This window comes from Mesorhizobium sp. M0029 (genome assembly GCF_040323735.1).
In the GTDB taxonomy this organism is placed as follows: Bacteria; Pseudomonadota; Alphaproteobacteria; order Rhizobiales; family Rhizobiaceae; genus Mesorhizobium.
Window position 1 is genome coordinate 110,118 of sequence record NZ_JAMYVF010000009.1, and the last position, 54,285, is coordinate 164,402.

The 54,285-nt window shown below is 63.1% G+C and carries 62 protein-coding genes and 1 tRNA gene (2 of these 63 running past the window's edge); 42 read left to right on the forward strand and 21 right to left on the reverse strand.

Annotated features, from left to right (window positions below):
• From mddA to NKJ76_RS16900, 3 genes are all read left to right on the forward strand, one after another.
• Positions 1 to 110 carry the 3' end of a methanethiol S-methyltransferase gene (mddA, locus tag NKJ76_RS16890; protein WP_023692088.1) on the forward strand. It extends 625 nt beyond the left edge of the window, so 110 of the gene's 735 nt are visible here — the last part of the coding sequence; the start codon falls outside the window, past its left edge; its stop codon occupies positions 108 to 110.
• A gap of 219 nt (positions 111 to 329) precedes the next feature.
• A complete protein-coding gene (gene fabI, locus NKJ76_RS16895; RefSeq protein WP_023692087.1) occupies positions 330 to 1,151 on the forward strand; it encodes an enoyl-ACP reductase FabI in 822 nt (273 codons plus the stop codon).
• Between the two features lie 46 nt (positions 1,152 to 1,197).
• On the forward strand, positions 1,198 to 1,785 hold the full coding sequence (locus tag NKJ76_RS16900; RefSeq protein WP_352537932.1) for a histidine phosphatase family protein: 588 nt from the start codon (positions 1,198 to 1,200) through the stop codon (positions 1,783 to 1,785).
• Positions 1,786 to 1,867: 82 nt separating this feature from the next.
• On the opposite strand, the gene NKJ76_RS16905 is transcribed toward NKJ76_RS16900, so the two are convergent.
• Complete coding sequence (locus NKJ76_RS16905; RefSeq protein ID WP_023685405.1) at positions 1,868 to 2,122, reverse strand: DUF1344 domain-containing protein; 255 nt, start codon at positions 2,120 to 2,122, stop codon at positions 1,868 to 1,870.
• A 184-nt stretch (positions 2,123 to 2,306) separates the two neighbouring features.
• On the opposite strand from NKJ76_RS16905, the gene aroC reads away from it, so the two are divergent.
• Positions 2,307 to 3,422 carry a chorismate synthase gene (aroC, locus tag NKJ76_RS16910; RefSeq protein ID WP_352537933.1) on the forward strand — a complete coding sequence of 372 codons (1,116 nt, stop codon included), beginning with the start codon at positions 2,307 to 2,309 and terminating at the stop codon, positions 3,420 to 3,422.
• Positions 3,423 to 3,496: 74 nt separating this feature from the next.
• Entirely contained in the window at positions 3,497 to 4,597 is a 1,101-nt protein-coding gene (ribB, locus tag NKJ76_RS16915; protein ID WP_023668438.1) for a 3,4-dihydroxy-2-butanone-4-phosphate synthase, read from the forward strand.
• A 317-nt stretch (positions 4,598 to 4,914) separates the two neighbouring features.
• On the opposite strand, the gene NKJ76_RS16920 is transcribed toward ribB, so the two are convergent.
• A complete protein-coding gene (locus NKJ76_RS16920) occupies positions 4,915 to 6,138 on the reverse strand; it encodes an MFS transporter (protein ID WP_352537934.1) in 1,224 nt (407 codons plus the stop codon).
• Between the two features lie 118 nt (positions 6,139 to 6,256).
• Here NKJ76_RS16920 and NKJ76_RS16925 point away from each other — a divergent pair, with 118 nt between their 5' ends.
• The 8 genes from NKJ76_RS16925 to NKJ76_RS16960 all read left to right on the forward strand — a co-directional run bounded on the left by NKJ76_RS16925 (position 6,257) and on the right by NKJ76_RS16960 (position 12,873).
• On the forward strand, positions 6,257 to 6,865 hold the full coding sequence (locus NKJ76_RS16925; RefSeq protein ID WP_352537935.1) for a TetR/AcrR family transcriptional regulator: 609 nt from the start codon (positions 6,257 to 6,259) through the stop codon (positions 6,863 to 6,865).
• A 94-nt stretch (positions 6,866 to 6,959) separates the two neighbouring features.
• Entirely contained in the window at positions 6,960 to 7,943 is a 984-nt protein-coding gene (locus tag NKJ76_RS16930; RefSeq protein ID WP_023668435.1) for a hypothetical protein, read from the forward strand.
• Between the two features lie 71 nt (positions 7,944 to 8,014).
• Entirely contained in the window at positions 8,015 to 8,941 is a 927-nt protein-coding gene (locus NKJ76_RS16935) for a histone deacetylase family protein (protein ID WP_023747548.1), read from the forward strand.
• A gap of 3 nt (positions 8,942 to 8,944) precedes the next feature.
• Complete coding sequence (locus tag NKJ76_RS16940) at positions 8,945 to 9,196, forward strand: exodeoxyribonuclease VII small subunit (RefSeq protein ID WP_023668433.1); 252 nt, start codon at positions 8,945 to 8,947, stop codon at positions 9,194 to 9,196.
• A gap of 38 nt (positions 9,197 to 9,234) precedes the next feature.
• Entirely contained in the window at positions 9,235 to 9,501 is a 267-nt protein-coding gene (locus tag NKJ76_RS16945; RefSeq protein WP_023668432.1) for a DUF2277 domain-containing protein, read from the forward strand.
• Positions 9,502 to 9,511: 10 nt separating this feature from the next.
• On the forward strand, positions 9,512 to 10,432 hold the full coding sequence (locus tag NKJ76_RS16950) for a pirin family protein (protein ID WP_023685413.1): 921 nt from the start codon (positions 9,512 to 9,514) through the stop codon (positions 10,430 to 10,432).
• A gap of 101 nt (positions 10,433 to 10,533) precedes the next feature.
• A complete protein-coding gene (gene dxs / locus NKJ76_RS16955; protein WP_352537936.1) occupies positions 10,534 to 12,447 on the forward strand; it encodes a 1-deoxy-D-xylulose-5-phosphate synthase in 1,914 nt (637 codons plus the stop codon).
• 141 nt (positions 12,448 to 12,588) lie between these two features.
• On the forward strand, positions 12,589 to 12,873 hold the full coding sequence (locus NKJ76_RS16960) for a hypothetical protein (protein ID WP_023668429.1): 285 nt from the start codon (positions 12,589 to 12,591) through the stop codon (positions 12,871 to 12,873).
• On the opposite strand, the gene NKJ76_RS16965 is transcribed toward NKJ76_RS16960, so the two are convergent.
• Complete coding sequence (locus NKJ76_RS16965) at positions 12,870 to 13,271, reverse strand: GFA family protein (RefSeq protein WP_023716106.1); 402 nt, start codon at positions 13,269 to 13,271, stop codon at positions 12,870 to 12,872. The two genes, NKJ76_RS16960 and NKJ76_RS16965, sit on opposite strands and share 4 nt — an antisense overlap.
• 146 nt (positions 13,272 to 13,417) lie before the next feature.
• Here NKJ76_RS16965 and NKJ76_RS16970 point away from each other — a divergent pair, with 146 nt between their 5' ends.
• The gene (locus NKJ76_RS16970) at positions 13,418 to 14,212 is read left to right on the forward strand and encodes a TlyA family RNA methyltransferase (RefSeq protein ID WP_023830287.1); all 795 of its coding nucleotides are present in this window, start codon (positions 13,418 to 13,420) and stop codon (positions 14,210 to 14,212) included.
• Positions 14,209 to 15,444 carry a class I SAM-dependent RNA methyltransferase gene (locus NKJ76_RS16975; protein ID WP_352537937.1) on the forward strand — a complete coding sequence of 412 codons (1,236 nt, stop codon included), beginning with the start codon at positions 14,209 to 14,211 and terminating at the stop codon, positions 15,442 to 15,444. Before NKJ76_RS16970 ends, NKJ76_RS16975 begins: the two co-directional genes overlap by 4 nt.
• 67 nt (positions 15,445 to 15,511) lie before the next feature.
• Here the strand turns inward: NKJ76_RS16975 and NKJ76_RS16980 are convergent, their stop codons facing one another.
• The 6 genes from NKJ76_RS16980 to NKJ76_RS17005 form a co-directional block, all read right to left on the reverse strand.
• Positions 15,512 to 15,901 (reverse strand): type II toxin-antitoxin system VapC family toxin, encoded by a 390-nt coding sequence (locus NKJ76_RS16980; protein ID WP_023834470.1) that lies wholly within the window; start codon positions 15,899 to 15,901, stop codon positions 15,512 to 15,514.
• The gene (locus NKJ76_RS16985; RefSeq protein ID WP_081732289.1) at positions 15,888 to 16,163 is read right to left on the reverse strand and encodes an AbrB/MazE/SpoVT family DNA-binding domain-containing protein; all 276 of its coding nucleotides are present in this window, start codon (positions 16,161 to 16,163) and stop codon (positions 15,888 to 15,890) included. Before NKJ76_RS16985 ends, NKJ76_RS16980 begins: the two co-directional genes overlap by 14 nt.
• A gap of 77 nt (positions 16,164 to 16,240) precedes the next feature.
• Positions 16,241 to 17,653: a metalloprotease TldD gene (tldD, locus tag NKJ76_RS16990; RefSeq protein ID WP_023738485.1), complete on the reverse strand. Its 1,413-nt coding sequence runs from the start codon at positions 17,651 to 17,653 to the stop codon at positions 16,241 to 16,243.
• Positions 17,654 to 17,861: 208 nt separating this feature from the next.
• Entirely contained in the window at positions 17,862 to 18,113 is a 252-nt protein-coding gene (locus tag NKJ76_RS16995) for a YbjN domain-containing protein (RefSeq protein ID WP_352537938.1), read from the reverse strand.
• Entirely contained in the window at positions 18,028 to 18,330 is a 303-nt protein-coding gene (locus NKJ76_RS17000) for a type III secretion system chaperone family protein (RefSeq protein ID WP_352537979.1), read from the reverse strand. The genes NKJ76_RS16995 and NKJ76_RS17000 overlap by 86 nt, the downstream gene beginning before the upstream one ends.
• A gap of 71 nt (positions 18,331 to 18,401) precedes the next feature.
• Entirely contained in the window at positions 18,402 to 18,986 is a 585-nt protein-coding gene (locus tag NKJ76_RS17005; RefSeq protein WP_023668422.1) for an invasion associated locus B family protein, read from the reverse strand.
• 363 nt (positions 18,987 to 19,349) lie between these two features.
• Here NKJ76_RS17005 and coxB point away from each other — a divergent pair, with 363 nt between their 5' ends.
• The 13 genes from coxB to NKJ76_RS17070 all read left to right on the forward strand — a co-directional run bounded on the left by coxB (position 19,350) and on the right by NKJ76_RS17070 (position 29,284).
• Entirely contained in the window at positions 19,350 to 20,246 is an 897-nt protein-coding gene (coxB, locus tag NKJ76_RS17010) for a cytochrome c oxidase subunit II (RefSeq protein ID WP_050485823.1), read from the forward strand.
• A gap of 38 nt (positions 20,247 to 20,284) precedes the next feature.
• Entirely contained in the window at positions 20,285 to 21,937 is a 1,653-nt protein-coding gene (gene ctaD, locus NKJ76_RS17015) for a cytochrome c oxidase subunit I (protein ID WP_023668420.1), read from the forward strand.
• A 71-nt stretch (positions 21,938 to 22,008) separates the two neighbouring features.
• A complete protein-coding gene (locus NKJ76_RS17020; protein WP_023692074.1) occupies positions 22,009 to 22,953 on the forward strand; it encodes a heme o synthase in 945 nt (314 codons plus the stop codon).
• Positions 22,950 to 23,105 carry a cytochrome c oxidase system small membrane protein gene (locus NKJ76_RS17025; RefSeq protein WP_023668418.1) on the forward strand — a complete coding sequence of 52 codons (156 nt, stop codon included), beginning with the start codon at positions 22,950 to 22,952 and terminating at the stop codon, positions 23,103 to 23,105. Before NKJ76_RS17020 ends, NKJ76_RS17025 begins: the two co-directional genes overlap by 4 nt.
• An 8-nt stretch (positions 23,106 to 23,113) precedes the next feature.
• The gene (locus NKJ76_RS17030) at positions 23,114 to 23,740 is read left to right on the forward strand and encodes a cytochrome c oxidase assembly protein (RefSeq protein ID WP_023692073.1); all 627 of its coding nucleotides are present in this window, start codon (positions 23,114 to 23,116) and stop codon (positions 23,738 to 23,740) included.
• A gap of 1 nt (position 23,741) precedes the next feature.
• On the forward strand, positions 23,742 to 24,623 hold the full coding sequence (locus NKJ76_RS17035) for a cytochrome c oxidase subunit 3 (protein WP_023668416.1): 882 nt from the start codon (positions 23,742 to 23,744) through the stop codon (positions 24,621 to 24,623).
• A gap of 77 nt (positions 24,624 to 24,700) precedes the next feature.
• Positions 24,701 to 24,841: a L,D-transpeptidase family protein gene (locus NKJ76_RS17040; protein ID WP_023668415.1), complete on the forward strand. Its 141-nt coding sequence runs from the start codon at positions 24,701 to 24,703 to the stop codon at positions 24,839 to 24,841.
• A 13-nt stretch (positions 24,842 to 24,854) separates the two neighbouring features.
• Positions 24,855 to 25,241, forward strand: a complete 387-nt coding sequence (locus NKJ76_RS17045) for a DUF983 domain-containing protein (protein ID WP_023685423.1) — start codon at positions 24,855 to 24,857, stop codon at positions 25,239 to 25,241.
• On the forward strand, positions 25,238 to 25,993 hold the full coding sequence (locus tag NKJ76_RS17050) for an SURF1 family protein (RefSeq protein ID WP_023709869.1): 756 nt from the start codon (positions 25,238 to 25,240) through the stop codon (positions 25,991 to 25,993). The genes NKJ76_RS17045 and NKJ76_RS17050 overlap by 4 nt, the downstream gene beginning before the upstream one ends.
• Before the next feature lie 163 nt (positions 25,994 to 26,156).
• Entirely contained in the window at positions 26,157 to 27,167 is a 1,011-nt protein-coding gene (ispH, locus tag NKJ76_RS17055; protein ID WP_023692071.1) for a 4-hydroxy-3-methylbut-2-enyl diphosphate reductase, read from the forward strand.
• A gap of 7 nt (positions 27,168 to 27,174) precedes the next feature.
• Entirely contained in the window at positions 27,175 to 28,137 is a 963-nt protein-coding gene (locus NKJ76_RS17060; protein ID WP_352537939.1) for a homoserine kinase, read from the forward strand.
• Positions 28,134 to 28,670, forward strand: a complete 537-nt coding sequence (gene rnhA, locus NKJ76_RS17065) for a ribonuclease HI (protein WP_352537940.1) — start codon at positions 28,134 to 28,136, stop codon at positions 28,668 to 28,670. Before NKJ76_RS17060 ends, rnhA begins: the two co-directional genes overlap by 4 nt.
• Positions 28,671 to 28,699: 29 nt before the next feature.
• On the forward strand, positions 28,700 to 29,284 hold the full coding sequence (locus tag NKJ76_RS17070) for a histidine phosphatase family protein (RefSeq protein WP_352537941.1): 585 nt from the start codon (positions 28,700 to 28,702) through the stop codon (positions 29,282 to 29,284).
• 72 nt (positions 29,285 to 29,356) lie between these two features.
• Here NKJ76_RS17070 and NKJ76_RS17075 read toward each other — a convergent pair whose 3' ends face one another.
• The 3 genes from NKJ76_RS17075 to NKJ76_RS17085 form a co-directional block, all read right to left on the reverse strand.
• Positions 29,357 to 29,836: a DUF2938 domain-containing protein gene (locus NKJ76_RS17075; RefSeq protein ID WP_352537942.1), complete on the reverse strand. Its 480-nt coding sequence runs from the start codon at positions 29,834 to 29,836 to the stop codon at positions 29,357 to 29,359.
• Between the two features lie 87 nt (positions 29,837 to 29,923).
• On the reverse strand, positions 29,924 to 30,406 hold the full coding sequence (locus NKJ76_RS17080; protein ID WP_023668407.1) for a peroxiredoxin: 483 nt from the start codon (positions 30,404 to 30,406) through the stop codon (positions 29,924 to 29,926).
• Between the two features lie 111 nt (positions 30,407 to 30,517).
• Entirely contained in the window at positions 30,518 to 31,324 is an 807-nt protein-coding gene (locus NKJ76_RS17085; RefSeq protein WP_352537943.1) for a protein-disulfide reductase DsbD domain-containing protein, read from the reverse strand.
• Between the two features lie 215 nt (positions 31,325 to 31,539).
• Here NKJ76_RS17085 and NKJ76_RS17090 point away from each other — a divergent pair, with 215 nt between their 5' ends.
• Positions 31,540 to 32,148 carry a YqgE/AlgH family protein gene (locus NKJ76_RS17090; protein WP_023668405.1) on the forward strand — a complete coding sequence of 203 codons (609 nt, stop codon included), beginning with the start codon at positions 31,540 to 31,542 and terminating at the stop codon, positions 32,146 to 32,148.
• Positions 32,149 to 32,334: 186 nt separating this feature from the next.
• On the opposite strand, the gene NKJ76_RS17095 is transcribed toward NKJ76_RS17090, so the two are convergent.
• From NKJ76_RS17095 to thrC, 4 genes are read right to left on the reverse strand one after another with little or no spacing between them, the layout of a single operon-like run.
• Positions 32,335 to 35,223 (reverse strand): EAL domain-containing protein, encoded by a 2,889-nt coding sequence (locus NKJ76_RS17095; RefSeq protein ID WP_023706671.1) that lies wholly within the window; start codon positions 35,221 to 35,223, stop codon positions 32,335 to 32,337.
• Between the two features lie 3 nt (positions 35,224 to 35,226).
• On the reverse strand, positions 35,227 to 35,823 hold the full coding sequence (locus tag NKJ76_RS17100) for a GNAT family N-acetyltransferase (protein WP_023668403.1): 597 nt from the start codon (positions 35,821 to 35,823) through the stop codon (positions 35,227 to 35,229).
• Positions 35,824 to 35,837: 14 nt separating this feature from the next.
• Complete coding sequence (locus NKJ76_RS17105; protein ID WP_352537944.1) at positions 35,838 to 37,130, reverse strand: M16 family metallopeptidase; 1,293 nt, start codon at positions 37,128 to 37,130, stop codon at positions 35,838 to 35,840.
• A 14-nt stretch (positions 37,131 to 37,144) separates the two neighbouring features.
• Complete coding sequence (gene thrC, locus NKJ76_RS17110; protein ID WP_023754850.1) at positions 37,145 to 38,542, reverse strand: threonine synthase; 1,398 nt, start codon at positions 38,540 to 38,542, stop codon at positions 37,145 to 37,147.
• Positions 38,543 to 38,670: 128 nt separating this feature from the next.
• Between thrC and NKJ76_RS17115 the strand changes: the two genes are divergently transcribed.
• The 7 genes from NKJ76_RS17115 (at position 38,671) to NKJ76_RS17145 (ending at position 41,950) form a co-directional block, all read left to right on the forward strand.
• On the forward strand, positions 38,671 to 39,402 hold the full coding sequence (locus tag NKJ76_RS17115) for a hypothetical protein (protein WP_352537945.1): 732 nt from the start codon (positions 38,671 to 38,673) through the stop codon (positions 39,400 to 39,402).
• 198 nt (positions 39,403 to 39,600) lie between these two features.
• On the forward strand, positions 39,601 to 39,924 hold the full coding sequence (locus tag NKJ76_RS17120) for an ArsR/SmtB family transcription factor (protein WP_352460036.1): 324 nt from the start codon (positions 39,601 to 39,603) through the stop codon (positions 39,922 to 39,924).
• Positions 39,921 to 40,346, forward strand: a complete 426-nt coding sequence (locus NKJ76_RS17125; RefSeq protein WP_352460035.1) for an SRPBCC family protein — start codon at positions 39,921 to 39,923, stop codon at positions 40,344 to 40,346. Before NKJ76_RS17120 ends, NKJ76_RS17125 begins: the two co-directional genes overlap by 4 nt.
• 57 nt (positions 40,347 to 40,403) lie before the next feature.
• Positions 40,404 to 40,796, forward strand: coding sequence for a VOC family protein (locus tag NKJ76_RS17130; RefSeq protein WP_352460034.1), 393 nt, complete (start codon positions 40,404 to 40,406; stop codon positions 40,794 to 40,796).
• 25 nt (positions 40,797 to 40,821) lie between these two features.
• A complete protein-coding gene (locus NKJ76_RS17135) occupies positions 40,822 to 41,043 on the forward strand; it encodes a hypothetical protein (RefSeq protein ID WP_023668396.1) in 222 nt (73 codons plus the stop codon).
• A 3-nt stretch (positions 41,044 to 41,046) separates the two neighbouring features.
• Positions 41,047 to 41,547, forward strand: coding sequence for a DUF1801 domain-containing protein (locus NKJ76_RS17140; RefSeq protein ID WP_023716121.1), 501 nt, complete (start codon positions 41,047 to 41,049; stop codon positions 41,545 to 41,547).
• Positions 41,519 to 41,950, forward strand: coding sequence for a DUF1801 domain-containing protein (locus tag NKJ76_RS17145; protein WP_352537946.1), 432 nt, complete (start codon positions 41,519 to 41,521; stop codon positions 41,948 to 41,950). The genes NKJ76_RS17140 and NKJ76_RS17145 overlap by 29 nt, the downstream gene beginning before the upstream one ends.
• Positions 41,951 to 41,955: 5 nt before the next feature.
• On the opposite strand, the gene NKJ76_RS17150 is transcribed toward NKJ76_RS17145, so the two are convergent.
• On the reverse strand, positions 41,956 to 42,642 hold the full coding sequence (locus NKJ76_RS17150; protein WP_023687164.1) for an HAD family hydrolase: 687 nt from the start codon (positions 42,640 to 42,642) through the stop codon (positions 41,956 to 41,958).
• 187 nt (positions 42,643 to 42,829) lie between these two features.
• Between NKJ76_RS17150 and NKJ76_RS17155 the strand changes: the two genes are divergently transcribed.
• Entirely contained in the window at positions 42,830 to 43,963 is a 1,134-nt protein-coding gene (locus tag NKJ76_RS17155) for a site-specific DNA-methyltransferase (protein WP_023668392.1), read from the forward strand.
• Between the two features lie 220 nt (positions 43,964 to 44,183).
• Here the strand turns inward: NKJ76_RS17155 and NKJ76_RS17160 are convergent, their stop codons facing one another.
• Positions 44,184 to 44,795, reverse strand: a complete 612-nt coding sequence (locus NKJ76_RS17160) for an HAD family hydrolase (protein WP_023687166.1) — start codon at positions 44,793 to 44,795, stop codon at positions 44,184 to 44,186.
• 22 nt (positions 44,796 to 44,817) lie between these two features.
• The gene (gene mutY, locus NKJ76_RS17165; RefSeq protein ID WP_352537947.1) at positions 44,818 to 45,939 is read right to left on the reverse strand and encodes an A/G-specific adenine glycosylase; all 1,122 of its coding nucleotides are present in this window, start codon (positions 45,937 to 45,939) and stop codon (positions 44,818 to 44,820) included.
• Between the two features lie 50 nt (positions 45,940 to 45,989).
• On the opposite strand from mutY, the gene NKJ76_RS17170 reads away from it, so the two are divergent.
• The 4 genes from NKJ76_RS17170 (at position 45,990) to NKJ76_RS17185 (ending at position 52,460) form a co-directional block, all read left to right on the forward strand.
• Entirely contained in the window at positions 45,990 to 46,496 is a 507-nt protein-coding gene (locus NKJ76_RS17170; protein WP_023687168.1) for a DUF721 domain-containing protein, read from the forward strand.
• Positions 46,497 to 46,663: 167 nt separating this feature from the next.
• Positions 46,664 to 47,392: a DsbA family protein gene (locus NKJ76_RS17175; protein ID WP_023692056.1), complete on the forward strand. Its 729-nt coding sequence runs from the start codon at positions 46,664 to 46,666 to the stop codon at positions 47,390 to 47,392.
• Positions 47,393 to 47,461: 69 nt separating this feature from the next.
• Positions 47,462 to 50,920, forward strand: a complete 3,459-nt coding sequence (gene smc / locus NKJ76_RS17180) for a chromosome segregation protein SMC (RefSeq protein ID WP_352537948.1) — start codon at positions 47,462 to 47,464, stop codon at positions 50,918 to 50,920.
• 1,231 nt (positions 50,921 to 52,151) lie between these two features.
• The gene (locus tag NKJ76_RS17185) at positions 52,152 to 52,460 is read left to right on the forward strand and encodes a hypothetical protein (RefSeq protein ID WP_023670691.1); all 309 of its coding nucleotides are present in this window, start codon (positions 52,152 to 52,154) and stop codon (positions 52,458 to 52,460) included.
• A 117-nt stretch (positions 52,461 to 52,577) separates the two neighbouring features.
• On the opposite strand, the gene NKJ76_RS17190 is transcribed toward NKJ76_RS17185, so the two are convergent.
• Positions 52,578 to 52,652 (reverse strand) — tRNA-Gln (locus NKJ76_RS17190).
• Positions 52,653 to 52,762: 110 nt separating this feature from the next.
• The gene (locus tag NKJ76_RS17195) at positions 52,763 to 53,107 is read right to left on the reverse strand and encodes a VOC family protein (RefSeq protein ID WP_023687172.1); all 345 of its coding nucleotides are present in this window, start codon (positions 53,105 to 53,107) and stop codon (positions 52,763 to 52,765) included.
• Positions 53,108 to 53,324: 217 nt separating this feature from the next.
• On the opposite strand from NKJ76_RS17195, the gene ppdK reads away from it, so the two are divergent.
• A protein-coding gene (gene ppdK / locus NKJ76_RS17200; RefSeq protein ID WP_023684609.1) for a pyruvate, phosphate dikinase crosses the window boundary here: on the forward strand, positions 53,325 to 54,285 show its start. It continues 1,745 nt past the right edge of the window; the window shows 961 of its 2,706 coding nt (coding positions 1-961); the start codon lies at positions 53,325 to 53,327; the stop codon falls past the right edge of the window.

The following is a 54,285-nucleotide window of genomic DNA, read 5'->3' on the forward strand; positions in this document are numbered from 1 at the left end:
TCGGCATCTTCCTCGAGGAACGCGATCTCGTCGCGATGTTTGGCGATCAGTACCGCCTCTACCGCAAGCAGGTGGGAATGCTCATTCCCTGGCGCAAAATGGCTGGATAGGGCCGATGCGGTGCCGGCCAGCCGATTCGGCTGCCCGGCCTGGGCCGTCAAGGCGCGCTGGCCGCAGTGAGGCGTTCGAATCTCACAACAACCTTATTATCCCCCATTCGTTGTCACGCCGAGTGTCTGAATTGAACGCGCGCCCCGTCTGTGCTTGATGCGCCTTTCTGCGTGTGCGATAGGCACTCCAAAGCAGAAAACCTTTCGGAGAGCGCTGACATGGCGGGTGGACAGGGCCTTATGGCCGGCAAGCGCGGCCTTATACTGGGCGTCGCCAACAACAGATCGATTGCCTACGGCATCGCCAAGGCCTGCGTCGACCATGGCGCCGAGATCGCGCTGACCTATCAGGGCGAGGCGTTCAAGAAGCGCGTCGAGCCGCTGGCTGCGGAACTGGGCGCCTTTGTCGCCGGTCATTGCGATGTCACTGATCCGGCGAGCCTCGACGAGGTGTTTGCCAATGTCGCCAGGCATTGGGGCGGCAAGCTCGACTTCCTCGTCCATGCCATCGCCTTTTCCGACAAGGACGAACTGACCGGACGCTATGTCGAGACGACGCGCGACAATTTCCTGCGCACCATGGACATTTCGGTCTATTCCTTCACCACCATCGCCAAGCGCGCCGAAGCGCTCATGACCGATGGCGGTTCGCTGCTGACGCTGACCTATTATGGCGCCGAAAAGGTCATGCCGCATTACAACGTCATGGGTGTCGCCAAGGCCGCGCTCGAAGCCAGCGTGCGCTATCTCGCCGTCGACCTCGGCGGCAAGAAGATCCGCGTCAACGCCATCTCGGCCGGGCCGATCAAGACCTTGGCTGCTTCGGGCATCGGCGATTTTCGCTACATCCTGAAGTGGAACGAATACAATTCGCCGCTGAAGCAGACCGTCACCCAGGAAGAAGTCGGCGATTCCGCCGTGTATTTCCTGTCGGACCTGTCGCGTGGCGTCACCGGCGAAGTGCATCATGTCGATTCAGGCTATCACGTGGTCGGCATGAAGGCGGTCGACGCGCCGGATATTTCGACCGTCAAGGAATAGATCTGCCGCGGTTTCCGCCTGCCTGTCCTGATTTCCGGAAGACCTGATGGTTCCGCTCGTCTACATCGTGCGCCATGGCCAGACGCAGTGGAATGCCGAGTCGCGGCTGCAGGGCCAGGCCGACACCGATCTCAACGCACTCGGCCGCGAGCAGGCGACCCGCAATGGGCGGCGGCTGGCCGAGCTGATCCAGAACCCTGAGGATTTCGACTTTGTCGCCAGCCCGATGAATCGGACGCGCGAGACGATGCAGCGGCTACGCTTGGCGATGCAACTCGATCCCGATGCCTACCGCACCGACCCGCGTCTGGTCGAGGTGCACTTTGGCGACTGGCAGGGCTTTACCTATGCCGAACTCGATGCGCGAATGCCGGGCTCGGCGAAGGCGCGACGGCGCAACAAATGGAATTTCCAGCCGCCGGGTGAGGGCGCCGAAAGCTACCAGATGCTGCTCGAACGGGTGAAGCCGTGGTTCGACGCGCTCGACCGCCAGACGGTCTGCGTCACGCATGGTGGCGTCGTGCGGACCCTGTTTCGGATGGTCAAGGGTGTTTCCGAACACGAAGCGGCAAACCTGGAAGTGCGGCAGGACCGGGTGCTCAGGCTGCAGGACGGGCGCCTGGATTGGCTTTAGATTCGAGCGGATAAACAGGACGACTGTCCTGTTTATCCGGGCAGGGCTCCGCCGAGCGGCAAGACCCTGTTCGGCGTCGGTCTTATTCGGTGTCGGGCAGTTCCATATCGGTGACGACGTTCTCGCCATTCGTCACGTCATAGGCAATGACGATATCCATGCCCGGTTTCAGCGAATCGAGATCGGTCTCGGCGTTGAGCTTGAAGGACTTACCGTCCTCCAGCGTCAGCGTCAGCGCGTCCTTGTCGACCTTCTTGATCAGGCCTTCGGTCTGGCCGGCATAGGCGGCGGTGGAAATCAGCAACATGGCGGCAGCAGCGCCAATCAGGGTACGCATCGTCGTCCTCTTTGTCATTGCGCCTGCACGGATGGCGGCGAGCTTTCAACGGGCGGATGGAAGAGAGCAGAAACCAACCGAATGTGTCAAAACTAAAACCGCCGGTTCACAGTTTGACCGCTGTGGAAAACGCCAATAGAACGCACCCTTGATCCGGCTCCGCTGCCGGGCAGGGCTAAAATTCATGTCTCACAACACGTTCGGCCATCTCTTCCGCGTCACCACCTGGGGCGAAAGCCATGGCCCGTCGCTCGGCTGCGTGGTCGATGGCTGCCCGCCCGGCATCCGCTTCACACGGGCCGAAATCCAGGCCGAACTCGACAAGCGCCGTCCCGGCCAGTCGCGTTTTGTGACCCAGCGCCGCGAACCGGACGAGGTGAAGGTGCTGTCCGGCTTCATCCTCGACGAGGACGGCGAGACGATGATCACCACCGGCACGCCCGTCTCGATGCTGATCGAGAATGTCGACCAGCGCTCCAAGGACTATGGCGACATTGCCCGCCAGTACCGTCCCGGCCACGCCGACTACACCTATGAAGTCAAATACGGCCTGCGCGACCATCGCGGCGGCGGTCGTTCCTCGGCCCGCGAGACGGCGGCGCGCGTGGCGGCCGGCGCGCTCGCCCGTAAGGTGGTGCCCGGCATGGTGGTGCGCGGCGCGCTGGTGTCTATGGGCGAGAAATCGATCGACCGCGCCAACTGGAACTGGAATTTCATCGGTGACGCCGAAAACCCGTTCTTCACCCCCGATCCGGCCTCCGTTCCGGTCTTCACCAGCTATCTCGACGGCATCCGCAAATCCGGCTCCTCGGTGGGCGCGGTTATTGAAATCATCGCCGACGGCGTGCCAGCCGGCCTTGGCGCGCCGATCTATGCCAAGCTCGACCAGGACATCGCGTCCGGCCTGATGTCGATCAACGCCGTCAAGGGGGTCGAGATCGGCAACGGTTTCGAAGCCGCCCGCATCACCGGCGAACAGAATGCCGACGAGATGCGCATCGGCAATGACGGCAAGCCGGTCTTCCTGTCCAACAATGCCGGCGGCATTCTGGGCGGCATCTCGACCGGCCAGGCGATCGTCGCCCGCTTCGCCGTCAAGCCGACCTCGTCGATCCTGACGCCGCGAAAATCCATCGACAAGGACGGCAACGACGTCGACGTCATGACCAAGGGCCGCCACGACCCCTGCGTCGGCATCCGCGCCGTGCCGATCGGCGAAGCCATGGTTGCCTGCGCCATCGCCGACCATTATCTGCGGCACCGGGGACAGACAGGCCGGGGATTAGGCAGTAGGGATTAGGCAATAAGCCAGCCCGTCCTTCCTTCCCTAACTCCTACTGCCCAACCCCTATTCCCTGCGAGCGAAGCGAGCCAATGCCATACGATCAGAAGAAAATCGTCGAAGCCATCCGCGCCTTCGAGCGCGGCGAGATCGTCGTCGTCATGGACGATGACGGGCGTGAGAACGAGGGCGACCTGATCGTTGCCGCCGTGCATTGCAGCCCGGAGAAAATGGCCTTCATCATCCGTCACACCTCCGGCATCGTCTGCACGCCGATGCCGCGCGAGGAGGCCAAGCGGCTCAATCTGCAGCCGATGGTCGCCGACAATGATTCCGCCCACACCACGGCCTTTACCGTCAGCGTCGATTTCAAGCATGGCACCACCACCGGCATTTCGGCCGAGGACCGCACGCTGACCGTGCGCAACCTGGCCAACGGCAATGTCGGCGGTTCGGATTTCGTTCGCCCCGGCCACATCTTCCCGCTGATCGCTAGGGAAGGCGGCGTGCTGATGCGTTCGGGCCATACCGAAGCCGCGGTTGACTTGTGCAAACTTGCCGGCCTGCCGCCGGTTGGCGTGATCTCGGAGTTGGTCAATGACGACGGCACCGTCAAGCGCGGCCCGCAGGTGGCGAGCTTTGCCGAGGAACATGGCCTCAAGCAGGTTTCGGTCGCCGACCTCATCGCCTATCGGCAGCGCAAGGAAACGCTGGTCGAACGCGTCGCCTGCTCCGAAATCGACACACTCGGCGGCAAGGCGCAGGTCTTCACCTACACGCTGCCCTGGGATTCCATGCACCATGTCGCGGTCGTTTTCGGCGACATCCGTGACGGCGAGGACGTGCCGGTGCGGCTGCATTCCGAGGATGTGGTGACCGACGTGTTCGGCACCAGCCACCGGCTCGACGCCATTATGAAGGCGATGGGCGAACGCAAGCGCGGCGTCATCGTCTATCTCCGGGAGGGTTCGGTCGGCGTCGCCCATCAGGAGCGCAACCGGCCGATGAGTGCCGACCGTGAGGACCACGAAGAGGCCCGCCGCCGTGAGAACGAGTGGCGCGAAATCGGCCTCGGCGCCCAGATCCTGAAGGATCTCGGCATTTCCTCGATCAACCTGATCGCCTCGCGCGAGCGCCACTATGTCGGGCTTGAAGGCTTTGGCATACATATCGCCAAGACCGAGATTATCTAGTTCGTCGCGCAAGAGCGACGCTGCCGAAAAAATTGCGCGGGCAGGTCGCCTGCTTCTGCGATTTGCTGAAGCCTCCACGCGTTCGTCATCCTATGGCGAAGCAAGGAGCGAAGCGACGCGGCGCAGACCATAGGATCCATGCCGCGACTTCGACGCGTTGCAACGGTGCAGAATTCTGCTCCGCTGCACCCTACGGTAACGGAATGGCTCCTCGGGTCTGCGCTTCGCTTCGCGTCGCTCCGTGATGACGACGCCAGAGGCCTCACCTAATTCCGAACGTTTGCGGTGGTCTCCAAAGCGAACGTCAGGCCGCGTCCTTACTCCGCGGGAACGGCGGCCGCGTCGCATCCGTCCAGCTCGCATGTGTGGGTGGCCAGGCTGCGCTGGCCCAGCAACACCGTGACCAATGCGATGACGCCGGACGCCACCGAGACCCAGAACCCGTTGCGGGCGCCGAATTCATCCACCACCGCACCGGCGGCAAACGAACCGAGCGCCATGCCGATGCCGATGCCTGTCATCACCCAGGTAATGCCTTCGGTCAGCATCGCTTCCGGCACGTGGCGTTCGATCAGGCCGAAGGCGGTGATGAAGGTTGGCGAGATCGCCACGCCGCTGATGAAAACGGTCAGCGCCAGCAGCGGCACCGTGTCGGCGGTGAGCGGCAGCAATGCGCCGAGCGCAACGAGGGCGACCGCGAGGGCCAACTGGCGCTGCAGCGGCGCTTTCAGGTTGAGCGCACCGACGACGAGGCCGAGCACGAACGATCCCAGCGCATAGACGCCGATGACGAGGCTGGCGGCGCCCGGCTGGCCGAGTTCCTTGGTGATCGCCACCGTGCTCACTTCCGTCGTCGCGAAGGTGGCGCCGACGAAGATCAGGGCGAAGGTGATGATCTGCACCGGCCTGAGCCGGATTGCCGAGCCGCTCGAGACATGATTCACCGGCCGCACTTGTGGTTCGGTCGAACGCTGCAGGATGAAGGCTGCCGAGCCAAGGGCGAGGAACAGCGTGCTGGCCAGGACACCGGCTTCCGGGAACAGAGCGGCACTCAAGCCCACCGACAGCGATGCGCCTGCAATGTAGACGAGTTCGTCCGCCGCCGATTCGAAGGCGAATGCGGTGTTCATCTGCGGCCGGCCGCGAAAAATCTCGGTCCAGCGCGCGCGCACCATCGCCGGCATGCTGGGCATGGCGGCGGCCGCCAGTGCCGACACAAACAGCGTCCACACCGGCCAGTCCTGATTGGCTGCGGCAATCAGCACCGCGAAGGCGAGCACGGTGAGGATGGTGGTCGGAATCACGATCCGCGCCTGGCCGAGGCGATCGACCAGCCGTGATATCTGCGGCGCCACGAAAGCGTTGCTCAGCGCGAACGTCGCCGAGACAGCTCCCGCCAGCCAGTATTCGCCACGCGTCTGCGACAGCATGGCCACGATGCCGATCGGCGCCATGGCGATCGGCAGCCGCGCGAGGAAGCCCGCGGCGGCAAACCCCTTGGCTCCAGGGGCACGAAAGATTTCCGAGTATGGGTTTTGCATGGCTGGTTCCTCGACAAAGGCCAATTCGACAATTACATACGATGCGTATGAATATAGGTAGTCGATACGCCGCGTATGTCAATTGGCATACGAAGCGTATGTGAATAAGGCCAGAACCATGCACAGACCCCGCAAGGAGATGATTGCCGAAACGCGCGCCAAGCTGATCACGGCGGCCCGCCACGCTTTCGGCACGATCGGCTATGCCGACGCGTCGATGGACGACTTCACCGCCTCGGCCGGGCTGACGCGCGGTGCGCTCTATCATCATTTCGGCGACAAGAAGGGCCTGCTGCAGGCCGTCATCGCCGAAATCGATGGCGAGATGGCCGTCCGCATCCATGAGATTGCTTCGCGGGCGCCAAGCCGCTGGCAGCGTTTCGTCGACGAATGCACGACCTATATCGAGATGGCGCTGGAGCCGGAAATCCAGCGCATCATGTTTCGCGACGGTCCGGCTGTGCTCGGCGATCCGGCGCAATGGCCGAACGCCAATGCCTGCGTCGGTTCAATGACCGATCATCTGACCGCTCTGCAGCACGAGGGGGTGGTCGTCCCCGGCGTCGACCCCGAAACCGCCGCACGGCTGATCAACGGCGCCAGCAGCCAGGCGGCGCAGCGCATCGCCAATTCGAACGATCCCGAAGCCACGTCGAAGACCGTGGTGGCGGCCTTCCAGCAACTGCTCGAAGGCTTGCTCAAAAAGCAGGGTTCGCATCCGGCCTGAAATCTCACGAGCCGATCCCCGGCGTTTGCCGAGATTGACAATTTTCGGCCCAGGTTCATCCTCGCCGTCCATCTCTGAGGGGAGATTCGGGCGCATGTGGGATTTCGAAATCGGCAGGTCGGTGTCCATCATGATCAGGACATGGCCATTCATCGTCTTTCGCATGATCGTCTATTTCGGCATCACGCTCGCCTATATCGTGGCGACCGGCAGCGGCGCCTCCGTCGGCTATGGCGTCGGCCACATCTCCACCGATCCCGACGGGCCGCTGTCCTTTGCGCTCTGGGGCGGCATCGTCGGCATCGGCGTCGTTTCGATCGCGCTGTACTGGATCCGCGAATACATCCTCTATGTCGTCAAGGCCGGCCATATCGCCGTCATGGTCCATCTGATCGATGGCCGCGAGATTCCCAATGGCCAGGACCAGATCGCCTACGCCAAGGGTGTGGTGAAGGAACGTTTCGCCGAGGCCAACATCCTTTTCGTGGTCGACCAGCTGGTCAAGGGCGCCATCCGCGCCATCACCGGCCTGATCGGCGGCATCGCCGCCTTCCTGCCCATTCCGGGCCTCGGCGGCCTGGTCGCTTTCATCAATACGGTCATCCGCCTGTCGCTGACCTATGTTGACGAGATCATCCTCGGCTACAACATCCGTATCAACTCGTCGTCGCCCTTCGAAACCGCCCGGCAAGGCGTCGTGCTCTATGCCCAGAACGGCAAGACCATGGTCAAGAACGCCGTCTGGCTGGCGGTCATCATGTGGGGTGTGTCCTTCGTCATCTTCCTTTTGATGCTGGCGCCGGCCGCCGCCATCATGTGGTTCATTCCGGGGCAGCTCGGCGGCTGGGCCTTCGTGCTCGCCATCCTCCTTGCCTGGGCCTTCAAGGCGGCCTTCATCGAACCCTTCGCCATAGCCTGCCTGATGCAGGTCTATTTCAAGACCATCGAAGGCCAGGTGCCGAACGCCGAATGGGACCAGCGGCTGGCCGAGGGGTCGTCCAAGTTCAGGGAACTCAGGGATAAGGCGCTGGCCTCCTTCGGCGGCTCGCGCTGGACGCAGCCCGCGCCCGGGGTGTAATCCTTGTTGAACGTCGGGGCGGTGAGGCGTCAAACCATGGTCAAAGCGGCCGGGCGCGCCTATATCGGGTCATGGTCACCAGGCTCTACACCCATCCGATCTTCCTCGAACATCTGACGCCCCCCGGTCATCCGGAGCGGCCGGACCGCTTGCGCGCTATCGAGCGCGTGCTCGACGACGAGGCCTTCACCGCACTCGATCGGGTAACGGCGCCGCAAGGCGACGAGGCCACAATCCTCTACGCCCACCCCGAGGATTTCGTCGCCCGCGTCCGCGCCGCGATCCCTGAAAGCGGCATTGCCTCGATCGACGCCGACACCAGCGCCAGCCCGAAAAGCTGGCAGGCGGTGGTGACCGCCATCGGTGCCGCCAACGCCGCTGTCGACGACGTCTTCGAGGGCCGCGTCGCCAATGCCTTCGTCGCCTCACGTCCGCCCGGCCACCACGCCGAAAAGACCACGGCGATGGGCTTTTGCCTGTTCAACACCGCGGCGATTGCCGCGCGTTATGCGCAAAAGAAACACGGCGCCGAGCGCGTCGCTATCGTCGATTGGGATGTCCATCACGGCAACGGCACGCAGGACATCTTCTGGGACGATCCCTCGGTGCTCTATTGTTCGACGCACCAGATGCCGCTCTATCCCGGCACCGGCGCCAAGAGCGAAACCGGCGCCGGCAACATCGTCAACGCCCCGCTGGCGCCGCAGACCGGCTCGGACATGTTTCGCGATGCCTTGCTGTCGCGCGTCCTGCCGGCGCTCGATAATTTCGCGCCCGATCTGATCATCATTTCCGCAGGGTTCGACGCTCACCATCGCGACCCGCTGGCCGAGATCAACCTCAGCGAGGACGATTTCGACTGGGCGACAGGCCAGTTGCTGGAACGCGCCGGGCGCCACAGCGGCAACCGGCTCGTCAGCCTGCTTGAGGGCGGCTACGATCTGCAGGGACTGGCATTTTCGGTCGCCGCCCATGTCGGGCGGCTGATGAAGGGGTAAAGTATGGCTGGCGAAGCAAATGAAGACGTGAAGGCGATGAGCTTCGAGCAGGCACTCGACGCGCTGGAAAAGATCGTCGATGATCTGGAACGCGGCGACGTGCCGCTCGACCAATCGATCAAGATCTATGAGCGCGGCGAGGCGCTGAAGGCCCATTGCGACCGGCTGCTGAAGGCGGCCGAAGACAAGGTCGAGAAGATCAGGCTGTCGCGTGATGGCAAACCGGTGGGAACGGAGCCGCTCGACGCGGAGTAGTGGAATGGGGCGGGCATAAAGCAGATAGGAGTTCAAGCATGTGCAGAAACATCAAGACCCTGTTCAATTTCGAGCCGCCGGCGACCCATGACGAGATCCGCGACGCCGCCCTTCAATTCGTGCGCAAACTGAGCGGAACGACGCGCCCCTCGCAGCGCAACCAGGCAGCCTTCGACCGTGCCGTCGAGGCGATCGCCGAATCGGCGCATGAATTGCTGCATTCGCTGGAAACCACGCATCATCCGCGCAATCGTGAAGAGGTGGCGGCCAAGGCAAAAGCCAAATCGGCGCTCCGCTTCGCCTGAGGACATCCAGATGAGTTTCTTCCCCGGCAAGGACCCTGAGCCTGGCGATGCCTTCGCCAGCGACCAGATCGAGCTCATGGTCATTCCAAACGCCAAGGACATTGGCGGCTTCCAGGTTCGTCGCGCTCTGCCGACGGCAAAGCGGCGGCTGGTCGGTCCCTTCATCTTCTTCGACCGCATGGGGCCGGCGATCTTGCGCGCCGGCCAGGCGATGGATGTGCGCCCGCACCCGCATATCGGGCTTTCCACCGTCACCTATCTGTTCGACGGCAATATCAGGCACCGCGATTCGCTCGGCACCGAGATGGTCATCCAGCCCGGCGACGTGAATTTGATGACCGCCGGCCGCGGCATTGTCCATTCCGAGCGCACGCCCGAAGAACTGCGCGGCGCGCCGATGTCGGTCTCCGGCCTGCAGACATGGCTGGCTTTGCCCGACGGCAAGGAGGAAGTGGCGCCGGTGTTCGAGAACACGGCCGCGCTCCTTCTGCCCGAGATCGACGCCGAAGGTGTTTCCGGCCGCGTGGTGATCGGCGATTTCCAGGGACTGCGCTCGCCGGTAAGAGCCGACACCGAGACGCTCTACGCCGATCTGAGGCTGGCGCCCGGCGCCAGCGTCAAAATTCCCGCCGACGCCGAGGAACGCGCCATCTACACGCTGGACGGCGATGTCTCAATCTCGGGCGACCGTTTTCCGGCCGAACGGCTGCTGGTGTTCCGGCCTGGCGACGAGATCGTCGTGTCGTCCGAGCGCGGCGCCCATTTCATGCTCTTCGGGGGCGCTTCGCTCGGCTCTCCGCGCCACATCTGGTGGAACTTCGTCTCGTCGTCGAAGGAACGCATCGAACAGGCCAAGCAGGAATGGAAGACGGGCCGCTTCGATATCGTTCCTGGAGATGAGGAAGAGTTCATTCCGTTACCGGACAATTAACGTCAGCATCACCCGCGTCACTGACACGCATTTACATTCCGGCGACGCAGGCATATTTCGCCATGATCGACGCGCATTATAGCTGAGCAGGCCCTTTAACAGTGAACGCAACGCTGCATACGCCGCTTCTCGACAAGGTCCGCATTCCAGCCGACCTGAAGAAGCTTGACCAAAGCGAGCTGCCGCAGCTGGCCTCGGAGCTGCGCGCCGAGCTGATCGATGCCGTCTCGCATACGGGCGGGCATCTCGGCGCCGGCCTCGGTGTCGTCGAACTGACGGTGGCGCTGCACTATGTCTTCAACACGCCGGAAGACCGCGTGATCTGGGATGTCGGCCACCAGGCCTATCCACACAAGATCCTGACCGGCCGCCGCGACCGCATCCGAACGCTCAGGCAAGAAGGCGGCCTGTCCGGCTTCACCCGTCGCGCCGAGAGCGAATACGACCCGTTCGGCGCCGCGCACTCTTCGACCTCCATTTCCGCCGGCCTCGGCATGGCCATGGCGCGCGACCTCTCGGGCGGCCACAACAATGTCATTGCCGTCATCGGCGACGGCGCCATGTCCGCCGGCATGGCCTATGAAGCCATGAACAATGCCGGCGCGCTTGATGCCCGGCTGATCGTCATCCTCAACGACAACGACATGTCTATCGCGCCGCCGACCGGCGCCATGAGCGCCTATCTGGCGCGGCTCGCGTCGGGCAAGACCTATCTTGGCCTGCGCGATTTCGGCAAGAAGCTGACCTCCTATCTCGGCAAGCGCGCCGACCGCGCCATCAAGCGGGCGGTCGAGCATGCGCGCGGCTACGTCACCGGCGGCACGCTGTTCGAGGAGCTTGGCTTCTACCATATCGGCCCGATCGACGGCCACAATCTCGAGCATCTGATCCCGGTGCTGAAGAACGTCCGCGACCATGCCGACGGCCCGGTGCTGATCCATGTCGTGACCCAGAAGGGCAAGGGCTACGCGCCGGCCGAGGCCGCGGCCGACAAATATCACGGCGTCAACAAGTTCGACGTCATCACCGGCGCGCAGACCAAGGCCCCGGCCAATGCGCCGGCCTACACCAAGGTGTTCGCCGAGAGCCTGGTCCAGGAGGCCCGCCTGGACGACCGCATCGTCGCCGTCACCGCCGCCATGCCGAACGGCACCGGCCTGGATTTGTTCGGCGAAGCGTTTCCGACCCGGACCTTCGATGTCGGCATTGCCGAGCAACATGCCGTGACCTTCGCCGCCGGCCTCGCCAGCGAGGGCTACAAGCCCTTCGCCGCCATCTATTCGACCTTCCTGCAGCGCGCCTACGATCAGGTCGTCCATGATGTGGCGATCCAGAAACTGCCGGTGCGTTTCCCGATCGACCGCGCCGGTTTCGTCGGCGCCGACGGCGCCACTCATTGCGGCGCCTTCGACACCACCTTCCTGGCGACGCTGCCGGGCTTCGTGGTGATGGCGGCTGCCGACGAGGCGGAGCTTCGCCACATGGTGCGCACCGCCGCCTATTATGAGGAAGGCCCGATCGCCTTCCGCTATCCGCGCGGCAATGGCGTTGGCGTCGACATGCCGGAGCGCGGCTCGGTGCTTGAAATCGGCAAGGGCCGCATCGTCAGGGATGGCACCAAGGTGGCGCTCTTGTCCTTCGGCACGCGGCTGCAGGACTGTCTAATGGCCGCCGAGGAACTCGGCGCGGCCGGACTGTCAACGACGGTTGCGGACGCCCGTTTCGCCAAGCCGCTGGACGAGGATTTGATCCGCCGTCTCGCCCGCTCGCACGAAGTGCTGGTGACGGTGGAAGAGGGCGCTGTCGGCGGTTTCGCCAGCCACGTGCTGCAGTTCCTCGCCCATGAAGGCTTGCTGGAAAGCGGTCTGAAAGTTCGGCCGCTGGTGCTGCCGGACGAGTTCACCGACCACGCCAAGCCGGAAAAAATGTATGCCGATGCCGGGCTCGACGCGGCCGGCATCGTGCGCACCGTGTTCGTCGCGCTCGGCCATTCCGCACGCGCGCAACGCGCCTGAATCAAAACCTCACGCAGCTGAAGCCGGTGCCGGCTGCAACCTTATGTTAACGCTTCTCTTTGGCGTTTCGCTTACCGTCTCTTTTGGCCGTTTTTCAACGCCGCCCTGCTAGAACTGCCTCCAGGCAGGGAGTTAAAAACAATGCGAACGCTTCTGTGCGGCGCGGCCCTTTTGGCCGTCATCGCCGCGCCGGCCATGGCCGAGACGCGCTATGACCGCAAGCTCGAACAGGCGGTGGCAGGCATCGTCGCCCGCAAGATGGGCGATATCAGGGGCGCTTTTTCCTACAAGCAGGTGCCGCAGCTTGTCGTCGTGCCGGACGCACCAGTCGTTGCTGTCGAGCGCCCGCGCAAGCAGGCTTCAGATGACGGAAGCGACGGCCTGATGCCGGCCGTTGAACGGCAGGTCTCACGGACGATCTTCTAAAACCACATATCGCGCACGCAGCGCCCATCGCGCGGCAGGTCGTCATAAGTGTCCAGCCCGTCGAAATGGTCGATCGGCAGGTCGGCGACCGCCTCCGGCGGTGCCAGCCTGACATTGACGGCGATACGCGTGCGGCCGCTGTCGCTGCGACGCAAACCGCGCCAGGCAAGCACGCAGGCGCATGTCGGGCAAAACAGGATTTCCAGCGACGGCGTCTCCTTGCCGGCGCGGGTGTAGGACTGCACAGGCCCCGCAAGCCGGATACGCTCGTCGACAAAGTCATAGGCCCAGAGCGTGCCATAACGGCGGCAAAGCGTGCAATTGCAGGCCGTGATCGGGCCGGGATCGCCTTCCAGGGTCCAGTGGGCGGTGCCGCAATGGCAGGTTCCTGTCAGCATTCGTCTTCCTCCGCATTGCCTGAGCCTCTACATCTTGCCGGACTGGCTGCGATATTCAACCGGGCGGACTGGCTTGCGGCCCGGGTCTCGACGTCCTCCCATGCCAATGTCCTTGCCTTCGCGGCCGGCTTTCGCCATGAAGGCCGATGAACTCCCCTCTGCCAGCCAGCACACGCCAGCGGCTCGACGAATTGCTCGTCCAGCGCGGCCTGTTTGCGAGCCGCTCGCGCGCCCGCGACGCGGTCGAGCGCGGCACCGTGACCGTCGACGGCGTGGTCGCCCGCAAGCCGGGCCAGACGGTTTTGCCGCAATGCCTTATCGTCATCGACGATCCGGCGCAGGGCTATGTCTCACGCGCGGCGCTGAAGCTGATTGCCGGGCTCGACCATTTCGGTCTCGATCCCGCGGGCAGTGAAGCCCTCGATATCGGCGCCTCGACGGGCGGCTTCACCCAGGTGCTGCTCGAACGCGGCGCGGCCCATGTCACGGCCATCGATGTCGGCCACGGCCAGATGCATCCCGACATTGCGGGCGACCCGCGCGTGACGGTTATCGAGGGCCTCAACGCTCGCGAGCTCGCGGCTGCCGATCTCGGCGGCCGCATCCCGGATTTCATCGTCTCCGACGTCAGCTTCATCTCGTTGAAACTGGCGTCGCCACCGGCGTTGGCATTGGCACGGGACGGCGCTCGTGCGGTGTTTCTGGTCAAGCCGCAATTCGAGGCCGGCCGCGAGGCAATCGGCAAGGGCGGTCTGTTGAAAGACCCTTATGACGCCGCCCGTGTGGCCGGCTTGCTGCAGGAATGGCTCGAAGGCGTCCCTGGCTGGCGTACATTGGGTCTGCACATGTCGCCGATCGAAGGCGGCGACGGCAACCGCGAATTCCTGCTTGCCGGGATCAAGGATGCCGGGACCAAGGATGCCGGGATCAAGGACCGATGAGCACGGGCTTCACCATCAAGAGACTGGGTTCGCAGGGCGACGGCGTCGCCGAGACGGAAACCGGCGAGATGTTCATTCCCTTCACCCTGCCCGGCGAGACCGTCACCGCCGCGCGCGAGAGGGATCGCGCCATGCTGATGGCGGTATTGGAGACGTCGCCGCTGCGTATCGATCCGGCCTGCCGGCATTTCACCGAATGTGGCGGCTGCGCCGTCCAGCATCTGCAAGCCGACGCTTACCAGCAATGGAAACGCGACAAGGTCGTGCACGCCTTGAAAGGCATTGCCGGCGACATCGGCGCCCTGGTGCCGTGTGCGCCACACACACGCCGCCGCGTCGTGCTTGCCGCCAGGCGCGCCGACACAGGCATGCTGCTTGGCTTCCATCGCCATCTGTCGCCGGAAATCATCCCCATCGAGGAATGTCCGATCTCGCTGCCGGAGATCGTTGCCGCGCTCGATCGCTTGAGATCGGTCGCCGACCTGGTTTGCGCCACCACCAAATCGTTCCGGATGGCGGTCACTGTGACGGGCTCGGGGCTTGACGTCGCTGTCTATGAGTCGGGCAAGCTGGGCGAGAACCAGCGCCGGGTCGCCTCCAACTTCATCATGGCCAATGGCTTTGCCCGGCTTTCGATCGACGACGAGATTGTCATCGAGCCGAAAAAGCCGGTGGTCATGTTCGGCACAGTTGCTGTCGCCATACCGCCTGGCGCCTTCCTGCAGGCAACGCAAGCCGCCGAACAGGCGATGGCCGATCTCGTTGGCGGACATCTGAAGCGGGCCAGGAAAGTCGCGGATCTTTTCGCGGGCTGCGGCAGCTTTGCGCTTCGGCTGGCGGCCAAATCCGAAGTCCACGCGGTCGAAGGCGACGCGGCAGCTCTTTCGGCGCTCGACCGCGGATCGCGCTTCGCCACCGGCCTGAAGCGGGTAACCGGCGAACGCCGCGACCTGTTCCGGCGGCCGCTGACGTTCAAGGAACTGAATGCTTTCGATGGCGTCGTCTTCGACCCGCCGCGCGCCGGCGCCGAGGACCAGTCGAAGCAGATCGCCCGCTCGGATGTGCCGTTCGTCGCCGCCGTCTCCTGCAATCCGGTGACGCTGGCACGCGACCTACGCATCCTGATCGACGGCGGCTACATCTTGAAGAGCGTCACGCCCATCGACCAGTTCCTGTGGTCGCCGCATGTCGAGGCCGTGGCGCTGCTGGAGAAGCCGAAACGGCGACGTTAATCCGCCGATTTTCACAAGGCCGTGCTTGAGTTTGCCGCCCCCCCGCAAGACGTAGCCGGCTGGCAAACTAGCCTTCGCGAACGCTTTCGTACCCGGCCGCTTGTGCGGCCTTGATGAACTTACGGTCGAAGGACACAAATGCTGAGCATTGCGAGGACTTGCCCAGATGGAGCGCATCGGCGAAATCCATTCCCGTCTCGGCTAGATCGACCGCGGAAGAGACGATCGCAGCATCCTCTATCTCGACAGTGGGAAGCCCGCCGAACACCCGCAGTGCATTGACGATCGAGGCCTGATCATAACCATAGCCGCTGCGCAGCACCCACTCAGCCTCCAGGATCACCGTGACGGCGACGAAAACGGGCTGACCGTCGATCAGCCGCCGGGCTCGCGGGGACTGCTCGGGATCGTCGTTCGTCAGATACCTGACGACAACGTTGGTATCAATCGCGAGCATGGCGCCGCCGTGCTTCAGCAAGGACGGCCGCGTCCATCTCCTCCAAGGTCTTCGGTCTGCCACTGTGCGGCAGGACACCAAAGACATCTTCTGGTCGTGTCGGGGCAAAGGCAGGCGCCGGTCTCAAAAGTACACCGTCCGGTGTGTCTTCGACCTGCAGGCGCGTGCCCGCGCCCCAGTCCCTCCGTTTGCGGATAGCGCTGGGCAGGATTACCTGTCCCTTGGTCGAGACGGTCGTTATAAGTTTTTCGGTCGCAGCCATCGCGAAGGACCTTTGCGTAAGACGAACGTAAGATAGCCCTATCGCGGAAGGTATTCAAGCCGACCGGATTCGTATCCTCAAACCCTGGTGCCGCCGACCGTCATCTGGTTCATCCTGAGATGCGGCTGGCCGACGCCGACCGGCACGCCTTGTCCGGCCTTGCCGCACATGCCGATGCCGGTGTCGAGCTTCATGTCGTTGCCGATCATCGACACACGGTGCATGGCGTCCGGTCCGTTGCCGATCAGCATGGCGCCCTTGATCGGCTGCGTCACCTTGCCATTTTCGATCATGTAGGCCTCGGTGCAGCCGAACACGAACTTGCCCGAGGTGATGTCGACCTGGCCGCCGCCGAAGGATACGGCATAGATGCCGTTCTTGACCGAGGCGATGATCTCATCCGGCTCCATGTCGCCCGCCGTCATATAGGTGTTGGTCATGCGCGGCATCGGCTGGTGCGCATAGCCTTCGCGCCGGCCGTTTCCCGTGGCTTTCATGCCCATCAGCCGGGCGTTCTGGCGGTCCTGCATGTAGCCGACAAGCTTGCCGTCCTCGATCAGCACATTGCGGGCCGAAGGCGTGCCTTCATCGTCGACGGTCAGCGAACCCCGCCGCTCCGGCATGGTGCCGTCATCGACCACGGTAACGCCCTTGGCGGCGACCTGCTGGCCGAGCAGGCCGGCAAAGGCGGAGGTCTTCTTGCGGTTGAAGTCGCCCTCCAGCCCGTGGCCGACGGCTTCGTGCAGCATCACGCCCGGCCAGCCGCTGGACAAAACGATGTCGAACGTTCCGGCCGGTGCGGGAATGGCTTCGAGATTGACCAGCGCCTGCCTGAGGGCCTCCCTGGCAGCATGCTTCCAGGCGTCCTCGACCAGGAACTCGCCGAACGCCTTGCGCCCGCCCATGCCATAGGAGCCGCTTTCCTGGCGGTCGCCGTCGCCGACGACGACCGAAACGTTGATGCGGACCAGCGGGCGGATGTCGCGCACGATCTGGCCGTCGGCGCGCACGATCTCGACATGCTGCCAGGACGCCGCGAGCGAGGCCGTCACCTGGCGCACGCGCGGGTCCTCGGCACGCAGCCATGCGTCGATCTCCTGCAACAGCTTGGCCTTGACCTCGAAGGAAGGCGAGGGGATCGGGTTCTCCTCGCCATAGAGATGGCGGTTGGTGCGCGCGGGTGCCGCGGCAAGCGTGCCGGAATAGCCGCCCTTGACGGTCGAGACCGCGTCTGCGGCGCGCAGCAGCGACGCCTCGGAAAGATCGCTGGAATGGGCGTAGCCGCTGGCCTCGCCGGCCACGGCGCGCAGGCCAAAACCCTGGTCGGTGTTGAAATTGGCGGTCTTCAGCCTGCCATTGTCGAACATCAGCGCTTCGCTCTCGCTGTATTCGAGGAACAGTTCGCCATCATCGGCGCCGTTCAGTGTGTCGGCGACGATCCGCTTGATGCGATCGTCTGAAATGTCGAATTGGCCGGTCAGGCTGTTCATGGCAGGTCCGCTCACAAGAGGAATGGTGTTGCCACGATGTAGGCGCGAAGACGCGCCTGCACAATCCGCAATGACGATCCGCAGCCGGACAGTCGAGCGCTAATGCATGTCGCCCAGAAGTGTGCCGCGGTTCTGGGACAACGACATGCATCAAAAAGACCTAAAGCGCGTCGTACGAATCCGTTTCAGCGCGACGCGCTTTAGGGCCCTACTTCTCGTCCACGAACGCTTTGATGTCGCTGGTCATGGAATCCCAGTTCGAGAACTGCTCTTCGAGGTAGGAGCGGGTAACGCCGCCCCTGAACATAACATCCATCGTGAAGTTCGACCCGTCACCGGAAAAGGCCTTCACCCAGCGGTATTTCTTGTTCCATTCATTGGCCTGGTCGGCCGTGAAGGGGTCGGTATAGCCCCGAGGAGAACTGGATAGACTTGCACTTCTCATGGTTTTCGCAGCCATAGAAGTAGATCACATATTTCATGCCCTGGAGCCGGCCGGAGATCATCGGATCACCGCCGTCATCCTTGTCCATCTTGGCCGAGCCATAGCCTTTCGCAAGCTCGAAAATGACGGCCGGATCGGGCGCCGTGATGATTTCGGTATCCTCGGCAAAGGCGACGGAAACGGCGCCGGTCAGGATCAGACCGGTCGAAAAAAGCAAAGAAAAAGCACGCATGATGACCCCCACAGCCAACAATCAAACCCGTGGGAATTGTGCGTCAGGAAACGGTTTCGCAAGCATCAAGCTCAGGGCAGGGCGGCAAAACCGTCGGCGAAGCCCTTGAGGTCGACAGGGATGCCGATGCCTTCTTCCGGCGTCTGGAAGACGATGAAGGTGGCCGACGTCCCGGTCTTCAGCGTATCGAGCAGCGGCTTTTCGAGAATGACCTCGGCATAGCAGCCGTCCTGGAAGCAGCGCACGAAATAGGCGCGGCCGATATCCTTGCCGTCGACATTGAGGCCCAGGCCATTGGGCAGCAAAACGCCGAGCGGCGCCAGCACGCGCAGGATCTCAGCCTTGTTGTCGGCGGTGCGCAGGACGACGACGGACAGTCCCATTTCCGGGCGATCCTCGGCAACGACGTTCTGCATCATCACGCATTGTTCCGAGGTGGCGCCGGCCGGCGTGTCGCAGATGATCGACCACGCGCCATGCGTTGACTTGACCGTGCCGCTGGGCTGCGCTGCATTGGCGACGCCGGTTGCGGACGAGCCGATACCGATCAGGGCGGCGAGAAAAACGACCTTCGCCCCGCTTCTCGAAAGCCAAGCGCTTTTCGAATGCCAGGCGCTCTTCGAATGCCAGGCGTTTCTCGAAAGCCAAGAGGTCATGACGGCTCCATTGCGAATCACGGCACTTTAAGCCGCGCCAAGGCCAAGTAAAGGATAGGGCGACCGCCGGTCAGCCCCGGCAGGCGCAATAATGCGCTTTTCCCTAGCAAATTCGCCCGAATTGCGACCGTCGGGCGCATTCCGGACACAAGCCCGCATAGCCTGTCTGTCGACGACCCGCGCGGGCCACGAGGCCGTCGAAACAGCGCGGCAGCACTTGCGCGCAAAAATGCCGCACGGTTTCGCCCGCTCCTTTCTTGCGGAGGGAAATAGAGTATGGTTTGAACCACCCTTGGGACTGTCCGGGATTCCCATCCCGGCATTGTTCGATATTCTTGCGTCGCGATCGCGAGGAACCGGGAGATGAAGAGGGCGATGAGAAAATTCCCAGCAAGCGCCAAATTGATGGCAACGGCAGGCGCCGCCGCCGCATTTTTCGCCGGTGCCTCCGCCCATGCGGCCCAGCCGCAGCCGTGGGAGATGACATTTCAGCCGCCGGCGACAGACATGATGCGGCAGATCGAGTGGTTCGGGAACTACACGATGTGGTTCGTCGTCCCGATCACTGCTTTGGTTCTGGCGCTTCTCGCCTGGTGCATCTTCAGGTTCCGCGCCAGCAAAAACCCGGTTCCGTCCAAGACCAGCCACAACACGCTGATCGAGATCATCTGGACAGTCGGGCCGGTTGTCGTCCTGCTGTTCATCGCCATTCCCTCGTTCCAGTTGCTGACGGCGCAGTACACGCCGCCGGAAGAGGCCAAGCTGACCGTCAAGGTAACGGGCAATCAGTGGAACTGGGACTATGAGTACCAGACCGAGAACACGCTCTCCTTCAACTCGGCCATCCTGCAGGACGCCGACCGCGCCGCGATCGGCAAGGAAGACCGCAAGGTCTATCCGCGCCTGCTGGCGGTCGACAACGAGCTGGTCGTGCCGGTCAACACCATGACGCGCGTCCTGGTTACCGCAGCCGACGTGATCCATTCCTTTGCCGTTCCGGCCTTCGGCATCAAGATGGACGCGGTTCCCGGCCGCACCAACGAGACGTGGTTCAAGGCGGAAAAGGAAGGCATCTATTACGGCCAGTGCTCGCAGCTCTGCGGCAAGGACCATGCCTTCATGCCGATCGCCGTCCGCGTCGTATCCGATGCGCAGTACAAGACCTGGCTGGCAGCAGCCAAGACCGACCTCCCCGGCGCCAACAAGGCGCTGATGGCCGAGGTCGACGGTACCAACAAGGTAGCGGCCGCCGGCAATTGATGCCGCGGGTTAGCAAGAATTAGGGAACGGAGCCGACCATGGCAGAAGCTGCAGCTCACGACGACCACGACCACAAGCCCTATCATGGCTGGGTCCGGTGGGTGTACTCCACCAACCACAAGGACATCGGCACGCTCTACCTGATCTTTGCGATCTTCGCGGGCATCGTCGGCGGCGCGCTTTCGGTCGTCATCCGCATGGAGCTGCAGGAGCCGGGCATCCAGATATTCACCGGTCTGGCGCAGATGGTCTACGGCATGAACGGCGATGCCGCCATCGACGGCGGCAAGAGCATGTACAACGCCTTCGGCACCGCGCACGCGCTGATCATGATCTTCTTCATGGTCATGCCGGCGCTGATCGGCGGCTTCGCCAACTGGATGGTGCCGATCATGATCGGCGCGCCTGACATGGCCTTCCCGCGCATGAACAACATCTCGTTCTGGCTGCTGCCGCCGGCCTTCCTGCTGCTCATCGCTTCGGCTTTCATGCCGAGCGCGCCCGGCGCCTATGGCGTTGGCGGCGGCTGGACGCTCTATCCGCCGCTGTCGACCTCCGGCCAGCCCGGGCCGGCCATGGATCTGGCGATCCTGTCGATCCACATTGCCGGCGCGTCCTCGATCCTCGGCGCCATCAACTTCATCACCACCATTTTCAACATGCGCGCGCCGGGCATGACGCTGCACAAGATGCCGCTATTTGCCTGGTCGGTTCTGATCACCGCCTTCCTGCTGCTCTTGTCGCTTCCGGTTCTGGCCGGTGGCATCACCATGCTGCTTACCGACCGCAATTTCGGCACCACCTTCTTCGCCCCGGATGGCGGCGGCGATCCGATCCTGTTCCAGCATCTGTTCTGGTTCTTTGGTCACCCCGAAGTGTACATCCTGATCCTGCCGGGCTTCGGCATCATCAGCCACATCGTCTCGACCTTCTCGAAGAAGCCGGTGTTCGGCTATCTCGGCATGGCCTACGCCATGGTCGCGATCGGCGCCGTCGGCTTCATCGTCTGGGCGCACCACATGTACACGACCGGCCTGTCGCTCGACACGCAGCGCTATTTCGTCTTTGCCACCATGGTCATCGCCGTGCCGACAGGCGTGAAGATCTTCTCCTGGATCGCGACGATGTGGGGCGGCTCGATCTCGTTCAAGACGCCGATGCTGTGGGCGCTGGGCTTCATCTTCCTGTTCACGGTCGGCGGTGTCACCGGCGTCCAGCTCGCCAATGCGGGCCTCGACCGCTCGCTGCATGACACCTATTTCGTCATTGCCCACTTCCACTATGTGCTGTCGCTTGGCGCGGTCTTCGCCATCTTCGCCGGCTGGTACTACTGGTTCCCCAAGATGACCGGCTATATGTACTCGCCGGTGATCGCCAACACCCACTTCTGGGTCACCTTCGTCGGCGTCAATTTGATCTTCTTCCCGCAGCATTTCCTCGGCCTCGCCGGTATGCCGCGCCGCACCATCGACTATCCTGACGCGTTCGCCGGCTGGAACATGGTGTCGTCCTACGGCTCCTATATATCGGCCGTCGGCGTGGTGATCTTCCTCTATGGCGTGTTCGAGGCCTTCCAGAAGAAGCGCGTCGCCGGCGCCAATCCGTGGGGCGAGGGTGCAACGACGCTCGAATGGCAGCTGCCTTCGCCGCCGCCCTTCCACCAGTGGGAACAACTGCCGAAGATCAAGTAAGGCAGCCCGAATACGAAACCGCCGGCCCGCCGGCGGTTTTCGGCCAACGGAATGATTGGACTTATGTACGCATGGCCCTTGTCGACGACCCAATGATTGACGAAGCGGGCTTTCGCATGTCGGAAGCCACGTCGGGCGATTTCTTCGCCCTGCTGAAGCCGCGCGTCATGTCGCTGGTGGTGTTCACGGCCTTTGTCGGCATGGTCGCTGCACCCGTGACCATCAACCCGCTGCTGGCGGTGATCGCCATCCTGGCCATTGCCATCGGCGCCGGCGCCTCTGGTGCGCTCAACATGTGGTACGACGCCGACATCGACGCAGTAATGAGCCGGACCGCCGGCCGCCCGGTACCCTCCGGCCGCATCCTGCCCGGCGAAGCCCTGAGCTTCGGCCTTGTGCTTTCGGTGCTGTCGGTGATGACGCTGGGCGTGCTGGTCAACTGGCTGTCGGCGGCGCTGCTTGCCTTCACCATCTTCTTCTACGCCGTCGTCTACACGATGTGGCTGAAGCGCTCGACGCCGCAGAACATCGTCATCGGCGGCGCCGCCGGCGCCATCCCGCCGGTCATCGGCTGGGCCGCGGTGACCGGAACGGTGAGCCTGGAAAGCCTCGTCCTGTTCCTGATCATCTTCCTGTGGACGCCGCCGCACTTCTGGGCGCTGGCGCTGTTCAAGTCCGACGACTACGCCAAGGCTGGCATCCCGATGATGCCGAACGTTGCCGGCCAGGCCTCGACCCGCCGCCAGATCTTTGCCTACGCCCTGATCCTGGCGCCGATCGGCGTGCTGCCCTGGTTGCTCGGTTTCACCACCGCCATCTATGGTGTCGCATCAGTGGCTCTCGGCGCCGGCTTCGTCTGGTATGCCTGGAAAGTGCTGTGCATGACCGATAGCGACCGCGTCATGAAGCCGGCCAAGGCTCTGTTCGCCTATTCGCTGCTCTACCTCTTCGCCATCTTCGCCATCTATCTTGCCGACTGTGTCGTCGGTCGCGCTTTGGCCATCGGTGGAGCATGACCATGATCGACAAGAAGCTTGAACTGGTCACGCTGACCGAAAGCCAGAAGAAGGCGCGGCGCAACCGTTCGGCGGCGATCGGCGTCGCGCTGGCGATTCTGGTCGTCATCTTCTACGTCGCGACCATCGTGAAATTCGGCCATACCGGATGAGGCCGATGATGACCCGCCAGACCGTGACCGATCCCAGGAAGAAGAACACCAACCGCGTCGTCGCCGCCGTCTGCGTCGCCTTCTTCGGCGGCATGATCGGCATGGCCTACGCCGCGGTGCCGCTCTACAAGATGTTCTGCCAGGCCACCGGCTATGGCGGCACGACGCAGCGCGCCGAAAAGCAATATGCCGGCCGCATCCTCGACCGCGACATCACCGTGCGCTTCGACGCCAACACCAACGGCATTCCGTGGCAGTTCCAGCCGGTCGCCCGTTCGGTCACCATCAAGATCGGCGAGACCACGCAGGCGCATTACAGCGCCACCAACAAGTTCGACCGCGCCGTTACCGGCCGCGCCACCTTCAACGTGCAGCCGGAACTGGCAGGCCCCTACTTCAACAAGGTCGAGTGTTTCTGCTTCACCGACACGACGCTGAAGCCCGGCGAGACGCTGGACATGCCGGTCGTGTTCTATGTGGATCCCGATATCGTCAACGTGCCGGAACTGAAGGACTTGAAGACGATCACCCTGTCCTACACGATGTTCCCGGTCCAAAAGAACAAGCCGGTGGCGTCATCGACGCCGGACAGCAGCAGCAAAGTTTCAGATACCGAAGCAAATCTCGGGGGTTGATATGGCAGACGCGCACGCAAAACCACAACACGACTACCATCTCGTCAACCCGAGCCCGTGGCCCTTCCTGGGGTCGATCGGCGCGCTGGTGACTGCAGTCGGCGGCGTCGCCCTGATGCAGTATCTCAAGAACGGCGATTTTCCGATTTTCGGCCACAACATCGCGAACCCATGGCTGTTCTTCATCGGCCTGGTCATCGTCCTCTACACGATGTTTGCCTGGTGGTCGGACACCATCAAGGAAGCGCATGAGGGCCACCACACGCGCGTCGTGTCGCTGCATCTGCGCTACGGCATGATCATGTTCATCGCTTCGGAAGTGATGTTCTTCGTTGCCTGGTTCTGGGCCTATTTCGATGCCAGCCTGTTTCCGAGCGAAGTGCAGAATTACGCCCGCACCGCTTTCACTGGCGGCGTCTGGCCGCCGAAGGGTCTCGAAGTCCTCGATCCCTTCCATCTGCCGCTCTACAACACCATCATCCTGCTTCTGTCGGGCACCACGGTGACATGGGCGCACCATTCGCTCATCCATGGCGACCGCAAGGGCCTGATCAACGGCCTGGTGCTGACCGTCGGCCTCGGCATGCTGTTCACCATGGTGCAGGCCTACGAGTACATGCACGCTCCGTTCGGCTTCAAGGATTCCATCTACGGCGCCACCTTCTTCATGGCGACCGGCTTCCATGGCTTCCACGTCATCATCGGCACCATCTTCCTGCTGGTCTGCCTGATCCGCGCCTGGAAAGGCGACTTCACGCCCAAGCAGCATTTCGGCTTCGAGGCGGCTGCCTGGTACTGGCACTTCGTCGACGTGGTCTGGCTGTTCCTGTTCGCATCGATCTACGTCTGGGGATCGGTCGGCGCGGTGATCGAAGGCCACTGACGGCTTTCACCGAACCGACAAATCAGAAGGGCGGTCGCGGCAACGCGGTCGCCTTTCTTCTTTTCGGCGCCCCATCAATGGCCAACGGATTCGGCTGGTCGGGCTGGCTGCTTCAATTGGTCGACTGGACCGATGGCTGCATTGGGGTTACCGACTGCGACATGGACGAAATCTGGACTATGGTGCCGGATGGAACGCTGATCGAAATCGAGCCGTAAAGCATGACTATCCATGAGTGAAGATAGGGCGATCTGGCCACCCATTGAGCCGATCTCGGCCGGCCTGCACGGACGCTGCCCGCGCTGCGGCGAAGGACGGCTGTTTTCCGGCTTCCTCACCGTCGGCAAGCGCTGCAACAATTGCGGCCTCGACTATTCCTACGCCGATGCCGGCGACGGCCCGGCGGTGTTCGTCATCCTGATCATCGGCTTCATCGTCGTGGGGCTGGCGCTGTGGGTGGAGGTCACGCTGAGCCCGCCGCTCTGGCTGCATTTCATCATCTGGATACCGCTGGCCGTGGGACTGTGCCTGACGGCGCTGAGGTTGATCAAGGGGGTGCTGCTGACGCTTCAATACGCCAACAAGGCGGCCGAAGGCCGCCTGGACCAGGGGCAATGAGCGAGGCGCTGACCAAGCCCGCCGGCCGCTCGCGGCCGAAGACGGCATTGCTGCTCGGCCTCGGCCTGGTGGTGTTCGTCATCCTGCTCGGGCTTGGCACATGGCAGGTGCAGCGCCTGTACTGGAAGGAAGCCCTTCTGCAGACCATCGACCAGCGCACCCATTCAGCGCCGCAGCCGCTGGCGGACGTCGAGAAGGAATTCGCCGCCACCGGTGATGTCGACTACACGCCGGTCACCGTCAGCGGGACGTTCCTGCACTCCGGCGAGCGGCATTTCTACGCCACATGGGACGGCGACGCCGGCTTCAACGTCTATACCCCGCTGGCCCTCGACGATGGCCGCTATATCCTGATCAACCGCGGCTTCGTTCCCTATGATCTCAAGGATGCCGCCAAGCGGCCGCAAGGGCAGGTGACCGGCAAGGTCACGGTCACCGGCCTGGCGCGCAACCCGCTGCCGGGCAAGCCGTCGATGATGCTGCCCGACAATGACGTGGCCAAGAACATCTTCTACTGGAAGGATCGTGATGTCATGGCGGCGAGTGCCGGCCTGCCGGCCGGCGCCGTGCTGGTGCCGATCTTCATCGACGCCGACAAGACGCCGAACCCGGGCGGGCTGCCGGTCGGCGGCGTCACCATCATCGACCTGCCGAACTCTCATCTGCAATATGCCTTCACCTGGTATGGCCTGGCGGCGGCTCTTGCCGCGGTTCTGATCATCAGGCTGCGCCGCCCGGCAAAGACTGAATGATCCAGAGCATCATCCCGAAAAGTGGGAACCGGTTTTCGGACAAGATCATGCTCCAACAAAGAGTTAGATCAGGTTGACCATTCAACCTGATCTCAACTGCCCTTGACAGGGCAGGGGTGCACACCTCATTTCGCGTCACGATACGATCAACCGATCTGGAATCATGCTGCAGACCGCCACAAAACCACCGCTGACGATCCGGCTCTGCCAGCCGCGCGGCTTTTGCGCCGGCGTCGACCGCGCGATCCAGATCGTCGTGCTGGCGTTGAAGAAATACGGCGCGCCGGTCTATGTCCGCCACGAGATCGTTCACAACCGCTATGTCGTCGAGGGCCTGCAAAGCCTTGGCGCGGTTTTCATCGAGGAACTCTCGGAAATCCCGGCCGAGCACCGCAAGTCGCCGGTTGTCTTCTCGGCCCACGGCGTGCCGAAATCGGTGCCGGCCGACGCCAAGGCACGCGAGCTCTTCTATCTCGACGCCACCTGCCCGCTGGTCTCCAAGGTGCACAAGCAGGCGATGCGCCATCAGCGGCTCGGCCGCCATGTGCTTCTGATCGGCCATGCCGGCCATCCCGAAGTGATCGGCACCATGGGCCAACTGGCTGAAGGCGCCGTCACGCTGATCGAGACCGAAGCCGACGCTGGGACCTTTGCCCCCGCCGACCCGGAAGCGCTCGGCTTCGTAAGCCAGACAACGTTGTCGGTCGAAGACACTGCCGGCATATTGCGGGTGCTGCAGGAGCGCTTCCCGCAACTGCATGCACCGGCCGCCGAATCGATCTGCTACGCCACCACCAACCGCCAGGAAGCGGTCAAGGAAACCGCCGCCGGCGCCGATCTCTATCTGATCGTCGGTGCGCCCAATTCCTCCAATTCGCGCCGTCTTGTCGAAGTGGCGGAGCGCGCCGGCGCCACCATGTCGCTTCTCGTACAGCGCGCCGCCGAAATTCCGTGGAATGACATCACAAATATCTCGACGCTCGGCCTGTCTGCCGGCGCGTCGGCGCCGGAGATCATCGTCGACGAGATCATCGACGCCTTCCGCCAGCGCTTCGAGGTGAACATCGACCTGGCGATCACGGCCACCGAAACGGAGGATTTTCCAGTCATGCGGGTTCTGCGCGATGTCGAACTGACGCGGGCCGACATGGCCTTCGTCAACGGAGCCGCGTGAACAGCCCATGGCGGTCTACACCGACGTCAATGAGGGCGAACTCGGCGCGTTCCTGAGGGCATATCCAGTCGGCGAACTCTTGTCCTACAAGGGTATCGCCGAAGGCACGGAGAATTCGAATTTCCTACTGCACACCTCAAGCGGCTCTTACATACTGACGCTCTACGAGAAGCGCGTCGACAAGGCCGACCTGCCGTTCTTCCTCGGCCTGATGGGCCATCTCGCCCGCAAAGGCATTTCCTGTCCGCTGCCGGTGACCGCGCATGACGGCACCGTCATCGGCACGCTGGCCGGCCGTCCCGCGGTCATCATCACCTTCCTCGAAGGCCTGTCGCTGCGGCGGCCGACAGCGGCGCATTGCGCGGAGGTCGGCAAGTCCCTCGCCGCACTGCATTTGGCCGGGCAGGATTTTGCGATGACGCGTGACAACGCACTGGCCATCGAGGGCTGGCGCAAACTCTGGAATGCCTCGCGCGACCGAGCCGACGAGGTCGAGCCGGGACTGGCGGCCGAGGTCGACGCGGATTTCGCGGATTTCGAACGCCATTGGCCGCAGGGCCTGCCGGCAGGCATCATCCATGCCGATCTGTTTCCCGACAATGTCTTCTTCCTCGGCGAGAAACTGTCCGGCCTCATCGACTTCTATTTCGCCTGCCACGACCTCTACGCCTATGACGTCGCCACCTGTCTCAACGCCTGGTGTTTCGAGAAGGATTTCTCCTTCAACCTGACCAAAGGCACGGCGCTGCTGGCCGGCTATCAGAGCGTGCGGCCTTTGAGCGATGGCGAGAAAGCAGCGCTGCCGATGCTTTCGCGCGGCTCGGCGCTGCGCTTTATGCTGACCCGGCTCTATGACTGGCTGACCGTTCCCGACGGCGGGCTGGTCATGAAGCGCGATCCGACCGAATATATCCGCCGCATGCGCTTCCACCGCGCGATCAAGTCGCCTTCTGAATACGGACTGACATGACCAAGCAGGTTGAAATCTTCACCGACGGTGCCTGCTCGGGCAATCCCGGTCCCGGCGGCTGGGGCGCCATCCTGCGCTTCAACGGCAAGACCAGGGAATTGTGGGGCGGCGAGGCCGAGACGACCAATAACCGTATGGAGCTGCTGGCCGCCATCTCGGCGCTGAATGCGCTGAAGGAGCCGTGCGCCGTCGAGCTTCACACCGACAGCAAATATGTCATGGACGGTATCTCCAAATGGATCCACGGCTGGAAGAAAAACGGCTGGAAAACCGCTGACAAGAAGCCGGTCAAGAACGGTGAACTGTGGCAGGCGCTGGATGAGGCCAATCGGCGCCACAAGGTGACCTGGAACTGGGTCAAGGGCCATGCCGGCCACACCGAGAACGAACGCGCCGACGAACTCGCAAGGGAAGGTATGGCGCCGTTCAAGAGGGGCTCAGCCAAACCTGCGGCGCCGAAAGTGGCGCTGAAGCCGGCGGCATCCGAGAAGCAGCCGGCGCCACGGGCACGGCGCTCGACCCAAAGCTATTGAGCTCAAGCTATCGGCAGGGGATCGCACTCATGCGGATAGCGTACTACATCACCCATCCGCAGGTTCGGATCGATGCCGACGTTCCCGTGCCGGAATGGGGGTTGTCCGAGATCGGACGAGCGACAGCATCAGCCATGCTCGATCAGCCATGGATCGGGTCGATCCGCCGTGTCGTCTCGTCGGCCGAACGCAAGGCGATCGAAACCGCCGAGATCCTTGGCAAACACCTCGGCCTCGCGGTCGAGGTGAGGGAGCGCATGCATGAGAACGATCGGTCGGCAACCGGCTTCCTGCCGCCGCCGGAGTTCGAGGCGGTCGCCGACCAGTTCTTCGCCGACCCGCACAAAAGCATCCGCGGCTGGGAGCGGGCCATTGATGCCCAGCAACGCATTGTCAGCGAGGTCGAAACGGTGCTGGGTGCTGCCGATGGCGGCGACATTGCCTTCGTCGGCCATGGCGGCGTCGGAACATTGCTGCTGCTCGCGCTCAGCGGCCGCGCAATCAGCCGCGCGGCGGACCAGCCGGCCGGTGGCGGCAATTACTTCGCCTATGATGTCGGGGCGCGCCGCGTCGTCCACGGATGGCGGCCGATAGACAGTCTGGCGCCGCGCTGAAGCGGATGTCAGGAGATCATCGATACCGTAGCCGCGATGAAGCCGCTGGCGACCAGCGGATAGAACCTGTCCTCAGCGGATCAGCAGGGCCGTGCCGTAGAGGCCGAGCGCGAACACCGTGTGCGAGATCACGTTGAAGGCGCGGATCTGTATCGCGTTGGGGCGCTTTGAGGCAGCCCAGCCGGCGCCCATGCCGGGCGCCAGCAGGAACCAGCCGGCGCCGATGGTGACCATGCCGAGGATGAAGGCCGGCAGGAAGGTCGGCGCGTCCAGCCATGCCGTGCCCACCAGCGCCACCAGGATGAAGCCGTAGACGATGCCGGTGACATAGTGGAAAACCCAGCCCAGCGCCTGCTCATGCGCATAGGGTGCGGCTTGGGCGATATCGTCGTGGAAAACCTTGCCTTCCCTAAGGTGCCAGACCCAGCGGCCGGGCGGCCCCCAGTTCGGCCGCGGCTGGCTGAGCGCCAGATGCAGGAACAGCGCCCAAAGATCCATCAGCACCGTGGCGCCGATGCCAATCGCAATGCTGCGCCAGATGATGTCAAACATCGTCGATGTCCCCCAAAGCAGGCAATCCGGCTGGAAGCGCGTGGTCGTCAGGTCATGGCGCTCATGAGCCGAGGCGGCCGCCGCGGTTTAGAGCTGGCTCAGAATGTGAGCGGCACCCGATGTGTCGACTCCTGGCTTGGTCTCGACATTGAGCGCCGTGACCTTGCCGTTGTCGACGATCATCGAGAAGCGCTTCGAGCGCAATCCCATGCCGCCGCTGGAATAGTCGGAGTCGAGGCCGATCGACTTGGCGAAGTCGCCATTGCCGTCGGCGAGATAGAGGATCTTGCCTTGACCGCCGGTGAAATTCGCCCAGGCGCCCATGACATGGACATCGTTGACGGACACGACGGCGATGGTGTCGACGCCGCGGGCCAGGATGGCATCGTGGTTCTCGAGATAGCCCGGCAGATGATTGTTGCTGCAGGTCGGCGTGAAGGCGCCTGGAACACCGAACAGCACGACCTTCTTGCCCGCGAAAATCTCGGCCGAGGTGATCACCTTGGCGCCGTCGGCGGTCATTTCCTTGAAGGTCGCGTCGGGCAGTTTGTCGCCAACGGCAATCGTCATGATGGTCCTCGTGTGAAAAGCAGGGAAGGTTTCTTGCGATAGCGAAATCGGGCATCTCCCGCAACCGCCGACAAGGCCTGGATCAAGGGAAAGCCTGGATCGGGTTCCGTATCAGGGGAACGGCAGAACGCCCTCGACCGCGCCTTCGGCACTTGTCAGGGTGTAATACAACCCGCCATCGGTCGGTGTCGTCGACGGCCGGTCGAGGATCGGAATGGTAAATACCAGCCGGCCGTCCTTTTCGTTGCGTGCAGGCGCCCCGAACATATAGTCGCGTCCCCCGGCGACGAATAAATCCGCCGCCTCCGGATCTCCGGGAAAAGTCGCCTCGACGATCAGCGTCTCATGGTCGCCCGGCAGCACCTTGATCCCGAAATCGGGCTTGGCAGGCGCGGGCAAGGTGGCGAGTGCAGCCTTCACCAGCGCCGCATCCTCGGCATTGTCGGGATCGGCGGCGGGATCGACGCTCAGCCGCGTCTGCACCGGAATACAGATCGTCTCGCAGATGCCAAGAAAGATGTCGGCATCGATGACGGCCGCATCCCCAGGCGACGACAGAGTGAATGTCACCGGCAGCGAGACCGGATGGTTGTAGCCGGCCCATTTGCCGTAGCCGTCGTCATGGCGCTGCGGCGGCGGGAAGGAAAACGCCGCATCGGTGATGTTGGTGCTGGCCGAAACGTCGATCTGCGGCGGCACGCCGGCGTCGCCCGGATCGCGCCAATAAGTTTTCCAGCCGGGCTTGAGCGCGATGTCGAGCACGCCCTGTATGCGACCGGCCTCGTCGGCCTTGCCTGTTGTCACCAGCCGCACCTTGCCGCCTTCGCTGTTGTACCATTCCGACGAGGAGGCGGCGGCGGGCAGGACTGCTCCGCATCCGATAGCAATACCGAGCAGCAGGATTTTCAAGCTTTGCATGGCGTTGATTTGACCGTCAGTTCATGGCCGCGCAATGTTTTCATGGCGCTCTGCGTATCATATTTGCGTGACCTTCGGGCAAGGAACAGTTGGCTTCAAGCAATCGGCCGAGTGAAGTTCGCGGTCAAGATTCCGTTGTTCCAACCGTTGGGCTTTGGCCGAATCGCACGCGGCGCATCTTTTCGGCGTCCCGGAAACGCGTTACGCTCCAGTCCATGGACTTGTTGCGCCACAAAAAGACAGCCGGTGGACGCGGCTTTCTTGACGACCAGTTTCTGATTGCCATGCCCGGCATGAAGGACGATCGCTTCACGCGCTCGGTCATCTACATCTGTGCGCACAGCGATGAAGGCGCCATGGGCCTGATCATCAACCAGACGCAACAGATGCTGTTTCCCGATCTTCTGGTGCAGCTCGGCATCATGAACGAGCAGGAGGCGATCAGGCTGCCGGCGCAGGCCCGCGACTTCGTCGTGCGCAATGGCGGCCCGGTGGACCGCAGCCGCGGCTTCGTCCTGCACTCGGGCGACTACCGGGTGGAATCCTCGCTCACCGTCTCCGACGATATCTGCCTGACCGCGACGGTCGACATATTGCGCGCCATCTCGTCCGGCCGCGGCCCGCGGCGCGCGTTGATGGCGCTCGGCTATTCCGGCTGGGGCGCCGGCCAGCTGGAAACCGAGATCGCCGAGAATGGCTGGCTGACCTGTCCGGCCACGCCGGAGCTGCTGTTCGACGCCGACATCGAGCGGAAGTACGACCGCATCCTGGCATCGATCGGGATTGATCTGGCGCATTTGAGCCTGGCCGCGGGGCACGCCTGAGGCCTCGCCTTCGCCGACGTTCCGCCGAACCTTCGCGACTAGCCGAAGCCGCCCGCCACTTTCGCCATCCTAGGGTCTGCGCCGCGTCGCTGCGCTCCTTGCTTCGCCCTAGGATGACGAAGGCGCGGTCGCTTCAGGGGTTCATTCCAATGTAACCACGCGCCTGCACGACGCATGCCTCACCCGTCACGCCTGCGTCATCGGGTACTGCTCTTTCAACGCCTTCAGCACCTGGTCGCCTGGCATCGGCGCGCCGAACATGAAGCTTTGCACATATTCGCAGCCCATCTGGCGCAATTCCAGCGCATCGCTTTCGTCGGAAATGCCCTCGGCCACCACCGACAGGCCGAGTTCATGCGCCATGTTGACCATGGATTTGAGCAGCACCGCCCGCTTCGGCGTCGCGTCGTCGACGAAGCTCTTGTCGATCTTGATGGTGTCGAAGGGGAAGCGGGTCAGATAGGCGAGCGAGGAATAGCCGGTGCCGAAATCGTCCAGCGACAGGCCGATGCCGAGCTGCTTGAGCTTGGTCAGCACATGCGAGGTCTGCTCTGGATTGTCCATGACCAGCGATTCGGTAAGTTCGAGCCGGAAGCAGCGCGGCTTCAGATTGGCGCGGGCGATGACCGAGCGGACATCGCTGACTAGGTCGCGGCGGATCAACTGGCGGCTGGACAGATTGACCGACACCGACAGCGGGGTGTCGCCGATCTGCTTTTGCCAGCCGGCGAGGTCTTCGGCCGCCTGCTGCATGGCAAACAGCCCAAGCTGCACGATCAGGCCACAGCTTTCGGCGACCGGAATGAAATCGCCGGGCGGGATCATGCCGCGGCGCGGATGGTCCCAACGCAGCAGCGCTTCGAAGCCGGCAATGCTGCCGTCCTCCAGCCGCACGATCGGCTGGTAGGCAAGGGTGAATTCGCGCCGCTCGATGGCGCGGCGCAGATCGGATTCGAATTGCAGCCGGTCGGTGCCGACGGTGCGGAAGGCCGGCCGGAACGGCTCGATCCTGTCGCCGCCGAAGCGCTTGGCCTGGTGCATGGCAAGCTCGGCGTCCTTGACCATGTCTTCTGCCGAAGTCTGCGCCGAGGTCCAGGTGATCAGGCCGATCGAGGCAGTCAGCACGATCTCGCGCTTGGCGAAGGTGATCGGGTTGTTGATCGCGTGCTTGATGGCGTCTGCCACCGCCGCGATGCGGGAGGGTTCCTGTTCGGAGAGCAGCATCAGGGCGAACTGGTCACCGGCAAAGCGCGACAGCGAATCCTTCGGTTTCAACAGCCGGTGCAAGCGGCGCGCAATGGTGAGCAGGATGGTGTCGCCGGCCGAGATGCCAAGCCCGTCATTGACCTGCTTGAAACGGTCGATGTCGATGACGAAGACGGTGGGGCGCACCTTCTCTTCGGTGCGCGCGATCGAGATGATGGCTTCCAGCCGGTTCATCAGAAGTTCGCGGTTGGGCAGGCCGGTCAGATTGTCGTGAACGGCATCGTGCAGCAGCCTTTCCTCGGACTTTTTCTGCTCGGTGACGTCGACCATGGTGCCGACGCAGCGAATCACTTCGCCATCCGAGCCGATCACCGGCCGCGCCCGAAGCAAGAACCAGTGGTAGTGCCCGTCGGCGCCGCGCAGGCGGAAATTCTGCGAGACCCGGCCGCGCCGATGTTCGAGCACCACGTCGAGCGTGGTGCGGAACGTGTCGCGGTCGTCGGCATGCAGCACCGGCAGCCAGTTGCGGGCCGCACCCCCCAGGCTGTTGGGCGCCAGGCCAAGCTGGATGCTGACGTCGGGCTTGGTGACGACGCGGTCGCGCAGCACGTCCCAGTCCCACACCGTGTCGCCGGAGCCGGCGACGGCCAGCGCCTGGCGCTCAAGATCGGAGAACAGGCCCTGATGCAGCGCGCCGCCGGCAAAGGCATGCTGCATGACGGTGAAGCCGATCAAAAGGATGATCAGGATCAGCCCGCCGCCCAATGCCGGCTGGGCGATGTCGTTGTCGAGCATGCCGGTGATCGCCATCCACGACCCGCACAGCCATAGCAGCACCATCACCCAACTGGGCACCAGCATGATCGCACGGTCGTAACCACGAAGACCGAGCAGGATGATGAGGCCGAGCCCGGTCAGCGCGGTGGCGGCAAAGGACAGCCGGGCAATACCGGCGGCGACGGCCGGATCGATGATGGCCACACCCGCAATCAGCACCAGACCGAGGATCCAGACCAGCGCGCCATAGCTGAAATGGCCGTGCCACCGGTTGAGGTTGAGATAGGCGAACAGGAACACCACGAAGGTCGCCGCAAGCGCCACCTCCGTTCCCGCCCGCCACATCTGCTCGTTCCCGGGCGATATCTCTATGATCTTGTTTAGAAAGCCGAAATCGACGCAGATATAGGCAAGTACCGCCCACGCAAGTGCGGCTGTCGCCGGAAACATCGAGGTTCCCTTGACGACGAAAAGGATGGTCAGGAAGAGCGCCAGCAGCCCGGCGATGCCGATGACGATGCCGCGGAACAGCGTATAGGAATTGACCGAGTCCTTGTAGGCTTCCGGCTCCCATAGATAGACCTGCGGCAGCTTCGGCGAGGCGAGTTCGGCGATGAAGGTGATCACCGTTCCCGGGTTCAGCGTCACCCGGAACACGTCGGCGTCGGAGCTTGACTGGCGGTCGAGCGCGAAGCCCTCGCTGGGGGTGATCGCGGCGATGCGGGTGGCGCCGAGATCGGGCCAGAAGATGCCGGAATTCACCAGCCGGAAATGCGGCGCCACGATCAGCCGGTCGAGCTGCTGGTCGGTGGTGTTGGCGAGCGCGAACACCGCCCAGTCGCCGCTCGAGCGCGCGTCATTGGCCTCGACCTCGATGCGCCGGACGATGCCGTCGGGACCGGGCGCGGTCGACACCTGGAAGTTTTCGCCCTGATTGACGTAGATCTGGACGGCGCGCGACAGGTCGAGCGCGACATCGTCGCGGGCAATCTTGATCGGTTCGACGGCGAAGGCCGGGAGCGCCGCGCAAAGCGTGACGACAACCGCCAGAACAAAGGCCAACAGCGACCCGTTTCGCAGGAAATTCGTCAAAAATCAGTCCTTCGTTCCAGCGCCCGGCGGATCGTCCGCGATCCGGGCGTAGAGGTAGTGGTCCTGCCAGATGCCGTTGATCCTGAGGTAGGATCGCAGAAGTCCTTCGCGCCGGAATCCGGCTTTTTCAAGCACGCGGATCGACCGGACATTGTCGGGAATACAGGCAGCTTCGATCCGGTGCAACCTCAGCGTATCGAAGGCGAAGCGGCAGACCACCTTGACCGCGTCGGTCATCAGGCCGCGGCCGCCGAACCGCTCCCCGATCCAGTAGCCGACATGGCCGCTTTGCGAGACGCCGTGGCGGATATTGCCGAGCGTAATGCCGCCTGCAAGCTTGCCGCTCGCCTTCTCGAAGATGAAGAAGGCGATGGCTGTCCCCTGCGCATAGTCTTCGCGGTAGCGGCCGATGCGCAGCCGCCAGGCGGTGCGGTCGAGTTCATCGGGCGTCCAGCGCGGCTCCCACGGTTCGAGGAAGGCACGGCTTTCGCCGCGCACCGCTGACCATTCGCGATAGTCGTTGGTGTAGGGCACGCGCAGCATGACCCGGTCGCCTTTCAGTGCCGGCAGGTCACGGCGAAAGAAAGGGAGCGCGAACACCGGCGCTTGAAGGCTTAGACGGCGAGCTTGCGGGCCGTGGTGTGCGTGCCCGCAAGCGACTCGAGAATCGCCTCATAGGGCGCGAGCGTACCCACCGGTCCAACCGCGGTCAGCGTCGGCTTGGTCGAAAACAGCCGGGACGAAAGGTCGGTCAGCCGCTCGACGGTCAGCGCCGACAGCCGTTCCATCAACTCCTCCTTGGCGATCGGCCGACCGAACAGAAGCAGCTGCCTGGCGATCTGCGAGGCGCGGCTGGCCGGGCTTTCAGCCGACATGATCAGGCCGGCGCGATATTGCGCGCGGGCGCGGTCGAGCTCTTCCTGAAGGATATTCTCGCCGGCCTTCTGCAGCTCGTCGATAATGACCGGCACCAGTTCGGCAATGTCGCTCTGCCCGGTCGCGGCATGAACGCCGAAGATGCCGGTATCGGAAAAACCCCAGTGGAAGGCATAGACCGAATAGCACAGGCCACGCTTTTCGCGGACCTCCTGGAACAGCCGGGACGACATGCCGCCGCCGAGGATCATCGAAAGCACCTGCGAAGCGTAGAAATCGCGCACATGATAGGCTCGGCCTTCGAAGCCGAGCACGATCTGCGCGTCCATCAGGTCGCGATCCTCGCGGAAATCGCCGCCGACATACTGCGCATATTGCGGCATCGTGCTGTCGGACTTGCTGCGGAAACCGCCGAGCTGCTTTTCGACCTCGCGCACGAAATTGTCGTGCTTGATGTCGCCTGCCGCCACGATCACCATCTTCTCGGCGCCATACTGGCGCTCGATGAAATCATGCAGCTGTTTGGAGGTGAAGGATTTGACGGTTTCCGGCGTGCCGAGGATCGAGCGGCCGATCGTCTGGTGGCGGAAGGCGGTCTCGGTGAAACGGTCGAAGACGATGTCGTCGGGCGTGTCGTGCGCGGCGCCGATCTCCTGCAGGATCACATGCTGCTCGCGCTCCAGTTCCTCCGGGTCGAATTCGGACTCCTGCAGGATATCGGCAAGGATATCCACCGCCAGCGGCACATCGTCGGACAGCACCCTGGCGTAATAGGACGTGGTCTCGACTGATGTGGCGGCATTGATCTCGCCGCCGACATCCTCGATTTCCGAGGCGATCTCGAAGGCCGTCCGCCTTTTCGTACCCTTGAAGGCCATATGCTCGAGCAGATGGGCCATTCCGTGCTCGTCGTCACGCTCATTGCGGGCGCCGGACTTGACCCAGGCGCCAAGGGCAACGGATTCGAGGCTTGGAAGGGTTTCGGTGGCGACTGTCAGGCCGTTCGACAGACGGCTTACCTCAACACCCATATGGCAAGTACTCCCTAACGCGCTGCCCTTGAGTGGCGGCTCACGTAATCTTCCACCATTTTCAGGTCGGATGGAAGTACCGTGTACTTTTCGTCGGCTGACATCAAGGACCCCAGCCATGCGGGCAGGGCCGGCGACACGCCGCAGGCGGCTTCGACCGCGGCCGGGAACTTGGCCGGGTGCGCCGTGCCCAGCACCACCATCGGCACTGCACCGTCAGCCTTGCCGGCGGCGACATGCACGGCCGCGGCCGTGTGCGGATCGAGCAGATAATTGCTGGATTCGAGCGTTGAACGGATGGTGGCGGCAACCTCGTCCATATCAGCGCGTCCGGCGTCGAATTCGGACCGCATCCGGTCGATTTCTGCGGTCTCGATGGTGAAGGCGCCGGATTGCTTGAGGCCGGCCATGTAACGCCGCACCGTCTCTGCGTTACGGTCGCAGGCCTCGAACAGCAGTCGCTCGAAGTTCGACGATACCTGGATGTCCATCGATGGCGACGTCGTCGCAAACACACCCTTGGTGCGGTATTCACCGGTCGCGAAAGTGCGCGCCAATATGTCGTTGTCGTTGGTGGCGACGATCAGCCGCTCGATCGGCAGGCCCATCTTCTTGGCGGCGTAACCGGCGAAAATATCGCCGAAATTGCCGGTCGGCACGGTAAAGGAGACCGGCCTGTCCGGCGCGCCGAGCGAAAGCGCCGAGGAAAAATAATAGACGATCTGGGCCATGATGCGGGCCCAGTTGATCGAATTGACGCCCGACAGCGACACGCGATCACGAAAACGATGATCGTTGAACATATCCTTCAGCAGGCCCTGGCAATCGTCGAAATTGCCTTCGATCGCCAGCGCCTGGACGTTGGCGGCAGTCGATGTCGTCATCTGCCGCTGCTGCACCGGCGAGACGCGGCCATGCGGGAACATCACGAAAATGTCAGTTCGGTCGCGGCCGGCAAAGGCATCGATGGCGGCGCCGCCAGTGTCACCCGAGGTCGCGCCGACGATGGTGGCGCGCTGGCCACGCTCAGTCAGTACATGGTCCATCAGCCGAGCAAGCAGCTGCATGGCAACGTCCTTGAAGGCCAGCGTCGGACCGTGGAAGAGCTCGAGGATGAACGTGTTGGCGCCGGTCTGCACCAGCGGGCAGACGGCCCGGTGGCGGAAGGTGGCATAGGCTTCTCGCACCAGGCGCTCGAAGACGGGTGCGGCGATCTCGCCGCCGAGGAAGGGCGTCAGCACGCGGATGGCGAGGTCCGCATAGGGCAGGCCGCGCATGGCGCGGATCTCGGCTGCCGAAAACTGCGGCCATGTCTGCGGCACATAAAGCCCGCCGTCGCGGGCCAGCCCCGCCAGCACCGCATCGGCAAATCCAAGCACGGGCGCATCCCCGCGGGTACTCACATAGCGCATCGTCAAAGGTCCATTGCTGCCGCCGGTTTCATCCACGGCAATTGGTTAATTTTCCGAGCCGCCTCAGTCGCATTTTTGCCGTGGCGTTGCTATACGTCACCAACTTTGCGAGAGGGAAGTGCAGTTTCATGGCGTTTCATAAGTTCAACCGTCGCTTTGTCGCGGGTCTGGCGCTAACCGGCTTTATGCTTGCCGCCGCCGGTTGCCAATCGAGCGACAATGGCATCCTCAATCTCGGTTTCGGCAAGAAGACCGACCCGAATGCGCCAATACCGCCTCAGGATCCCAAGGTTCTCGCCAGCCAGTTGCAGGCCTACTGCCCGAAAGTGACGGTGCGGGACGGCACCGCATACTTCAATACCTACGCCAAGGGCGCGCCGCAGCCGAAAAAGAAAAAGGCTGATGCAACACAGGATGCCGAGGCCGCTGCCGCCGCGCAGACGGCGCCTGACGGCTCCATCGTCGATCCGAACAAGGATCCGGCCAAGATCATCTACCAGGCCTCGATCAGCGATGTGAGCCGCGATTGCAGCCGTGCCAACGGCCAGTTGACGATGAAGGTTGGCGTTGCCGGCAAGATCGTGCCGGGACCGCTGTTCGCCCCCGGCACCATCACCATGCCGATCCGCATTGCCGTCATGCACGGCCCCGACGTACTTTATTCGCAGTTCCACCCCTATCAGATCCAGGTCAGCGATCCCTCGACCGCCACCCAGTTCGTGTTCACCGATCCCAACGTCGTCGTGCCCGAACCTTCCGCCCGGGATTACACTGTCTATGCCGGCTATGACGACACCGCGCCGGCGGCGGCGGACAAGAAGTCCGGCAAGAAAAAGAAGCGCGCTCCCGCGACGAACTAAGCGCCTGGGCGCCGTCGCTGCTGCGACGGTGCCGGTCAACTCTTTGAAACATCCAACGATCCGATCGTGATCCTGCAGGTGTGCGCCTGCGGGCAGGTCGCGTCTGCCTTTAAATCTCGATCCATTCCGCCAGCGCACTTGACTCATCCATAGCCCGGCGGTTATACGTAAATCAATATCTCGCAGGTTATCGATCCTATGCCAGACGCCCACGATACTTTGTTCAGAACGCTTGCCGACCCGACCCGGCGGTCCATCTTCGAGCGCCTTTGCCGCCAGGGTGAGCAGACCGTGGGGGCGCTGACGGCGCAGTCCGGGGTTTCGCAACCGGCGGTGTCGAAGCATCTCGGCGTCCTGAAGCTGGCCGGGCTGGTGCGTGACCGCCACGCCGGACGCCAGACCCACTACAGCGCCCAGCCCGAGGCACTTGGTCCGCTGACCGACTGGACAGTTCAAATGACAGGATTCTGGGAGGGCCGCTTCGATGACCTCGAGAACCTGCTGAAAAGGATGGACCAGTGAGCAATCCCGAACTGCGCACCGTCGTCGTCGAACGTGAAATATCCTGGCCGGCGGAGAAGATCTGGCGCGCGTTGACGCAGCCGCATCTGATGGAGGAATGGCTCATGAAGAACGATTTCAAGCCTGTCGTCGGCCACAGCTTCAATCTTCGCGGCGACTGGGGCGGCGTGCTCGATTGCGAGGTCCTCGCCGTCGAGCAAGGCAGGACGCTGTCCTACAGCTGGGATTTTGCGCATGAGGATGCCGCCTACAATCTGAAGAGCGTGGTGACGTTCACGCTCACGCCCACCAGCACGGGGACCCATCTGCGCGTCGAGCAGTCGGGCTTCCAGCCGAGCCAGAAGCAGGCCTATGGCGGCGCCAGGGCCGGGTGGCAGCAATTTCTCACCAAGCTGGAGCAGCTTCTGGCGAAGCCGGATTGAAGCCTGCCGGTACCATGCCCTGACTGCGGGGCACCGAATGCAAAAAGGACAAAATCGATGAAGATCAAGCTGACCAGCGTCTATGTGGACAACCAGGACAACGCACTGCGCTTCTACACCGACGTGCTGGGCTTTGCCGTGAAGGCCGACTTCAGCAATGGGCCTTTTCGTTGGCTGACCGTCACCTCACCCGATGAGCCCGACGGAATCGAGCTACAGCTGGCGCTCAACGACAACCCGGCCGCCAAGGCCTACCAGCAGGCCATCTTCAAGCAGGGGCAGCCCGCGCTCATGCTGTTCACCGACGAGGTCAAGGGTGATTACGAGCGCATCAAGGGACGCGGCGGTGCGTTCGCCATGGCGCCGACAGAAGTGACCGGCTCGACCATCGCCCAGCTCAACGACAGCTGCGGCAATCTGATCCAGATCACCCAGCTGGCGCGTTGGTAGGCGCTGGTTTCAAGAGGAGGTTGCAATGAATTTGAGCAAATGGATACGTCAAACCCATCGTTGGCTGTCGATCATCTTCACGCTGACCGTGGCAGCCAATTTCATCACCATGGCGTTCGGGCAACCTCCGGCCTGGGTGGTCTATTCGCCGCTGCTGCCGCTATTCCTGCTGCTGTTCAGCGGCCTCTACATGTTCGTGCTGCCTTACGTCGCGAGATCGCGTGGCGAGCAGGGCGCGCAAGGGTAGGACATGGCCAAGGCGCCGGGAAAATCGAAGGTCGCAAAACCGGCCCCAGACAAGCCGGAAAAGCCGGTCCTGCTTTCGGGCGGCAACCCGCAGATCCCGAAGGCCTATGGGGACGCTCCGGTGCAGGCATATATTGCTGCCATGCCGGGCTGGAAAAGCGATGTCGGGCGCTGGATCGACGCACTTATCGTCAGCGCCGTCCCCGGCGTCTACAAGGCGGTGAAGTGGAACTCACCGTTCTATGGCATCGAGGGCGAGGGTTGGTTCCTCAGCCTGCATTGCTTCACCAGATACGTCAAAGTCGCCTTCTTTCGCGGCACGTCGCTCGATCCTGTGCCTCCCGGCGGTTCCAGGCAAAAGGAAGTGCGCTATCTCGACATCCATGAAGGCGAAGAGATCGACGAAGCCCGCTTCGCCTCCTGGGTGAAGCAGGCCAGCCGATTGCCCGGCGATAAGATGCGAACGGAGGCAGACCATGAAGATCAGCATGTCGAGCAAGGATGAGGGAGGCGCCTCTGCCTCCGAGCGGATAGATGCCCGAATCCGGGAGCTGGACGATTGGCGGGGCAAGACGTTGGCCAGCCTGCGCAAGACCATCCTCGATGCCGATCCGGAAATCATCGAGGAGTGGAAGTGGATGGGCAGCCCGGTATGGTCGCGCGACGGCATGATCGCCGTCGGCAACGCCCACAAGGATAAGGTGAAGCTGACCTTTTCCCACGGCGCCAACCTGCCGGATCCCGACAGGCTGTTCAACAACGGGCTCAACGGCAAGGTGTGGCGCGCCATCGATGTGTCGGAGGGCGACGAGATCGATGCGGATGCGCTGAAAGCGCTCGTCCGTGCCGCGATTGCCTACAACAGGGCAAAGAAGAAACCGGCCAAATCGGCCAAAGCCAAGGACTGATCGGTTCAGGCGTCCGACCACTCCGACAGAGCGGCAATCACACTTTTCAGTTCGGCCCAGCGGCGGATGACGGTTTCGGCTCCGGCTTCGGTCAGCACATCGGCATGGCCGGGATAGCTGTGCGCGGCGCCGGTGAAGCCGATCACGCGCATGCCGGCGGCCCTGGCGCCGGTGACGCCGTGCACCGAATCCTCGATGACGAAGGTGTTTGCCGGATTGGCGTTGAGTTGCTCCGCCGCGATCAGGAACACATCCGGCGCGGGCTTGGTTTTCTTGCTTGGTACTTCCAGCGCTGAAAAAATCCGGCCGGCGAAGAACGGCAGCAGGCCCACTTTCTCGAGCATGAACTCGATCCGCTCCAAGCGTGAGTTCGAGCAGACGCAGCGCGGCGCGGTGACCGCGGCGACCGCCTCGCGCACGCCGTCGATGGCGCGCACGTCGCTGCGCAGTTTGCGGTCGACCAGCTCTTCGGCCCGGTCGATCATCGAGGCCTGGAACGGGATGGCGGATTTTTGCTCGACCCGCATCATGATGTCCTTGAAGGTCAGTCCGGCATAGGTTTCGGCGTATTCCTCAGCCGAAATTTCATATCCGGCCAAGGTCAGCAATTCGGCCTCGACGCGGGCTGCGATGATTTCGGAATCGACGAGCACGCCGTCGCAATCGAAGATGACAAGATCTGGCTGGGGCATGGCAATCCGAACGAGGAGGGTGATGGAGGCCCGGCAAGGCTCAAGCGGCGCGACATACACCAACGGGCCGGGCTGCGCAAATTGACGACGTCAGGGCTGCCTGGACCGTTGCGTCCTTCACCGAATATTTACGCTGATCGGTAACCATAACGGGGAGTAAACAGTAACGCGTGCCTTGGGTGTAAAAATGTCTGCCGTGCGTCTTCTCGCCGACCTCTCCCACGCCCCCCAGCAATCCGAGTGGCTGGACACGATCCTCAAGGGCGATTGTGTCGCCGCGCTCGACCGGCTGCCGGAAAAATCCATCGACGTCATCTTCGCCGATCCGCCTTACAATCTGCAGCTCGACGGCGATTTGCACCGGCCCGACCAGTCCAAGGTCGACGCCGTCGACGATGACTGGGACCAGTTCGAGAGTTTCGAGGCCTATGACGCCTTCACCCGCGCCTGGCTCCTGGCGGCACGCCGCGTGCTGAAGCCGAATGGCACCATCTGGGTCATCGGCTCCTACCACAACATCTTCCGCGTCGGCGCCAAGATGCAGGATCTCGGCTTCTGGATCCTCAACGATGTCGTCTGGCGCAAGACCAACCCAATGCCTAATTTCCGCGGTCGCCGCTTCCAGAACGCGCATGAGACCATGATCTGGGCTTCGCGCGACCAGAAGGGCAAGGGCTATACCTTCAATTACGAAGCCATGAAGGCATCGAACGACGACATCCAGATGCGCTCCGACTGGCTGTTCCCGATCTGCACTGGCGGCGAGCGGCTGAAGAACGACAATGGCGACAAGCTGCATCCGACGCAGAAGCCGGAAGCGCTGCTCGCCCGCATCATGATGGCCTCGACCAAGCCGGGCGACATCGTGCTCGACCCGTTCTTCGGATCCGGCACAACCGGCGCCGTGGCCAAGCGGCTTGGCCGCCATTTCGTCGGCATCGAGCGCGAGCAGGCCTATATCGACGCCGCCAATGAGCGCATCGATGCCGTGCGGCCGCTGGAAACCGCCGATCTCACCGTGCTCACCGGCAAGCGCGCCGAGCCGCGCGTCGCCTTTGTCAGCCTCATCGATACCGGGCTTATGCAGCCCGGCGCCACGCTTTACGATGCCAAGAAGCGCTGGTCGGCCAAGGTACGCGCCGACGGCACGGTGGCGATCGGCGACAGCGCCGGCTCGATCCACAAGATCGGCGCCGAAGTGCAGGGCCTGGACGCCTGCAATGGCTGGACCTTCTGGCACTATGAGCGCTCGGGCGGCCTGACCCCGATCGACGAACTGCGCCGCATCGCCAGGCTCGGCATGGAACGGGCAGGGGCTTGAGATTCAAGGTTTAAATTCGGCGCTCTACGACGGCCCCCCTCTGCCCTGCCGGGCATCTCCCCCTCAAGGGGGGAGATTGCTGTCATCAACGCTTTCGCCAATTTTTGATCTTGCAAGGTGAAAACGGCCGCAGCGGCTGCTGATCTCCCCCTTTTGAGGGGGAGATGGCCGGCAGGCCAGAGGGGGGCGCCATAGAGCGTTACTTCGGCCCTCCGCGCATTCACACCGCGATCCCATACCCCGCAAGATCTGCCCGCAGCGTTTTTGCATCCGTGAACAGCACCGACTGCCAGCCGGCGGCCCTGGCGCCATCGACATTTCTGGGGCTGTCGTCGATGAACAGCGTGGCTGACGGTTCGAGACCGAACGCGGCGACGTGATGGTCGTAGATGGCGCGGTCGGGCTTGATCTCACGGATATCGGCCGACACGGTCACGCCGCGCGGGCGGCTAAGGAAATCGAAGCGCAGTCTTGCCTCGGCAAGTGTGTCGGCGGCGAAGTTCGTCAGCATGGTCACGTCGTGGCCGCTCTCGATCAGGCCGAGCATGATGGCGACGCTGTCCTCATAGGCATGCGGCACCATGTCGTTCCAATAGCGTCGGAAATTGCGGATGTTTTCAGCATGATCCGGGTAATCCGCGATCAGCAGCGCTTCCGCCTCTTCCCACGTCCGGCCACGGTCCTGCTCGATGTTCCAGTCATGCGTGCAGACATTGTCGAAGAACCACTTGCGCTCTTCGGCATCGGGAATGAGGCGGCTGAACGGAATGTTCGGATCGTAGTGGAGCAAGACGCGACCGATGTCGAACACGATATGGCGGATTTCAGTCATTTCGGGCCTTTCAAAGCGAATGCTAGTCAATGGGGCGGTGCTTTTTGGTTGCGCCCGGTATCGCTGCTTTGATGACCTTTTTCATGACCGTCGGCAGCGCTTCTCCGGAAATGTCATGGGCCAGCGACCAGAAATGCCCTTCCGGCGCATCACTTTTCACTTGAGCGTGAAAAACTTCGAGCTCGAGCGCGAAATGGGTGAAGACATGCGCGATCTCTCCAGCGCGCCGCCAGTCGGCAGGGAAGGGCGCTGCCTCCGAAGTGGTTGCACCGTCGATCCGTGCTGTCCAACCTGTGGTCGGCACCTCGGTCATGCCGCCGAGCAGGCCCTTGTCAGGCCGCTTGCGCAACAGGATGGCGCCGTCGCCGCGCTCGGCGACGAAGGCGGCACCCCGCCTGAGTGGTTTGTCGACCTTGGGCAGGCGGACCGGAAAGCGCTCGGGGTCGCCGGACAGGACGGCGCTGCAATCCTCGCGCACCGGGCACAGCATGCAGCGCGGCCGTCTTGGCGTGCAGATCGTGGCGCCAAGGTCCATCATTGCCTGGGCGAAGTCGCCCGGCCTTGTCTGCGGAACCAGTCTTTCGACGAGCGCGCGGATTTCAGGCTTTGCCTCGCTGAGCGGCGTTGCGATCGAATAGAGCCGCGAGATGACACGTTCGACATTGCCGTCGACGACCGCCGCCGGACGGTCGAAGGCGATCGCCGCGATCGCCGCCGCCGTATAGGCGCCGATCCCCGGCAATTCCCTCAATCCCGTTTCGTTGTCGGGAAAACGGCCGCCCTGGCTCGCAACCAGATCGGCGCAGGCCTTGAGGTTGCGCGCCCGTGAATAATAGCCGAGCCCGGCCCAGGCCTTCATCACATCCTCGGCCGGCGCAGCCGCCAGCGCCTTCACATCAGGCCATTTCTCGACAAAGGCGCGAAAATAGGATTTTACCGCTTCGACCGTGGTCTGCTGCAGCATCACTTCCGAAAGCCAGATGCGATAGGGGTCCGGCCGTGCACCGCCGGCCGCGGCGTGCGGCGTGATCCGCCACGGCAGTTCGCGATGGTGCGCGTCGTACCAGGCAAGCAGACGCGCGGCGATCTCTCCCGATAGAGTTGGTCCGGATGCGGCCTTGCGGGTCTGTTCGTGCAGTGCCATTGATCGCGGGCTGGCTCTAGGCTGGTGAGGAGCGTGGCTGGAGAACGTACATGGCAGGGAGAACGCCTTACGGCAATCCCGTTCCGGTGAGCGATCTCGCGACCGCGATCCTCGACCCCGTGCTGCGCAAGCGGGCCGGCATTTCGATCGGGCTGGTGCAGTCATGGGAAGAGATCGCCGGCCCCAGGCTCGCCGGCCATTCGCGCCCCGAAAAAATCCAGTGGCCGCGCCGCATGCATGAGGACGATCCGTTCGAGCCGGCGGTGCTGGTCATCGCCTGCGAGGGCATGGCCGCGCTGCACCTACAGCACGAGACCGGCGAGATCATCAACCGCGTCAATGCCTTTCTCGGCTTCAACGCGATCGGCAGGATCCGGATCGTGCAAAAGCCGGTGCTGAGGGACAAAGCCCGGCCGAAACCGACGCCGAGAGCACTGACTTCCGTCGAAAAGGCCAAATTGTCCGATACCGTCGGCAAGATCGAGGATGAAGGCTTGCGCGCCTCGCTGGAGCGTCTTGGCGCCACAATTCTTGGCCAAAGGAAGCGGCCAAGGTAATCAACCGGTAATCAGTCGGTCATGAACGCGTCATCTATCTCGCGCATTCGTGATCCTGCATGTAGAGTTTGGCGATTGGAATGGGGACGGCGATGCCTTAATTCCCGCCAACTCTCGCCTTTTCTAGCCTTTGCGTTGCAAAATCAAACCACAGTCAGGTGATTCGCATGAACCGTAGCTTGTCCCGCAGAAACCTCCTGTCTTCGCTGGCCGTCATTCCGGCAGTGGCTATGCTCGCCGCATGCAGCGATTCAGGCGAGGATGCCAAAGCAGCGGATGTGAAGCCTGCGGCTCCCGCGCCTGCTTCGACGCCTGCCACTCCGGCCGCCGTCAAGGTCCCGGAGTCTTCCGGCAATGTCGACATGGCCGAACTGCTGAAGCCCGGCGCTTTGCCCGACAAGCAGCTCGGCAAGGATGACGCCAAGGTCACCATCGTCGAATATGCCTCGATGACCTGCCCGCATTGTGCGCATTTCGCCGCGACCACCTTCCCTGAGTTGAAGACCAAATACATCGACACCGGCAAGGCGCGTTACATCCTGCGCGAATTCCCATTCGATCCGAGCGCCGAGGCCGGTTTCATGCTGGCGCGCTGTTCGAAGGACAATTATTTCCCGATGGTCGACGTGCTGTTCAAGCAGCAGGCCAACTGGGTCGGCGTCAACAATACCAAGGATGCGCTGCTGCAGATCTCCAAGCTCGCCGGTTTTACACAGGAGTCCTTCGAGGCCTGCTTGACGGACCAGAAACTTCTGGACGATGTGAGATCGGTCCAGAAGCGCGGCGCCGATGAATTCAAGGTCGACTCGACGCCGACCTTCTTCATCAACGGGAAAACCTACAAAGGTGCGATGTCGATTGAGGAAATATCGGCCATCATCGACCCTCTGCTCTGACGTCCGGGCGGCGCCGGAGCGACTGCGCTTCGGCGTCAGCGCACCTTTGTGCCTTTCAGGCAGGCGCGAATGAAGTTTTCGCGCCTTCGCCTCCTCGGCTTCAAGTCCTTCGTCGAACCCGGCGAGTTCGTCATCGAACGTGGCCTGACCGGCATTGTCGGGCCGAATGGCTGCGGCAAGTCGAACCTTGTCGAGGCGATGCGCTGGGTGATGGGCGAAAGCTCATACAAGAACATGCGCGCGTCCGGCATGGACGACGTGATCTTTTCCGGCTCGGGAACGCGCCCGGCCCGCAACACCGCCGAAGTCACGCTGTTCCTCGACAATAGCGACCGGACCGCGCCCGCCGCCTTCAACGACGCCGATGAATTGCAAGTGTCGCGCCGCATCGAGCGCGAAGCCGGCTCGCTCTACCGCATCAACGGCAAGGAAGCCCGCGCCAAGGACGTGCAGCTTCTGTTCGCCGACCAGTCGACCGGCGCGCGCTCGCCTTCCATGGTCGGACAGGGCCGCATCGGCGAACTGATCCAGGCCAAGCCGCAGGCGCGCCGCGCGCTGCTCGAAGAGGCCGCCGGCATTTCCGGCCTGCACACGCGCCGTCACGAGGCCGAGCTTCGGCTGAAGGCGGCCGAACAAAATCTGGAACGGCTGGACGATGTCGTCGGCGAACTGGAGAGCCAGATCGAAAGCCTTAAGCGCCAGGCGCGCCAGGCATCGCGCTTCAAGAACCTGTCGGCCGATATCCGCAAGGCGGAAGCCACGCTCTTGCATCTGCGCTGGACTTTGGCCAAAACCCAGGAGGGCGATGCGCGTTCGGCATTGGCGGTTGCCACAGCTCTGGTCGGCGACCGCGCCGCCGCCCAGATGGCTGCCGCCCGCGAGCAAGGCATCGGCGCCCACCGGCTGCCCGATCTGCGCGATGCCGAGGCCGCCGCGGCTGCCGCCTTCCAGCGCCTGTCGATCGCCAAGGCTCAGATCGAGGAGGAGGCTGGCCGCATCCGCGCCCGCCAGGCCGAACTGGAGCGCCGGCTGCAGCAGCTCGACGGCGACATCGCCCGCGAGGAGCGCATGGTCCGCGACAATGCGGATATTCTTGAGCGCCTGCGCGAGGAAGAAGCCACGCTCAACTCCGAAAATGCCGGCGCCGCCGAGCGCGAGGCCACGACGCGGGCCGCTTTCGAGCAGGCCGGCGCAACGCTGTCGCAGAGCGAAGCCAAGCTCGCTGCGCTGACCGCCGAACGCGCCGAGGCCGCCGCCGCGCGCAATCAGATCGAACGAACGCTGCGCGAAAACGCCGAACGCCGCGATCGCTTTGCCCGCCAGCTGGCCGATGTCGACCGCGAATTGTCCGAGATTGTGTCGAAGGTTGCGGGCTTGCCCGATCCCGCCGAGAAGCGCGCTCTGGTCGAGGACGCGCTCGCCCGGTTGGAGGAGGCCGAGGCCGGCGCCATTGCTGCCGAACAGGCGGTCGCCGAGGCGCGCGCCACCGAGAGTGCCGCCCGTCCGCCGCTGCAGGATGCCAGGGCCGAACTCGCCGGCATCGAGACCGAAGCCCGCACGCTGGCCAAGATCCTCAATGCCGCCAGCGGCGATCTTTTCCCGTCGGTGCTGGAGCAACTCAGCGTCGAACGCGGCTATGAGACGGCCCTTGGTGCTGCGCTTGGCGAGGATCTCGACGTGCCGCTCGACCGCAGCGCGCCGGTGCACTGGGGCGAAAGCCAGGTTCAATCAGGCGATGCGGCCTTGCCGGAAGGCCTCAAGAGCCTCGCCAGCGTGGTGCGCGCGCCTTCGCAGCTTGCCCGACGGTTGGCGCAGATCGGCATTGTCGACACCTCTGACGGCCGCCGGCTGCAGGCTCTGCTCGCTCCCGGCCAGCGGCTGGTCAGCCGCGACGGCGCGCTGTGGCGCTGGGACGGGCTGACCGCCAGCGCCGATGCACCGACCGCGGCCGCGCAAAGGCTGGCGCAGAAGAACCGGCTGGCCGAGCTCGATGCCGAGGCGGTACAGGCGACGCAGATCGTGCGCGAGGCCGAAGCCGCCCTTGCCCAGGCCGAACAGGCACTCCGCCAGGCGAGTGAGGCCGAACGCAATGCCCGCCAGGCCGGGCGCGATGCCCAGCACGGCCTGGACGCCGCCCGCAGCGCACTGGCCGAGGCCGAAAAGGCCGGCGGCGAATTGGCAAGCCGCCGCGCCGCGCTCGACGAGGCGCGCGCGCGCATCGTCGACAGCCATGAAGAGACGGCCGCCGCCTTCGCCGAGGCCGAAATGCTGCTGCAGGACGCCCCCGATCTCGGCGACCTGCAATTGCAGCTTGAACAGACCGCCGCCAATGTCGGCAGGGACCGCGCAACCTTGGCCGACGCGCGCGCCGTCCATGAAGGCCTGCGCCGCGAAGCCGAGGCGCGCACGCGCCGGCTCGACGCCATCGGCGCCGAGCGCAGCAACTGGTTGCAGCGGGCCGAAAACGCCTCGACGCAGATTGCCTCGCTGGGCGAGCGCAGGGCCGAGGCCGAGGCCGAGCGCGAAACGCTGGCCGACGCCCCCGACGAGATCGACGCCAGGCGGCGCGCGCTGCTGTCGCAGCTAACCGAGGCCGAGACCTTGCGCAAGGCAGCCGCCGACCGCTTGCAGGAGGCCGAGACCAAGCAGGCCGAGCTGGACAAGGCCGCCACCGCGGCGATCCAGTCGCTGGCCGATTCCCGCGAAACCCGCGTCCGCGCCGAAGAGCGATTGACCGCCGCCGACGAGCGCCGGCTCGAGGTCGAGGCGCGCATCCAGGAAACGCTGAACACGCCTCCGCATCTGGTCATTCGCCATACTGGCCTGGAAGCCGACAGCCCGATGCCCGAAATGGCCGAGATCGAGCGCCAGCTCGACCGGCTGAAGGTTGAGCGCGAGCGGCTCGGCGCCGTCAATCTGCGCGCCGAGGAAGAGCAGAAGGAACTGTCGGACCGGCTGGAGGCCATCGTTTCCGAGCGCGAGGACATCATCGAGGCAATCCGCAAACTGAGGCAAGCGATCCAGAGCCTGAACCGCGAAGGCCGCGAACGGCTGCTTGCCGCTTTCGAGGTGGTCAACGGCCATTTCCAGCGGCTGTTCTCGCATCTGTTCGGTGGCGGCACGGCCGAATTGCAGCTGATCGAATCCGACGACCCGCTCGAAGCCGGGCTCGAAATCCTGGCCCGTCCGCCCGGCAAGAAGCCGCAGACCATGACGCTGCTGTCCGGCGGCGAGCAGGCGCTGACGGCGATGTCGCTTATCTTTGCCGTGTTCCTGACCAATCCGGCGCCGATCTGCGTGCTCGACGAAGTCGACGCGCCGCTCGACGATCACAATGTCGAACGCTTCTGCAACCTTATGGACGAAATGGCCGCGACCACCGAGACGCGCTTCGTCATCATCACCCACAACCCGATCACGATGGCGCGCATGAACCGCCTGTTCGGCGTGACCATGGCCGAGCAGGGCGTCAGCCAACTGGTCTCGGTCGATCTGCAGGCCGCCGAGGCGATGCGCGAGGCGAGCTGACGCAGCATGCTTTGTTGATTTCGTCGGCGATGGCGTCGATCCGACTGTTGCAACAGGACCGTCGCCCTTGCGACCTGCTTGCGACGCGCATTCTGTAAGGTTCGAAGAGAAGGAATTTAAGCGCCACCTGAGAGCGAACGCCAAAGCCCACATGCAAAGCGCCCGGCCAACGCGAAAGCGATGCCTACAAGGCGCAGATGGCAATAGGCTCCGACCGCAATTCAGCTGCCACGTTTATCGGAAGCCCAGGAAGCTCAGTATCGCAATCACGATAACGACTGCTCCGATGAGCCAGATTATGTTGTTCACCGTATCTCTCCCGAACTAGTTGCTGGGAGTGAACTCGTAAGAGCCTACTAATGTTCCCGCATTTTCTGCGTCGAAACAAAATGGCGGCCATCGCTTCGTCGATTGCCAGACCAAGGTCCGAACAGGGTATGACTGAAGTCCTGACGTCGGAGCCATAGGCCTGAAGGCGGGCAACCTATGCCCTCCCGATACATTGGAACCGGGCTGCCGAGCATGAGTCCCTTCATCGGTGGTCAATCGGGTGCCCGCCATTCCTGAGAGGTTAGCGGGCACCCGATTGTCGTGACACCGCCAACGGCGTGCGTTTCAATAGCGAGGCTAACAGTGACCTTTGTCCAGAGATCTGTGCGTGACGGCGCAACCCGACCCGCAAACGACAACGACAGTCCTGCGGAGGTTTCTTCCGTTCTTGACCTCATACCATCGGCTGACGACGACAAGGTCGCTGAGCTTGTCAGGCGAACAGAGCGCCTGGCAATCGCAGTGGTTATCGGAATCGCGGTTCTGCTGATCTTGGCGCCGGTGGTTTACCTTGCACTTTCTTACGGGATCTGAGACGGCCCGACTTAGGCGATCTAAGATGGCCTGATTGGTCTCGTAAATCTCACAAATTGTGCCGACGGTCTTCCTCGCAAGACGGGTGTTTCCCGTCACAGATCAGGAGATCGAACGCGACGACATAGAAGGGTCCTGTGCAGCGCTCCTTTGTCGAGTGGCGTAACCCTGGTGGTCGGCTTGAAAGAGCGCCTTTACCAGAAGTTGCCAACAGGAGCTGCTGTCGCAACTTCTTCTTTCGATACGCCGTGTTGCACGGGAGCAGCCGTCACTGATCGCGCCCGTGGACCGACGACGCTACTCGGAACCAAAGGGATGGGACGCGGTTATCCCCGCGAAGGGATAATTAGCAGGTGGAGATATTACAATGAAAACAATGATCGTGAGCGCCTTGGCGCTGTTCATTGCCATGCCGACGATAGCTCCGGCAGCCGAAGCTGACGTGGTCATCACGACCCACCATCGACATCATCACAGGAGCGTAAAGGTCATCAATGACCAGGGTCAACGCCTTCATCACCGCAGACACGGCACGGTTGCCTTCTACGACCACGGCCGCAGACATCATCGCCGGGATACGGTCATCGTGACCGGCTCGATCGAGCGCAGCCATCATCGCTATTATCGACATCATCGGCATCATCCCGTCGTCATCCAGGACGACAACGATTACTGATCCTCTCCGCACGGCCCCGGCTCTGTCAACGGAGTCGGGGTCGCGTGGGAGTCAGATAGCTCCTGACGGGAGCCATCGATAAGGTCGGTAAATCATTGATTCCAAAGGCATGTGATTTGGCTGGGGCGCCAGGATTCGAACCTGGGAATGTCGGTACCAAAAACCGATGCCTTACCACTTGGCGACGCCCCAGCAAGCGAGCTTTGCCCGTTGCGCGCGGCCTTATAAGACGAGCGGCACGAAAGCTCAATGCCGAGTTGGCCACTGTGCAAAACTGATCCACCGCTTCGCGCGGGGAAGCGCTATTCGCCCCAGACCGCCAACTCGTTGCCGGCGGGATCGGTGAAATGGAACCGCCTGCCGCCCGGGAACGAGAATATCGGCTTGACGATCGTGCCGCCGGCGCTTTCGACAACGTCGAGGGTTGCTTCCAGATCCTGCGAATAGAGCACCGGCAATGGTTTCGCCGGAGCCTCGCCTGCATCGGCCTGGAAGCCGCCATCGAGCCCTTCGCCGAAGGCTGAATAGGTCGGCCCGTAATCGGTGAACGACCACGAGAAGGCGGCGCTGTAGAAAGCCTTGACGCTGTCCAGCGTCGCGCCGGTCGCGGGCAGTTCGAGATAGTCGAGTTTTCCGTTGAGTTTCATCACGCTGCTCCCAACTTGTTCCCTATATGTTCTATATCTTGGGCAGCGATACAGCAAGTCTTTTTGATGCGGCTTTCCTTAATCGATTGTAGTTGGCGCGCCTGGCCGGCCACGCCTTGCCTTTCGCACTGCAGCATAATAACGCTCGGGTCGGAGCGCGGGGGAACCGGGTCTTGGGCCCCGGGGTTCTAATCTTCCGAGAACTTGGAGGGCGAGCATGACCAAATGGGTCTACACCTTCGGCGATGGCGCCGCGGAAGGACGTGCGGGCGACCGCAACCTTCTCGGTGGCAAAGGCGCCAATCTGGCCGAGATGTGCAGTCTTGGCCTGCCGGTGCCGCCGGGCTTTACGCTCACCACCGAAGTCTGCAACGCCTATTACGCCAACGGCAACAGCTATCCGGCCGCGTTGCAGGCCGATGTCGTCAAGGCGCTGGACCATATCGGGCAACTGACCGGGCGCCGTTTCGGCGATCCGTCGAAGCTGCTTCTGGTCTCGGTCCGCTCCGGGGCCAGGGCCTCGATGCCGGGCATGATGGACACCGTGCTCAATCTCGGCCTCAATGACGAGACGGTCGAGGCGCTGGCAGCCGATTCCGGCGATGCCCGCTTTGCCTATGACAGCTACCGCCGCTTCATCCAGATGTATTCCGATGTCGTCATGGGTCTTGACCACGAAGTGTTCGAGGAAATCCTCGAGGACCAGAAGGCGAGCCTCGGCCACGAGCTCGACACCGAACTGACAGCGCAGGAATGGCAGAGCGTCATTGCCCTCTACAAGGCCAAGGTCGAGGAGGAGCTCGACAGGCCGTTTCCACAGGACCCGCACGAGCAGCTGTGGGGGGCGATCGGCGCGGTGTTTTCCAGCTGGATGAACAACCGCGCCATCACCTACCGGCGCCTGCACGACATCCCGGAAAGCTGGGGCACGGCGGTCAATGTCCAGGCCATGGTGTTCGGCAATATGGGCGAGACGTCAGCCACTGGCGTCGCCTTCACGCGCAACCCCTCGACCGGCGAAAAGATGCTCTACGGCGAGTTCCTGGTGAACGCGCAGGGCGAGGATGTCGTGGCCGGCATCCGCACGCCGCAGAACATCACCGAGGCGGCGCGCATTGCCGCTGGCTCCGACAAGCCGTCGCTGCAGAAACTGATGCCGGACGCGTTTCGCTCCTTCG

Bases quoted from the DNA above. Each gene is read 5' to 3' on its own strand.
- fabI (WP_023692087.1), top strand. From the start codon at position 330: ATGGCGGGTGGACAGGGCCTTATGGCCGGCAAGCGCGGCCTTATACTG.
- NKJ76_RS16900 (WP_352537932.1), top strand. From the start codon at position 1,198: ATGGTTCCGCTCGTCTACATCGTGCGCCATGGCCAGACGCAGTGGAAT.
- NKJ76_RS16905 (WP_023685405.1), bottom strand. From the start codon at position 2,122: ATGCGTACCCTGATTGGCGCTGCTGCCGCCATGTTGCTGATTTCCACC.
- aroC (WP_352537933.1), top strand. From the start codon at position 2,307: ATGTCTCACAACACGTTCGGCCATCTCTTCCGCGTCACCACCTGGGGC.
- ribB (WP_023668438.1), top strand. From the start codon at position 3,497: ATGCCATACGATCAGAAGAAAATCGTCGAAGCCATCCGCGCCTTCGAG.
- NKJ76_RS16920 (WP_352537934.1), bottom strand. From the start codon at position 6,138: ATGCAAAACCCATACTCGGAAATCTTTCGTGCCCCTGGAGCCAAGGGG.
- NKJ76_RS16925 (WP_352537935.1), top strand. From the start codon at position 6,257: ATGCACAGACCCCGCAAGGAGATGATTGCCGAAACGCGCGCCAAGCTG.
- NKJ76_RS16930 (WP_023668435.1), top strand. From the start codon at position 6,960: ATGTGGGATTTCGAAATCGGCAGGTCGGTGTCCATCATGATCAGGACA.
- NKJ76_RS16935 (WP_023747548.1), top strand. From the start codon at position 8,015: ATGGTCACCAGGCTCTACACCCATCCGATCTTCCTCGAACATCTGACG.
- NKJ76_RS16940 (WP_023668433.1), top strand. From the start codon at position 8,945: ATGGCTGGCGAAGCAAATGAAGACGTGAAGGCGATGAGCTTCGAGCAG.
- NKJ76_RS16945 (WP_023668432.1), top strand. From the start codon at position 9,235: ATGTGCAGAAACATCAAGACCCTGTTCAATTTCGAGCCGCCGGCGACC.
- NKJ76_RS16950 (WP_023685413.1), top strand. From the start codon at position 9,512: ATGAGTTTCTTCCCCGGCAAGGACCCTGAGCCTGGCGATGCCTTCGCC.
- NKJ76_RS16960 (WP_023668429.1), top strand. From the start codon at position 12,589: ATGCGAACGCTTCTGTGCGGCGCGGCCCTTTTGGCCGTCATCGCCGCG.
- NKJ76_RS16965 (WP_023716106.1), bottom strand. From the start codon at position 13,271: ATGCTGACAGGAACCTGCCATTGCGGCACCGCCCACTGGACCCTGGAA.
- NKJ76_RS16970 (WP_023830287.1), top strand. From the start codon at position 13,418: ATGAACTCCCCTCTGCCAGCCAGCACACGCCAGCGGCTCGACGAATTG.
- NKJ76_RS16975 (WP_352537937.1), top strand. From the start codon at position 14,209: ATGAGCACGGGCTTCACCATCAAGAGACTGGGTTCGCAGGGCGACGGC.
- NKJ76_RS16980 (WP_023834470.1), bottom strand. From the start codon at position 15,901: ATGCTCGCGATTGATACCAACGTTGTCGTCAGGTATCTGACGAACGAC.
- NKJ76_RS16985 (WP_081732289.1), bottom strand. From the start codon at position 16,163: ATGGCTGCGACCGAAAAACTTATAACGACCGTCTCGACCAAGGGACAG.
- tldD (WP_023738485.1), bottom strand. From the start codon at position 17,653: ATGAACAGCCTGACCGGCCAATTCGACATTTCAGACGATCGCATCAAG.
- NKJ76_RS16995 (WP_352537938.1), bottom strand. From the start codon at position 18,113: ATGGCTGCGAAAACCATGAGAAGTGCAAGTCTATCCAGTTCTCCTCGG.
- NKJ76_RS17000 (WP_352537979.1), bottom strand. From the start codon at position 18,330: ATGCGTGCTTTTTCTTTGCTTTTTTCGACCGGTCTGATCCTGACCGGC.
- NKJ76_RS17005 (WP_023668422.1), bottom strand. From the start codon at position 18,986: ATGACCTCTTGGCTTTCGAGAAACGCCTGGCATTCGAAGAGCGCCTGG.
- coxB (WP_050485823.1), top strand. From the start codon at position 19,350: ATGAAGAGGGCGATGAGAAAATTCCCAGCAAGCGCCAAATTGATGGCA.
- ctaD (WP_023668420.1), top strand. From the start codon at position 20,285: ATGGCAGAAGCTGCAGCTCACGACGACCACGACCACAAGCCCTATCAT.
- NKJ76_RS17020 (WP_023692074.1), top strand. From the start codon at position 22,009: ATGGCCCTTGTCGACGACCCAATGATTGACGAAGCGGGCTTTCGCATG.
- NKJ76_RS17025 (WP_023668418.1), top strand. From the start codon at position 22,950: ATGACCATGATCGACAAGAAGCTTGAACTGGTCACGCTGACCGAAAGC.
- NKJ76_RS17030 (WP_023692073.1), top strand. From the start codon at position 23,114: ATGACCCGCCAGACCGTGACCGATCCCAGGAAGAAGAACACCAACCGC.
- NKJ76_RS17035 (WP_023668416.1), top strand. From the start codon at position 23,742: ATGGCAGACGCGCACGCAAAACCACAACACGACTACCATCTCGTCAAC.
- NKJ76_RS17040 (WP_023668415.1), top strand. From the start codon at position 24,701: ATGGCCAACGGATTCGGCTGGTCGGGCTGGCTGCTTCAATTGGTCGAC.
- NKJ76_RS17045 (WP_023685423.1), top strand. From the start codon at position 24,855: ATGAGTGAAGATAGGGCGATCTGGCCACCCATTGAGCCGATCTCGGCC.
- NKJ76_RS17050 (WP_023709869.1), top strand. From the start codon at position 25,238: ATGAGCGAGGCGCTGACCAAGCCCGCCGGCCGCTCGCGGCCGAAGACG.
- ispH (WP_023692071.1), top strand. From the start codon at position 26,157: ATGCTGCAGACCGCCACAAAACCACCGCTGACGATCCGGCTCTGCCAG.
- NKJ76_RS17060 (WP_352537939.1), top strand. From the start codon at position 27,175: ATGGCGGTCTACACCGACGTCAATGAGGGCGAACTCGGCGCGTTCCTG.
- rnhA (WP_352537940.1), top strand. From the start codon at position 28,134: ATGACCAAGCAGGTTGAAATCTTCACCGACGGTGCCTGCTCGGGCAAT.
- NKJ76_RS17070 (WP_352537941.1), top strand. From the start codon at position 28,700: ATGCGGATAGCGTACTACATCACCCATCCGCAGGTTCGGATCGATGCC.
- NKJ76_RS17075 (WP_352537942.1), bottom strand. From the start codon at position 29,836: ATGTTTGACATCATCTGGCGCAGCATTGCGATTGGCATCGGCGCCACG.
- NKJ76_RS17080 (WP_023668407.1), bottom strand. From the start codon at position 30,406: ATGACGATTGCCGTTGGCGACAAACTGCCCGACGCGACCTTCAAGGAA.
- NKJ76_RS17085 (WP_352537943.1), bottom strand. From the start codon at position 31,324: ATGCAAAGCTTGAAAATCCTGCTGCTCGGTATTGCTATCGGATGCGGA.
- NKJ76_RS17090 (WP_023668405.1), top strand. From the start codon at position 31,540: ATGGACTTGTTGCGCCACAAAAAGACAGCCGGTGGACGCGGCTTTCTT.
- NKJ76_RS17105 (WP_352537944.1), bottom strand. From the start codon at position 37,130: ATGGGTGTTGAGGTAAGCCGTCTGTCGAACGGCCTGACAGTCGCCACC.
- thrC (WP_023754850.1), bottom strand. From the start codon at position 38,542: ATGCGCTATGTGAGTACCCGCGGGGATGCGCCCGTGCTTGGATTTGCC.
- NKJ76_RS17115 (WP_352537945.1), top strand. From the start codon at position 38,671: ATGGCGTTTCATAAGTTCAACCGTCGCTTTGTCGCGGGTCTGGCGCTA.
- NKJ76_RS17120 (WP_352460036.1), top strand. From the start codon at position 39,601: ATGCCAGACGCCCACGATACTTTGTTCAGAACGCTTGCCGACCCGACC.
- NKJ76_RS17130 (WP_352460034.1), top strand. From the start codon at position 40,404: ATGAAGATCAAGCTGACCAGCGTCTATGTGGACAACCAGGACAACGCA.
- NKJ76_RS17135 (WP_023668396.1), top strand. From the start codon at position 40,822: ATGAATTTGAGCAAATGGATACGTCAAACCCATCGTTGGCTGTCGATC.
- NKJ76_RS17140 (WP_023716121.1), top strand. From the start codon at position 41,047: ATGGCCAAGGCGCCGGGAAAATCGAAGGTCGCAAAACCGGCCCCAGAC.
- NKJ76_RS17145 (WP_352537946.1), top strand. From the start codon at position 41,519: ATGAAGATCAGCATGTCGAGCAAGGATGAGGGAGGCGCCTCTGCCTCC.
- NKJ76_RS17150 (WP_023687164.1), bottom strand. From the start codon at position 42,642: ATGCCCCAGCCAGATCTTGTCATCTTCGATTGCGACGGCGTGCTCGTC.
- NKJ76_RS17155 (WP_023668392.1), top strand. From the start codon at position 42,830: ATGTCTGCCGTGCGTCTTCTCGCCGACCTCTCCCACGCCCCCCAGCAA.
- NKJ76_RS17160 (WP_023687166.1), bottom strand. From the start codon at position 44,795: ATGACTGAAATCCGCCATATCGTGTTCGACATCGGTCGCGTCTTGCTC.
- mutY (WP_352537947.1), bottom strand. From the start codon at position 45,939: ATGGCACTGCACGAACAGACCCGCAAGGCCGCATCCGGACCAACTCTA.
- NKJ76_RS17170 (WP_023687168.1), top strand. From the start codon at position 45,990: ATGGCAGGGAGAACGCCTTACGGCAATCCCGTTCCGGTGAGCGATCTC.
- NKJ76_RS17175 (WP_023692056.1), top strand. From the start codon at position 46,664: ATGAACCGTAGCTTGTCCCGCAGAAACCTCCTGTCTTCGCTGGCCGTC.
- smc (WP_352537948.1), top strand. From the start codon at position 47,462: ATGAAGTTTTCGCGCCTTCGCCTCCTCGGCTTCAAGTCCTTCGTCGAA.
- NKJ76_RS17185 (WP_023670691.1), top strand. From the start codon at position 52,152: ATGAAAACAATGATCGTGAGCGCCTTGGCGCTGTTCATTGCCATGCCG.
- NKJ76_RS17195 (WP_023687172.1), bottom strand. From the start codon at position 53,107: ATGAAACTCAACGGAAAACTCGACTATCTCGAACTGCCCGCGACCGGC.